Below are 57,671 nucleotides of genomic sequence, written 5' to 3' on the forward strand. Positions count from 1 at the left end.
TCGCCTGCCGATCTTAGGGCACGTACACAGGGGTACCAAAGATTCGGCTACGAAGTGTGGTGGATTTGTGGAACGCATTATCGACCGGGGGGCATCAAAATAACGCAGTCGATCTGCCAATTCTTGAATCATTCCGATGCACTCGGGAATTGGATTTGTATTCTGGATACAGCAGCGAATGAAATAGCCATCCATCACCATCTAAAGTTGAGCAGCGATGATTGCTTTCATTTTATGAAGATTGCGATTCCGGTGGATGATCTTAAAGTTGTTGCTTTAGAAAGTCTTTACGCAAAAGGTTGCTTGCCAGGGTACAAAGATTTGCTGCTGCCGTCTGCCGGCAAAATCGTTGACCGCAAACATATGCAGGCGAAGGATATCAATCTGTTGCGGTATCGAACCGATCCGGAGCATCGGAAATTTCTTTTGGCGGTCTATCTCGATCGGAAGGATTTGTATCATTTGCCGGCATTCCTGTTTGAGTTACCTTGTCGAACGTTAGGCATCCGAACGCCGGCATACATCTGGCGTTACTACCTTCTTAAAGACTTCAGTAATCCGGAAACGGCAAAGCTTCTCACAAAAAAATACCTTCTCGAGTGGCTGTCAACTTGTATACGCACGAACAGAATCCGGACACGTGTTGCGATGGAGGCCAACATGGAACTTCTATGGGAACCCTTGCTCCAATTCATGATGCGGTTGGTCGAGGATGGCCACGCCGCAGCCATTGGCAGGGAAGCATGGGTCCTGCTATCCGAGCCGTTGAACAGAAATGAAACGGATCATCATTCGTGTTTGAGTTAGAATCTGTATATTCTTGCCAGTACCCTTTCGGCCCTAAGGTATGCTAAAATTATACTATTGAAATAATTTTAGGGGGAAAGTGGATGACAAACACAGAGAAACATTTAAAGAGAGCGGAAGTCCCTGAGGCTTCCACGTGGGATTTGACAGCGATCTTTCCGACGGATGCAGCTTTCGAGAAAGAGTTGGATGAATTAGCGGGAGCGGTTCCTTTCATACGGGCTTTGCAGGGAACCATCGGCTCGAGCAGTCAAGCTCTATTGAAAGGGATTGAAGAAGTCCTCGAAATCAATCAAAAGTTGGAACGGGTCTATGTCTATTCCCATCTGAAGAATGATCAGGATACGGCGGACAGTCTGTATCAGAATTTGCACGATAAAGCCTTGTCGATTTTGACGAGCGTCAGTGAAGCTACCTCTTGGTTCGAGCCAGAAATCATGGAGATTCCGGAGGATGAACTGGAGAAGTACTTAGCAGAAAACGATAAGCTGAAACCTTACGCGCATTTATTGGATAGCCTTACTTCTGCTCGTGAGCACGTCCTTACCGCCAGAGAAGAAGAGTTATTGGCGGGTGCGGGAGAAATTTTTGCTGCGCCAAGCAAGACTTTTTCCGTTCTCAATAATGCTGATATGACATTCCCGAAAGTGAAAAATGAAGAGGGCCAGGAGGTCCAATTGACTCATGGTTTGTATGGAAAGTTGATGGAAAGCCCGGATCGGGAAGTCCGTGAAGGAGCCTTCAAAGCACTATACAAGACATATGATGGTCTGAAAAATACGTTTGCGACTACCTTATCGACTAACGTGAAGGCGCACAATTACAAAGCCAAAGTACATAAATATGAATCCGCCCGTGCAGCCGCTCTGGCGAACAATCACATTCCGGAATCCGTTTACGACACGTTGTTGGATGTGGTGAATGAACATCTACCTTTGTTGCATCGCTATGTGGACTTGCGTAAAGACTTGTTGGGGGTCGAGGAGTTGCATATGTACGATATGTATACGCCATTGACAGGGGAAGCCCCAATCAAATACAGTATCGAGGCGGCGATGGAAGAAACCTTGAAAGGTCTTCAGCCGCTTGGAGAGGACTATTTGGCTATCCTCCAGGAAGCATTTGACAACCGTTGGATCGACTGGCTTGAGAATGAGGGGAAACGCAGCGGAGCTTATTCTTCCGGTGCCTACGACACAAATCCGTACATTCTGATGAATTGGCAAGATTCGTTGAATCAATTGTATACATTGGTCCATGAATTGGGTCACAGCGTGCACAGCTATCTGACAAGAAAGAACCAGCCTTATGTGTACGGAGATTATTCGATTTTCCTGGCCGAAATCGCTTCGACAACGAATGAAAATATTTTGACCGATTATTTGTTGAAGACCCAAACCGATCCCAAAGTCCGCATCTATATTTTGAATCATTACCTGGACGGCTTCAAAGGAACGATATTCCGCCAAACCCAATTTGCTGAATTTGAGCACTATATCCATCAGCAAGCCTTGGAAGGTGTTCCGTTGACGCAAGATTTCATGACTTCTTATTATGCGGAATTGAATGCCAAGTATTATGGTCCGAGCGTCGAAAAGGATCCTGAAATCGGCATCGAATGGACCCGCATTCCGCATTTCTACTATAATTATTACGTCTATCAATACGCTACCGGCTTTTCGGCTGCGACGGCATTGGCCAAACGCATCGTTGAGGGTGAAGTGGGTGCGTTGGAGAAGTACCTTTCCTATCTGAAAGCAGGAAACAGTGACTATCCGATTGAAGTTATGAAAAAAGCTGGCGTGGACATGACTCAGTCGGCTTACATCGAGGATGCTATGAAAGTGTTCGAGGAACGTCTGAATGAACTAGAACAATTGATTGCAGCGCAACAGGCTTAATCAACATAGTCCCCTTGATAATAGTCTTCATTAGAAAAAGCTTCGCGGCCCTTGGTGGACCGCGAAGCTTTTTCTATCAGTGGGTGATGCGTTGGTAGTTTTTTCCGATTGTCGTGATGTTTGTTTTCTTCAGGTTGGCATTCTTCTGGTCACACGCTACCGAGCAATCCTTGATTACTTCATGCAGTATTTCGGCAGTGATGTTGTCTTCCAACAAGAGGCCGTATTGATAATTCAGATTATCAAAGATGACAAGCGAAGGATTTGTTTTGATGTTCATCTCTTGGGCGATATGCTGATCTGCTTCATAGCTGCTTTTTACGAAAGGTGATTCTTTGTCCTCAAAAAACATGTCGACATCCAGATTAGCTTTGATAGCCACTACCGTTAATAGTTCTTTAGAGTAGGCGGTCTTACCGTCCGCAAGTGATTTCTGCAGGTGAAGCAAAAAGTTGCGGCCGCGTTTTTTGCCTTGCATCAAGGCAGCTTTATATGCCAAAGAGGCATCATAGATGGAACTGTATATTTGATTGCGTAAGGTTAAATCTTTTTCCGGCAAATTTAATCTCTTCATGTACTGCGTCACGGTATTGAAATTATGGAAAGTGATGAAGCGGAAGTGAACTTTCGGGCCTTCCAATGAACTCATGAATTTCAGAACTTCTTGTTCGGTACGGTAGCACTTGTGGCCTATCGGGTTCACGAATAGATAAAGCTCAAAAATCTGTTGAGGAGAAGAGATAGAATCAGCTGTATTCTGTTTTGACCTATACATTTTAATCCTCCCTCTTTCCTGTTTTGCTTACTTTTAGTTTACCAAAAAAAATCCCAAACAAGTAGCAATAAGGCTTCCCGAAGAGTTGCCTGTTGAAGACCGGCAATAGTTCTTCCTTATGACCTTCTTTTTTCTTGTTCAGTATCGGCTGTTTCATTGTCAAGGTGTATTTTACGAGACAATGAACTAATTTGCAACTAAATCGATTGATTCTTTTATCTTGTATAGCTTAAAAATCGATTCAGACAGAAAAATTTTGCGCTTTTGTCTGTTTTACGCGTTGAAATAAGCAAAAAGATCCATTCTTCGTTCGATTCTGCGGAGAATGGATCTGTTTATATAGATGGATCGTCGGTAATTATCTACTATCGATGTGTCGTCGAATTTGGATAGGCCAGCATACGTTCGATTTTTTGTTTCGCTTTTCGGACTTTGATGCCATGGAGCTTCAGAAAATTCTGGAATATGAGGGCTCCTTCTTCCAAAGACTCGGACTCGAATTCCAATTCGTAATCCATCTGATCCTGGTAGAAACTTTTATCCAAGAAGAAGGTACCTTTGTCACCTGGGAAATCATAGCGGATGGTGGAGAGTTGTCCGATTATGACAAGGTCTTCGGGCGCGATACCCAATCCCTTCAATTTGTCGGCTACATTCCCTGAAGCTTTCATCCGATGAGCTTCGACCAATGTTTTTGCTTCATCGAGAGTCAAATCATCATTCGTTTCCAACTTTTCATTTTCTTGGATAGGCGTCTTCAGTGTAATTTCACCTTTATCTTCATACATCCGGATGCGCAGTCCACTATTCAGACCCTTCAGTTTAAAATCAGGTGTATCGAAATAGATATTGGTTTGTTTGGTCGGTTCAGTTTCATCAAGGTCGAAGGCAACGATCAACGCTTCGTATTCTTCTTTATTTAATAGATTTTTGAATTCTTTTTCAATATTTTGGCTCATTGTCGGTACTTCCTTTCTGTTAAGAGGGTCATTTTGATCGCGGTAGCCGATCAAAATTCGAATGCGCGTCAAATCCATTCATCAGCACATAATCGAGTAGGCGATGCAAAATCTTAATCATATTGTATCATAAGTTTTGCATTGGTTATCATTTAGCGATACTGATGTAAAGTGCGTATTGTTTATATTTGAATAAAAAATGAATTCCGTCCTTTTTGACAAGTATTGTATAGAATCATAAATAATTGTGATAAAATAAAGTAGCATATACTATATGATAGGGTGTCGTTCTATGGAAAATAAGGAAGTTGAAAACTGGGATTCATTTTTAGCGCCGTACGAACAAGCGGTAGAGGAATTAAAAGTTAAGCTGAAGGGAATCCGTAAGCAGTATCGCGATGAGAATGTGCATGCACCCATCGAATTTATCACTGGGCGGGTCAAAAAGAAGGAAAGCATATTGGAAAAGGCGGAAGTCCGGGATATCGACTTGACCAGACTGGAACAGGATGTGCAGGATATTGCCGGCTTGCGGATCATGTGCCAATTTGTAGAGGATATACATGAAGTTGTGCGCCTTTTGCGCGCAAGAAATGACTTTGAGATCATCATAGAACGGGATTACATTACGCATAAAAAAGAGAGCGGCTATCGCTCGTACCATATGGTGATCGAATATCCGGTCCAACGCATTTATGAAGAGAAAAAAATACTCGTCGAAATTCAGATCCGGACATTAGCCATGAATTTTTGGGCAACGATCGAACATTCGTTGAACTACAAATATCGGGGCGAATATCCGGAAGAATTGCATGACCGTCTGATACGCGCGGCAGAAGCTGCCTTTCGTCTGGACGAAGAAATGTCGGAAATACGCGAAGAAATCAAGGATGCTCAACGTTATTTTTCCGATAAGAAAGAAGATGGACGATAAAATTATTCGAGAGGAGATCGGATATGAAAATTGCACTGGTCCATAACCAGACGCCAGAGACGTTATCCGTTGCGGCGAAGTTCAAAGAGATGTGCCTCTCTGAAAAAATTGAAATTATCACGGACCATCCGGATCTTGTGGTATCGATCGGGGGCGATGGCACATTGCTTTCGGCTTTCCATAAATACGAAGGACAATTGAACCATGTGCGATTTGTGGGAATCCATACTGGGCATCTGGGCTTCTATACGGATTGGCGTACTTATGAACTGCCGGAACTTGTGGAAAGCCTGAAGCATGACAAAGGGGAAAGCGTCAGCTATCCACTGCTTGATGTGCGCGTCAAGTATGCTGATGAGGAGGAAGAAACCCGCTACATCGCTCTGAACGAAGCAAGTTTGAAGAAAATGGACGGAACGATGGTTTGCGATATCTACGTGAAGGATGAGCTGTTCGAGACATTCCGGGGCGATGGTCTTTGTGTTTCCACTCCTACAGGTTCGACCGGGTTCAGCAAATCGCTTGGTGGAGCCGTTATCCATCCTCGCACGGAAGCTATCCAGCTGACCGAGATGGCCTCGGTGAATAACCGCATCTATCGGACGCTGAGTTCACCCATGATCATAGCGAAAGACGAATGGATCGTTATTTATCCCCACAAGGAAGATCGCTTGATTTTGTCTGTGGATCATTTGACATTCAAGAAACGAAGCATCGAACGACTGGTTTACCGGATTGCTCAGGAGCGCGTGCATTTTGCGCGTTACCGTCACACGCATTTCTGGGATCGGGTGGAGGATGCGTTCATCGGCGTGAAGAAAAACGATAGGAACGAACGGACAAAGGAGCGGTGAATATGTCAACCAAAAAGTGGCTGCTGAAGGCGCGTTTGAAGGAACAGCACATCGAAGCGCTGAAGGGGCTCTACCCGGATTACGAGATGATTACCGATGACGCGGAAACAGAAGCGTTCAGTGTAGTCGAATGGACTGTCGGATGGAACGACGAATTGACCAACCTGTTGGAGGAAGGAAAGTTGCCTTCATTGAAATGGGTCCAAGCGATTTCGGCAGGCGTGAACAGTCTTCCCTTAGAAACCTTTGAAAGAAAGGGAATCTACTTGACGAACGCGAGCGGCATCCATGCTGAACCGATTGCTGAATACGTCATCGGCGTATTGCTTTCGCATATGCGCGGATTGAAGGCTGCGATCCTGAATCAGCCGCAACGCAAATGGGAACAGACCATGGAACTCCAGGAACTGAAAGGCAAGACGATGATGATCGTAGGTGCGGGTCACATCGGGAATCGGCTGGGAGAACTGGCCAAAGCATTCGGTATGAAAGTCATCGCTGTCAATCGCAGCGGTAAGGATTTACCTGGCATGGATGTGACGGTCAAAATGGATGATATTGTTACAGTCATCGATTTTGCGGATGTTGTCGTGGATATCCTCCCCCAAACGGATGAGACCTACCGCGTGTTCAATGATGCTCTATTCTCGCGCATGAAACAGGGTGTTCTCTTCGTAAATGTCGGGCGTGGCGCCACGGTGGACAGCGATAGTCTCATCAAAGCGTTGGACAATGGGACGGTGGCCTACGCGGCTTTGGATGTGTTCGACGAGGAACCGTTGCCGGCAGAAAGTCCATTATGGAGGCATGAAAAGATACTGATTACGCCGCATTTTTCGGGTGTGGTTGAACATTTCCGGGACAGTCTGTTTGAAGTTGTCTTGGAGAACGCAAAGAGTTACAAGGAAGACGGCAAACCAAGCCGCAATCTGATTGATTTTGGGAAAAAATATTAACAGATAAAGAAGGGCTGCATCGGCGACTTGGCAGGTGCGGCCTTTTTTGCCAATTTTTTTTACATGATGGCGGGGCATGAGTTGTGGAATGTCCTCATTTTGGTTAGAATAGGAATGTATGTTACCGGGCTGAATCCTGAAGCTTTCAGGATTATTGTAATGCTTGGTGATCTGTTCACTATCCGGATCAGCAAAGAAACAATTAAGCTGGCTGATCCGCATTTAGAGATTTGGTATAGAGTAGGGGTAGTGTGTAGTGATTTTTAGCTGGATATATGAAAAAGAAGAGACGATACAAATGAAGACCTTTCTACGTTCCAAGGGTATATCAAAAAGTCTGCTGGCTACGATTAAATTTGATGGTGGCACTATCTGGCTGAACGGTAAAGAAAGAACGGTGTTGGCGACCTTGAAGAAGGGCGATAAAGTAATGATCCGGATTCCGGATGAAGGGGAGCATGAAACGACTGTCGGAGTGGATATGCCTTTGGACATATTGTTTGAGGACGACCACTTTTTAATTGTGAACAAACCATTTGGCGCTGCTTCCATCCCATCAAAGGTGCACCCGCGTCTTTCTATGGCGAACCGCGTCAAAGGCTACTACCAACGTCAAGGCTATGCGGACCAAGTCATCCATATTGTCACGCGATTGGATCGGGATACGACCGGTGTGATGCTTTTCGCAAGGCATGGGTACGCGCATGCTCTGATGGACACGTTATTGCGCAACAAGGAAGTCGACAAAACGTACCGAGCGATCTTATCCGAACCGGTGCTGACGCAACTCCACGGATTCATCGATGCCCCCATCGGCAGGACAGAGGATTCGATCATGACGCGAATGGTCAGGGAAGACGGTAAACAAGCGCTGACGGAATATTGGTTGGATAAGACCTATCCTGATGGGCAGGCTGTGAAAATCAAGTTACATACGGGAAGGACCCATCAGATTCGGGTGCATTTCACCTCCATCGGTGCGCCTCTGCTTGGAGATGACCTTTACGGAGGAAAGGCTGACCCAGAAATATTGCGGCAAGCCCTGCATTGTGAGTCATTGGCATTTGTGCATCCGATCAGTGGGGAGCCCTTAAAGATAGAAGCGCCGTTGCCGGATGATTTTATCAAATGGGAAAGCAGACAGAGAGACAAGGAGGCTGATGTCCGTGTTGGAACCACAATATGAATTTGAACTGGACGAAGCGTTTGCGAAAATCCGCGAATCACTCCAAGGCGAGGATATGGAAAAATTCCGTTCCGATTTTTTGGACTATCACCTCTACGATCAGGCCCAGATCTATCTGGCCCTGGCGCCTGAGGAACGTATTGCGATGTACAATTATCTCTCCGTAAATGAAATGGCTGACATGTTCGAAATTATCGAAGAAGATGTCGAGTCGATCGAAGCGTATCTTTTGGAAATGAACAATCAATATGCGGCTGATATGTTGGCCAACATGTATGCCGATAATGCCGTCGATATGCTGAAACAGCTGAAGGACGAGCGGATTTGGTTGTATCTGCGCCTTATGCCTATAGAGGCGGCAAAAGAAATTCGCGCCCTGTTGAATTATGAAGATGAGACTGCTGGGGCCATCATGACGCCGGAATTCGTCTCGATCGTCGCCAACCAAACGGTTCGATCAGCGATGGCCATCCTCAAGAGTAAAGCGCCCGATGCGGAAACCATCTACTATATTTACGTCGTCAATGTGGATAATGTGCTGGTCGGCGTCATTTCCTTGAGGGATTTGATCGTGAATGATGAAGATATGATGATTAGCGATATCATGAGTGAGCGGATCGTTTCCGTGAACGTAAACGAAGGGCAAGAAGATGTAGCTCATAAAATCAGGGACTATGACTTTCTGGCTGTACCGGTAGTCGACGAAAACAATGTATTGCTGGGGATCATCACCGTCGATGACATCATTGACGTCATCGATGAGGAAGCTGTCAGCGACTTCTCCGGTTTGGCCGGGGTCGACGTTGAGGAGCAATCGGAAAATCCTTTTGTGGCGGCATCCAAACGGCTGCCTTGGCTGATTACGCTGTTGTTCTTGGGTATGGGAACATCCACTTTGATCAGTCAATATGAAGGGCTTATTTCGGATGCTTCGATTCTTTCCGTATTTGTCACCTTGATTACTGGCACATCCGGTAACGCGGGAACGCAATCTCTTGCCGTCGCGGTCCGGAAAATCGGCATGCAGGATGATGAAGAGAAGAATTTATTCCGTTCCATTTTATCCGAGTTGGCTACTGGGGTGATTTCCGGATTGGTCACAGGTGTCACGATTGCGCTTGTCATTGGTGTTTGGAAGCAAAACTTTATCCTGGGTGGGATTATCGGCATTTCCATGTTGGTTGCCATCACGGTTGCGAATCTGGCCGGTAGTTTGATTCCGGTATTGATGGATCGTCTTGGCTTTGATCCTGCCGTCGCAAGTGGGCCGTTCATCTCTACCTTCAGCGATTTGACTTCCGTTTTGATCTATTTCAATATCGCAAAACATTTTATCAACACCCTTATGTAGGTGCAAAAATAGGCAATGAACAAGCAACCGCTTTGTCCATTGCCTATTTTTTGACGGTTTGGTGCTCATCCCCTAACCGCGAATCATCACGCTCTACGCAAACGCGTTCTGATTCGCAGACACCACTTCCGTTTCGCAACCGGCTTTCGTCCACAAAAGAGGTGAACGGCACCCGGTTACTCCAACGTACGGGTGTCTATACGCGAATCATCACGCTCTATCAAACGCGTTCTGAATCCCAGAAATCTGTGCCTAAGCTGACTACCACACACGGACAAAAAAACGTCCGCTTAGTGTTAGTCCTCTTAGTGCTCGATTTCTACCCGGGATTCATCACGCTCTATCATTTTATCCATATCATGATGCAGTATTCCGGCTTCTTCGTATTCTTCGCCGCAGATGGTATAGCCGACTTTTTCGTAAAATCCGATGGCATGGTTCTGAGCGCCGAGGAACAGGCGCTTGCCACCGAGCTCACGTATGTATCTTTCTATTTCTTGCATGAGAATGCTGCCGTATTTCTTTTCTCTTACGACTTTGCGGATGGCAACGCGCTGCACCTTGTATTTACCGTTTTCCATCGGATAAATGCGGGCAGTGGCAACCGGAATGGATTTTTCATAGCCAACGAGGTGTAGGGTTTTATCTTCCAAATCGTCAATTTCTATCGAGACCGGTACCTGCTGCTCCTCCACGAATACTTCTTTGCGGATGTCCAAGGCATCCTTGTAGGTTTTGGATTTTAGATTTTGTGTCCATTCAAAATGCAACAACGCGTATTCCTCGCTTTCAAAATTTACTAGGTTCGTTGGAACCTCTGTTCTTATTTTACCTGAATCAGCATTTTTTGTCTGAAATAATTGCTTTTGTCTTTTTTAAAGCCTTTCTTTTGCTATACTTATACAATCAGCTAGAGGAGGAATAGTATGCTTGACATAATTGAAACAATCCAACAATTGACAAACATTCCATCGCCAACAGGATATACGGCGGAAATCATCGGATTCTTGGATGAAAATCTGAAAAAAAAGGGATATCAGCCTGAACGGAATCATAAAGGAAGTTTGATGGTGACGGTTAAAGGGAACGAAGACCACAAAAGGCGTTTTGTGACTGCGCATATCGATACGCTGGGGGCGATGGTGCGCGCAATCAAACCGGATGGTCGCTTGAAAATAGAGCTGATCGGCGGGTTCACTTACCATTCAATTGATGGTGAATACTGCACGATCCATAGTGCTGCTACCGGAAAAGAGTGGACGGGTACGATATTGTTGCACCAAACCAGTGTCCATGTATACAAAGATGCGCGAACGGCTGAACGCAGTCAAGACAATATGGAGATTCGTCTGGACGCGGAAGTGCACTCTGCAAAGGATGTCGCTTCGCTTGGCATAGGGGTAGGGGATTTCATCAGCTTTGCTCCCCGGACAGAGATTACGCCATCCGGTTACATCAAGTCAAGACATCTGGACGATAAAGCGAGTGCGGCTATCTTGCTGCAGTTCCTGCACCGTATCGCGGACGAAAACCTGATGTTACCGTATACGACTTGTTTCTTCTTTTCGAACAACGAGGAAATCGGCTACGGCGGCAACTCGAATAGGCCACCGCACACGATGGAATATTTGGCTGTCGATATGGGTGCGATGGGCGATGATCAGCAGACTGACGAGTATACCGTGTCCATCTGCGTGAAGGACGGATCGGGCCCTTATCACTTCGGACTTCGTCAACAATTGGTCAGATTGTGCGAATCAAAGGCCATTCCTTACAAGTTGGATATCTATCCTTTTTACGGCAGTGATGCCTCTGCAGCCATGAAAGCGGGTTGGGATGTTCGCCATGCTTTGATCGGACCGGGAATCGATGCAAGCCATGCCTACGAGCGGACCCATCGGAAGTCTCTCGATGCGTGCGCGAGCTTGTTGGAAGCGTATCTGTCCGCTCCGATGATCGAAAACTAGATTCGCAAAAAGGGGATATTCAATGGAAAAGTTAAAGAAAACAAATCTGCTTTACTGGAGTATTTGGCTCTTAGTGATGGCGTGCTTAGTCTGGGTTTCCACCAAAATCGATTTTATTTTTTATCCGATCGGGGCCTTCATCTCTACGATCTTTACGCCAGTTCTTGTGGCAGGATTTCTGTATTATATCTTCACGCCGTTCATCGAACTGCTTGAGCACAGGCTGAACATCAAACGTCCGATAGGCATCCTGATAGTCATGTTGCTTCTGATCGGCATCGTCATCTTCTCGTTTTTAGCGCTCATTCCGAATCTTGTAACCCAGATCGGAGAGTTGCTGACAAATTTGCCTGGTGTTATCCGTTCCCTGAATAATATCTATCAGCAAGTGATTGAACAGGAATGGGTTGCGCGGCTGGACATTCCGACCCAATTGTCCCAGTTGAGCGGAAATATTCAAAGCAGTATTACCGCCTTTCTCAATGGCCTGACTGGCAGCATCGGTTCTGTTCTGTCGGCCGTAGCCAATATTGCCTTGCTTGTCGTCATCATTCCGTTGATTTTTTTCTATATGCTGAAAGATGGACATAAGTTTCCGGAAGCGGTCGCTCAGTTATTGCCTCAGGAGTATTCAGCAGATGTTTTGGCGCTCCTGAAGGAAATCAACAAAACAATCGCCAAATATATCAGCGGACAGGCACTCGTTTGTTTGTTCGTAGGGACATTCACCTTTATCGGATATCTACTGATCGGATTGCCTTACGCCTTCCTGCTTGGAGTCACTGCAGCCGTCACAAACATTATTCCTTATCTTGGACCCTACATCGGCTTAATTCCGGCCGCAATAATTGGATTGACAGTCTCGCCGGCGAAAGCGCTCTTGGTCTGTGCGGTTGTCTTAGTAGTACAGCAAGTGGAATCGAACATCATTTCACCAAACGTCTTGGGCAAAACATTGGATATGCATCCGCTGACGATTCTCTTTTTGTTGTTGGCTGTCGGCAAGATTTCCGGTGTTCTGGGAATGATATTGGCGATTCCTACGTATGCAGTCGTAAAAACCATCGTTCAATATGTCCACAGATACGTTAAAAACAGGAAGAAAAAAGTGTTATATAAAGAATAATGAAAATTAATATGGATTCCAAGGGTTATTGATTGCTTTTTACCTTTGGAATCCTTTATTATATAAAAAGTATTAAGAGCATAACGAATCAATTTGTGCAGTTTTTATTATGAATTATGAGAATCGTTGCGGTTGATTTGTGCAAAATATATTAATGCGGAAAATTTAGGAGGAAGTACAATGAAAGTAATCGTAGTGGGATGTACACATGCCGGAACATCAGCAGTGAAGACAATTTTGAAGGAGAATCCAGGGACTGAAGTAACGGTATACGAAAGAAACGATAACGTTTCGTTCTTGTCATGCGGGATTGCGCTTTACGTCGGCGGTGTCGTGAAAGATCCACAAGGATTATTCTATTCTAACCCTGAGGAACTTGCTTCGTTGGGCGCAAACGTAAACATGCAACATGATGTAACAAACATTGATACAGCGGCAAAAACTGTTTCTGTGAAAAATTTAGTTACTGGGGAAGAAATCCAAGACACTTATGATAAATTGGTTCTGACTACTGGTTCATGGCCAATCATACCGCCAATCGAAGGCATCCAGAGCAAAAATGTTTTGCTTTGCAAAAACTACAACCAAGCAAAAGAAATCATCGCACGTAAAGACGATAAAAAGAAAATCGTTGTTGTCGGCGGCGGTTACATCGGTATCGAATTGGTGGAAGCATTTGCCAACGATGGAAAAGAAGTAACATTAGTTGATGGTTTAGATCGCATTCTGAATAAATATTTGGATACTGAATTCACGGATATCCTTGAAGATGACTTGCGCGCACATGGGGTAAAAGTTCAATTGAACGAAATGGTTAAAGGTTTCAAAGACAACGAAGCGGGTGACATCACTACCGTAGTTACTACTGGCGGAGAATATGACGCTGAGTTGGTCATTCTTTGTGTCGGATTCAGACCGAGCACTGAGCTTGTCAAAGGCCAAGTGGAAATGATGGGAAATGGCGCAATCATCGTGAATGATTACATGCAAACAAGCTTGCCTGATGTTTATGCAGCAGGGGACAGCTGTGCGGTAAACTATAATCCGAATGGTGGGCACGCTTATATTCCGTTAGCAACAAATGCAGTACGTATGGGAATGTTGGTAGGGAAAAACATCAACGGACCTAAAATGAAATACCGTGGAACCCAGTCCACTTCAGGCTTATACCTAAACGGATTCAACATTGGCTCAACAGGTGTGAATTCCGCAAGTGCCGAAGCATTCGGTCTTGAAACACGTTCCGTAATTCTGGAAGATTTCTACCGTCCTGAATTCATGCCATCAAACGAAAAAATATTGATGAAACTTGTCTATGAAGTAGGCACAACCCGCATCGTTGGCGCACAACTGATGTCCAAATATGACATCACACAATCAGCCAACACATTATCATTGGCTATCCAAAACAAAATGACGATTGAAGATTTGGCACTTGTTGACTTCTTCTTCCAACCTCATTTTGACCGTCCTTGGAACTACTTGAACTTGTTGGCTCAAAAGGCTTTGGAACAAGAAGCTGAATTAGCTGCTAAATAATTCAATTCCATAATTTGGAACCCCTCCGTGATCGCTTGTTGATTATCGGAGGGGTTCTTTTGTTGGAGAAAGGGTATATCCGGATAAAATACTTGTTTTTTTTGCCGGGTCATTAGATAATGAAAGATAACAATCAACTTTCAAAGAGATCTAAAAAACGAAGGAGAAACATTCTATGACCACAGACCCCAGTAATCAGACATTGCTTTGGCAATTGTTGTTGATTGCGGTATTGACATTGGTGAACGCATTTTTTGCGGCATCTGAAATCGCATTTGTTTCATTGAATAAAAACAGGGTGGCGAACCAGGCAATCAAAGGTGATGAAAAAGCACGCAAAATTTTGGCGCTTTTGGATCATTCCGATGACTTTTTGGCGACCATCCAAGTTGCCATCACTTTCGCGGGTTTCCTTTCCAGTGCTTCGGCTGCCAATACATTCGCAGCCAAACTCGATCCCTACCTGAGTAATATACCAGGAGCAGAACAGGCTGCCATCCTGATCGTGACGTTAGCACTCTCCTACATTTCCTTGGTATTCGGTGAGTTGTATCCGAAACAACTGGGACTGCAACGGCCGGAAGAGGTGGCGCGTGCCGGTGCTGGTTTCATCACTGTCGTACAAAAACTGATGAGACCTTTCGTTTGGTTCTTGTCTTTTTCAACGAGTGTTCTTGAGAAAATGACACCGATCACTTTCACAAGCGGAAATGACATGTTTTCGCGTGATGAGGTGCGTGAATTGTTGGAAAAGAGCAGTGATGAAGGGACCATCGAACGGATGGAATTCAATATGCTTAAAGGTGTGCTTTCCATGGACAATAAGATGGCTAGGGAAGTAATGGTACCCCGGACGGATACCTTCATGCTCGATGTGAACGATGATGTCGAAGAAAACATAGAAGCCGCGCTGGATTCTCCTTATACACGCATACCGATTTACGAGGACGACAAGGATAATATCATTGGTGTGTTGCATTTGAAAAATTTATTGAAGGAATCCAAAAACACGCCCATCGAACAGATTGATTTGCGGAAAATCATGAATGAGCCACTATTTGTTCCAGAAACCATACTCACGGATGAGTTGATGTCTTACCTGAAGAAAAGCCATAACCAGTTGGCGTTGCTTCATGACGAGTATGGCGGTATGGTCGGAATTGTGACCTTGGAGGACATTCTTGAGGAAATTGTTGGCGATATCGAGGATGAGTATGATGAAAGTTATGTTCTGATCGAACGGATTGGAGATAATGTATACGAAGCCGATGGGGCTACGCCTTTGCATCGCTTCAATGATTATTTTGGTACGCAACTTGAGTCAGCGGATGTCGATACGATCGCCGGTTATCTGTTGACGGAGTTGGGTGAGTTTCCGGAAGAAAATGAGCAAGCATCCATCGAGGAGAACGGATTGATCATCAAAACATTGGCGTTCGATAACCGCCGGCTTTTAAAAGTTGGCGTGTCTTATATCAATGAGAATGATCGGCCTGCAAAAGAACGTTTCAAAGAGGACGAGGCAGCTGAAACTGCCGATGGAGCGGAAGAAACAGAAGAAAGAGACTGAATGGTGAGCAGCCCCTCCCGGATCGATGAACATCGATCCGGGAGGGGCTGTTTTTTTGGTTCCATATGCTCTCGCAAGGGAATTCTTGTGGAATGCTCGGATTTCTTGTATAATAACAAAGGTATTGTCGTGGATTAGCGTGTGCATATTGCTCATGCTATCTTTTTGTGTAAAGGAAAGCAGATGATATTTTGAAACTAAGCGTTCGCCGCTGCAGACGTGTGATGGTTTTTCAAAATGTCTCCTGCTTCCAATATAAATGGCTAGCTCCACGGGTTTGCCCTGCGGAAATGAAAACGATCAGATTGCAGTGTTTCCATGCTCAGGGCTAAGCGAACCCGCTCAGCTTTTCTTACATTCACGATAGAGATATTTGGAAAAAAGGGGAAAAATATGACTCATACATTAGCAGACAAAGTTAAAGCAAGAAGAACATTTGCCATCATTTCCCATCCGGATGCCGGTAAAACGACCATCACGGAGCAGTTGCTGTTGTTTGGGGGCGCAATCCGTCAAGCCGGGACGGTAAAGGGAAAAAAATCAGGAAAATTCGCCAAATCAGATTGGATGGATATTGAAAAACAAAGGGGTATTTCTGTAACCAGTTCGGTCATGCAAGTTGATTACGATGGAAAGCAGATCAATATTTTGGATACGCCCGGACATGAGGATTTCTCGGAAGATACATACCGTACTCTGATGGCTGTGGATAGTGCAGTGATGGTCATCGATAGCGGGAAAGGGATTGAGCCGCAGACAAAGAAATTATTTAAAGTCTGCAGCATGCGAGGGATTCCGATTTTCACTTTCATCAATAAATTGGACCGTGATGGCCGCGAGCCGATGGATCTGATTGCGGAATTGGAAGAAGTGTTGGAGATCGATGCGTATCCGATGAACTGGCCGATGGGCATGGGTAAAAATTTGTTGGGTCTGTATGACATTTACAATAACCGCGTAGAATTGACTCATCCTGAAGAGAATGAAGACAATGATTTTCTTCCGCTGAATGAAGACGGCGAAATCGAAGGCGATTATCAAGTGACGCAATCAACCATCTATACCCAAGCGGTTGAAGATGTCCAATTATTGAAAGAGGCTGGTAACGATTTTTCTGAAGAAGCGATTGCAGCCGGTAAACTGACGCCGGTCTTCTTCGGTTCCGCTTTAACGGGCTTTGGCGTTCAGACGTTCTTAGATGCCTTTGTGGATTTTGCTCCGAGTCCAAGTGAGCATCAGATGGTGGCGGATGAAATCGTTGAACCTACTGACGAAAACTTCACCGGCTTCATCTTCAAAATCCAAGCAAATATGAATCCCGCTCACCGAGATAGGATTGCTTTCGTGCGTGTCTGCTCCGGTGAATTCAAACCCGGGATGGATGTTTTTGTGACCCGTACCGGCAAAAAAATCAAATTGGCGCATACAACGCAGTTCATGGCCGATTCCCGTGAGCAAGTCCAGACCGCTGTAGCAGGTGATATCATCGGACTTTACGATACTGGGAACTTCCAGATCGGCGATACGATCCATGAAGGCAAAAAAGCACTTGAGTTTGAAGCATTGCCGCAATTTACACCTGAACTGTTCATGAAAGTCACTCCGAAAAACGTCATGAAACAGAAATCTTTCCATAAAGGGGTGCAGCAGTTGGTTCAAGAAGGGGCCATCCAGTTGTACAAAACGTACCACACAGAAGATTATATTTTGGGTGCGGTCGGTCAATTGCAGTTTGAAGTGTTCCAGTACCGTTTGTTGCACGAATACAATGCAGAAGTAGAAATGACACCGATGGGCTCAAAAATTGCGCGATGGATCGATCCGGAAGATTTGGATCCGAATATGTCATCCAGCCGTAACTTATTATGCCGCGACCGTTTTGGGGATCCTGTGTTCCTTTTCGAAAATCAATTTGCTATGCGTTGGTTCGAGGATAAATATCCAGAAGTCAAATTGACATCTTTACTTTAATTTGATCAAAGGAAACAAAAAACGCACATTGCTGAAAAGCAGTGTGCGTTTTTATGTTAAGAAGAGTTTTTTTCGAGTGCCAAAAATGTCAATCATTTGAGATGAGATAGCTCCACGAAGTTATGACCAGGCATAACTTCCACGTCATCAACGGTAAGATGCAACAATTTCGTCAGCACAAAGTCGATTTCACTTTGCTTCACACGACGGTTTTTGTTGAGGATAATGACATCCTCATGCGTTGTGGCACCGGTAAAGATGACTGTAGTTTGTCCCAAAGAATAAACTTTGACAAATTGAGCATCGGTGTTGGCCAATTGCTCACGTACAAGATCAGCGTGGCTATTTGTAACATCGATCAATTTCATGGACGAACACCCCTAACTTAGGTTGGCTGTTTATAGAATAATTATATAACAACTGTTAATTTATTTAAAGAGTAAACAAACAAATGAATAATTTTCTCGGATTTTTAAAATGAGAAAGGCAAGAGCTGACTTTTGGGCTCTTGCCTTTCGGAACCGAATATTATTCAGAAGTCGTTGTGTCTGGTTGGTCGACTTTGCTGACGACCATCAGATTACCTTCTTCGCCTGCATCGACAAATAAATCTTTGATTTTCGGATTATCCAAGTAGAATTCAGCTACTTTATCCTCAATCTGATCTTGAATAACGCGGCGCAGCGGGCGAGCGCCCATACTTGGGTCATATCCCAGATCGATTAGGCGATCTTTTGCTTTCTGAGAGACGGTGACGCTGATTTCCTTGTCCTTCAGCAATTCGTTGACATCGTCCAACATAAGGGTGACGATTCTGCTCAAATTTTCTTTGGAAAGCTGGTTGAACTCGACAATCGCATCGAAGCGGTTGATGAATTCAGGCTTGAAGTAATCACTCAAGCGATTCAGAATGGAATGCGTCTTGCCTTTCATGGCTGCGCCGAATCCTACACTGGCTTCCTGGACGCCCGTACCGGCATTGCTGGTCATGATGATGATGGTGTCTTTGAAGCTCACAGTCCTGCCTTGGGAGTCCGTCAGGCGACCGTCGTCAAGAATCTGCAGGAAGAGATGCATGACATCCGGATGGGCTTTTTCGACTTCATCCAACAGTAAAATGCTGTACGGGCTGCGGCGGACGCGCTCGGTCAACTGGCCGGCTTCGTCATAGCCGATGTAACCCGGAGGCGATCCGATCAATTTGGAGACGGCATGCTTTTCCATGTATTCGCTCATGTCGAAGCGGATGATCGCGTCTTCGGTTCCGAACATTTCGATTGCCAACTGTTTGGCCAATTCGGTCTTACCGACACCGGTAGGCCCTACGAACAGGAAGGAACCGATAGGTCGATTTTTACGGCTCAATCCGATTCTGTTTCTGCGGATGGCTTTAGATACTTTGTCGATGGCTTCATCTTGACCGATGACGTTTTTCTTCAGATCGGCATCAAGATTTTTCAATTGCGTCTGTTCTTTTTCAAGTAGCTCACCGACCGGGATATTGGTCTTGATCTCAATGATCTTTTGGATATCCTGCTCTGTTATGACGGGATCGCCATCGGCTGGGGCCGGGTTCTGTTTCATCTTATTCAGATTCGTGATCTGATCGCGATAATAGGCAGCTTTTTCGTAATCTTCCGCATGCAGGGCGGCTTGTTTTTCTCTTTCGGCCGTTTCGATGCGTTCCTCTATCTGTTTCGGATCGATGGGCTTGATGGTCAAGTTCTTTTTGGATCCGGACTCATCAAGTAGGTCGATGGCTTTGTCGGGAAGGAAACGATCCTGGATGTAGCGATGCGACAATTTGACTGCCGCTTCCAGCGCCTTATCCGAATATTTGACATGGTGATAATCTTCATATTTCGGACGGATGCCTTGGAGGATGATCAATGTCTGTTCAGGTGTCGGTTCATTTACGCGGACGGGCTGGAATCGGCGTTCCAGTGCAGCGTCCTTCTCGATTTTGCGGTACTCATTCAGTGTTGTGGCGCCGACCAATTGCAGTTCGCCTCTTGCTAGGGCTGGCTTCAGGATATTGCCTGCATCCATGCTTCCTTCAGCGCTTCCTGCTCCGACGATTTCATGGATTTCATCGATGAAGAGGATGATCTGTTTGTTCGCGCGGATTTCATCCATCAGTTTCTGCATCCGTTCTTCGAATTGACCGCGGATGCCGGTTCCTTGGACGAGTGAGACGACATCCAAGCGGATCACTTCTTTGTCCAACAATTTCTGAGGGACATCGCCGTCCACGATTTTCTGGGCAAGACCTTCCACTACCGCAGTTTTGCCGACACCCGCTTCCCCTGTGAGTACCGGATTATTTTTTGTTCGGCGATTCAGAATCTCAATGACGCGTGCGATTTCGCTGTCTCTTCCGATGACAGGGTCGATACCGCCATCGCGGGCCAGTTGGGTCAAGTTGATGCCGTATTCGTCCAGTAAGCCGCCTTTGCCACCTTTACCGCCGCGAGCAACTTCCGAGGCAGGGGGTTGTTGATAATTCTGTTCTTGGTTCTGTTGTATTTGTTTGAAGAAAGAATCCAGATTACCGAAAGAAAAGGGGTCTACAGGTCCTTGAGATCTTGGGTTCGGATTATTTTGTTGCGATTGAGCATTTTTGAACTCTTGGTAGCAGTTCTGGCATAAGTCGATTTGGCGTCTTTGTCCATTCACGCTGGCATACAGATGAATGGAGGCTTGTTTTTTTCCGCAATGTTGACAAAGCATGGCAATCTTCCTTTCTATATGGATCATAGTCACATGTATATTATAGTAGTAACGGCTAAGGGACACTCACAAGAAGGTTCACTGACCAACTCTGACCTTATGGATCCATTATACATTGACCTATTTTGACTTTCAAGAGGTTTGACTTGGAATGAAGCAAAATATTCATTCCGGGACAGTTTTATCCAAACGGGGGTTGTATTAAATGAGTGCTATTTCAGCAATTATGACAAAAATTTGAACGATTCTATTTAAAACAGTTGTAGTATAAAGCGAAAGATGTTAATCTTATTTAATGAAAGGGTTATTTTTCGTACGTTTTTCCATTTTTCTGTTATAATAGGAACGTATCAAAAGTACCTTAAATAAATACATCTCAAAGGGGTTTATGACTATGGAAAGAAAAGAATATCACGTAATCGCAGAAACAGGGATTCATGCACGTCCAGCAACTTTATTGGTGCAAACTGCAAGCAAATTCAATTCTGATATTAATTTAGAATACAAAGGTAAATCTGTTAACTTAAAATCCATCATGGGTGTAATGTCATTAGGCGTAGGCCAAGGCGCTGATGTTGTCATCACTGCAGAAGGTCCGGACGAAGCAGACGCTATGGCTGGAATCACTGAAACAATGGTAAAAGAAGGGCTAGCAGAGTAATATGAAAAACCACTTACAAGGAATAGCAGCTAGTGATGGTATTGCAATTGCGAAAGCATATTTGCTTACTGAACCGGATCTGTCCTTTGAAAAGCGTAAAGTGGAAGATTCAGAAGGCGAAGTTGCTCGTCTTTTGGAAAGCTTTGAAACCGCTAAATCAGAGGTAAGTGCAATCCGAGAAAAAGCGGCAGTATCACTTGGCGAAGAAGAAGCACAAGTTTTTGATGCACATTTGATGGTATTGTCCGATCCGGAAATGATCGGATCGATGAACGCCAACATCCGAGACAACGGTGTCAATGCTGAATCGGCACTTTCTGATGTTGCCGGCATGTTCATCGGTATGTTCGAAGCGATGGAAGACAACCCATACATGCAAGAACGTGCTGCGGATATCCGCGACGTTACGGAACGTGTTTTGAGCCACTTGTTGGGTGTCAAAATCCCTAACCCATCGACAATCACTGAAGAAGTGATCGTCGTTGCCAAAGATTTGACTCCTAGTGACACAGCTCAATTGAACCGTGATTATGTTAAAGGATTCGTTACTGATATCGGTGGACGCACATCCCATAGCGCAATCATGGCCCGTTCTCTGGAAATTCCTGCAATCGTAGGGTCAAAAGAAATCACACAAATCGTCAAAGATGGCGATATCATCATTTTGGATGGTTTGGACGGCGACGTCTTCATCAATCCTGATGAAGAAACATTAGCTGCATACAAGAAGAAAGCTGAAGAGTTTTCTGCAATGCAAGCAGAATGGCACAAACTGAAAAATGCAAATACAGTTACTGCAGACGGTAAACATATCGAATTGGCAGCTAACATCGGAACGCCTAAAGATTTAGAAGGCGTTGTCGCTAATGGCGCTGAAGCGGTAGGATTGTACCGTACTGAATTCCTGTACATGGACTCTTCAGACTTCCCGACAGAAGATGAGCAATTTGATGCTTATAAAGCTGTTTTGGAAGGCATGGAAGGCAAACCTGTCGTTGTTCGTACAATGGACATCGGTGGGGATAAAGAATTGCCTTATTTGGAATTGCCGAAAGAAATGAATCCATTCTTGGGTTACCGTGCAATCCGGATTTGCTTGGCTGAACCGGAAATGTTCCGTACACAATTGCGTGCCTTGTTGCGTGCTTCCGTTTACGGTAAATTGCGCATCATGTTCCCGATGATTGCTACTCTGAACGAATTTAGAGCAGCTAAAGCGATGTTGGAGGAAGAAAAAGCGAATCTATTAGCCGATGGCGTAGAAGTCGCTGATGATATCCAAGTAGGTATCATGATCGAAATTCCAGCAGCTGCTGTATTAGCTCATCAATTCGCTAAAGAAGTAGATTTCTTCAGTATCGGAACAAATGACTTGATCCAATACACAATGGCGGCAGACCGCATGAACCAACAGGTTTCTTACTTGTATCAACCTTACAACCCTGCTATCCTTACACTGATCAAGCATGTTATCGATGCTTCTCACGCTGAGGGCAAATGGACTGGTATGTGTGGCGAGATGGCGGGTGACCAAACAGCGGTTCCGTTGTTGGTGGGTCTTGGTTTGGATGAGTTCTCCATGAGCGCATCCAGCGTCCTGAAAACACGCAGCTTGATGAAACGTTTGGATTCAAAAGAAATGGAAAAATTAGCGGACAAAGCAATCAACGAATGTACGACTGTCGAAGAAGTCATCGCATTAGTTGAAGAAATGAAAGCTAAATTAGTTTAAGCCGATTCAGGCGCAAAAAGACCGGGCATGCTTGCATGCCTGGTCTTTTTGCGTGCCAGTGAATTCAAAGCGATTTCGAAAAGCTGAATCCATCATTTCCGCAGGCTTGTTCCTGTGGATATATTTTGCAAGTAGGGCGTAGGGAGGAGTGACAAATATCAGAATGTTCTATATACTGAACATATTGAGTCATTATAAATTTGATGGGATTTTTTCGAGGTGAAGTCATGAGAATAGGCATGTTTACAGATTCGTATTTTCCTCAAGTGAGCGGCGTGTCAACATCAATCCGCACCTTGAAAGAGGAATTGGAGGCAGAGGGGCATGAGGTCATCATTTTTACCACCACAGATCCAAAAGCCGATGAAGATGAAAAAAATATAATCCGTTTGACCAGTATCCCGTTCTTGTCTTTCAAAGATCGCAGGATTGCTGTCAAAGGTATGAACAAAGCGCTTAGGGAAGCGAAGAAACAGAAGATAGATATTGTGCACACGCATACGGAGTTCAGTTTGGGTTTGACGGGCAAATTTGTCGGCTACATGCTGCAGATTCCTACCGTGCATACCTACCACACTATGTACGAAAAATATCTGCATTACATCGCTAATGGAAGAGTGGTGAAACCTAAGGCAGTTAAAATTGCTTCCCGCTACTTTTGCAATCGAACGATGGGCATTATTGCCCCAAGTCAGCAAATGAAAGAGAAATTAGCTTCCTACAACATCTATAAGGAAATTCGCGTCATCCCAACGGGCGTCCGGATACCGGATCGGATTGACGGCATCAAAGCCAAGAAGCGCGAAGAACTGGGGATTTCGGATTCCGAATTGGTGTTGCTCTCTTTGAGTAGGCTGTCCTCGGAAAAAAAACTGGATAAACTTGTTCACGCCTTTCCTGAGGTTGTAGAAGCTTATCCTTCCGCGAAACTTATCTTTGTGGGTGAGGGACCGATACGCCACGAGTTGGAGACGCAGGTGTTGGAAATGGGTTTGACCAGAAATGTCATTTTTGTCGGAGAAGTCAAAAACGAAGATGTGAGCGAGTATTATCAAATGGCAGATATTTATATAAATGCTTCGGATTCGGAAACCCAAGGCTTAACCTATCTGGAATCGATCGTAAACGGATGTCCGGTCATCGCTAAGCGGAATGACTATTTATCAGGATTGATTAAAGAAGACAGCCTGGGAATGTTGTTCGACGAGGATGACCAAATCGGCAAGACTATCAATGCCTATGCGGATTTTTATCACAAATCAGATGTTGCGACAAATCAAGAAGTATGGGATGGACTTATGGAAGAGATTTCTTCAAAGGCATTTGCGGAAGCTGTATTGAGCTATTATCAGGCGAGTATTGACATTTATGAATCACAGCCGCGTGAAGAATTGAAATTAAAAGTGAATCTTTTGGAAAAAATCAAACGTTGAGTCGGAACACCGGGAAACAGATTGCTTGGATAATCTGTTTCCCGGTGTTTTTTTGTTTTTATCTGAGTTAAGCGTAAGGTATACTGTTGACATAGTATTTAGAAGGGGCGGTTTTATAAATGGAAAAAATTGGTTTTATCGGAACAGGTGTCATGGGCTCATCCATGATCAAACATCTTTTGAATGCGGGTTATCCAGTCCAAGTCTATAATCGGACGAAAAGCAGGGCGGATGCTGTTGTCTCTGAAGGAGCAGTGTGGTGTGACACCCCTGCTGCTGTTACGGCGCAATCGGATATTGTCATTACGATGGTGGGTTATCCGAAAGATGTTGAAGAGACTTATTTTGGGGAGAGCGGTATCTTTTCGAAAGCGGACGACCACCATATTCTCATTGATATGACGACCAGTACGCCGACTTTGGCCAGGAAAATAGCTGCTTTCGGCAAAGAAAGAGGGGTCCGCACGTTGGATGCTCCAGTTTCAGGAGGAGATAAGGGTGCTCAAAATGGAACGCTCACAACGATGGTCGGTGGTGAGGAAGGAACGTTTGATGCCGTTAAAGGAGTTTTGTCTGTTTTTTCGAGCAAAGTGATGCTGCAAGGGCCGGCCGGCAGTGGTCAGCACACAAAAATGGCCAACCAGATAATGGTGGCGGGCACGATGACCGGCATGACCGAATTGCTTGTTTATTCGAAAGCGGCAGGATTGGATTTGGAACGCGTGATCGAACAAGTCGGTTCCGGAAGCGCCGCTAACTGGTCTTTGACGAACTATGCCCCTAGGATCCTGAAAGAGGATTACAGTGCAGGTTTCTTCGTCAAACATTTTGTCAAAGATTTGAAGATTGCATTGGATGAAGCAGATAAGCTGGGTATCGATTTACCTGCTACAAGACAGGCTGCACAATTGTATGAACAATTGGCGAACAAAGGTTTCGCCGACGATGGGACGCAAGCCTTGGTGAAGCTTTGGTGGGGAGAGTGCGCTGAAATCTAGACTTGGAGGTCGACGAATTTCTGAAACCCCTTATTAGGATATATCGTTGCGGCGGGTTTTGCACAAACCTAGTGGTGCATTACTCAAATATTGTTTTTCTTGCATAAATTACAGTAAATTGATGCGAAGTCAGAAAAAAAGTGCTAGAATAAATAAGAAGTTAGTCTTGAAAGGGGAAATATCATGAAACCTTCACAGCTCTCAGCGATCCTTCGTCGCCTAGAAGTAATGATGGAAGACAATGGTGATGTCGAGATCCGTCGTTTTGAAAAAGAAGGCGTGGAACGTTGCGTCGTAAAATACAACCGCGATACGGAAAGTTTTGAATTGGAAGAACACGATTCAAACCAAACTTATCAATTTGATGATCTTGATTTAGTTGCCATTGAAATTTACGAATTATTACAAGATTAATTCATCCATCCTTGCATGAACTAAGGCAGCGGAAAAATGAGCCGGCTCATTTTTCCGCTGCCTTTTTGTTTTTTTATTTTCATTGGAATAAAGTGGCAAACATTAAAAGTTTTTAATTTTTATGTAGAGTAATTCTGTAACTTTCAGTATACTGTGTAATAAGGAAATAATTGAAGAGGTGGAATAATGGCAAAGAAGATTTATATAGGTTTATTAGGACTAGGAACAATAGGGACTGGCGTTGCCCGCATCATAGATGGCCACCAGCATAAAATCAAGCAAGTCGTCGGACAGGAAGTAGTCATCAAAACGGTTTTGGATCGCGATATTGATAAATGCAAAACTTTCTTTGGCGAGGCTGTCCATTGCACTGATAATTTTGATGATATTTTGAATGACGAAGAAATTTCAATCATCGTAGAATTGATCGGATATGTTCCGGCAGCAAAAGATTATATTTCCAAAGCATTATCGGCCGGGAAGCATGTCGTTTCAGCAAACAAAGATCTTGTGGCTTTACATGGCAAAGAATTGGTCAACCTGGCTAAAGCGAACAAATGCGATTTCTTGTATGAAGCAGCTGTTGCGGGCGGTGTGCCTATTTTGCGTGCGATCACGGAAAGCTTCGCTTCCGACAACATCCAAAAAGTCATGGGAATCGTGAACGGCACAACCAACTTCATGATGACGAAAATGGACAAAGAAGGCTACTCTTACGATGAAGCTCTGGCATTGGCTCAGGAATTGGGTTTTGCCGAGAAGAACCCGACAAGCGATGTCGATGGATTGGATGCAGCGCGCAAAATGGTCATTTTGGCTCGCCTTGCTTTCGGGACGAATGATGTGACGTTGGATGATGTAGCAGTGACGGGTATCCGCAATGTTTCCATCAATGACATCAAGTTGGCGAACCGTTTAGGATACAAAATCAAACTGATCGGTACTGCCGAAAAAATCGACAACAGCGTCAATGTGGAAGTCGGACCCGTGTTTGTTCCGGAGTCACATCCTTTGGCCAGCGTCAATAATGAAATGAACGCTGTCTTTGTCGCCGGAGAAGCTCTTGGGGAAACGATGTTCTATGGTGCAGGAGCTGGCGAGTTGCCTACCGCAACAGCCGTAGTCAGCGATGTAATGAATATCGCTAAGAACATCCTTTTGGAGACAACCGGAAATGTCTTCAACGAGTATGAAATAGAGACTTTGATCGCGAAACCTGAGCAGGTCATCAATCCGGTATTCATGCGCTTGGAAGTTACCGATCGTGCCGGCCAGTTTTTGGAATTGGCGAAAATTTTTGCCACTGCACAAGTCAGCTTTGACAAGATCATTCAAGAACCCTTGGCGAACGGTAAAGCCATCATTGTCATTGTTACGCATCCGATGTCGAAAGCGCAAGAAAACGAAATCATCCAGGCCATGGAAGATAACGATGACATGAAATTGAAGGTCCATTTCAAAGTACTGGAACATTGATTGGATTTCGATCCTAATTTGAATACATTAAAAATCAAGAAATGATGGACCATCGTTCTTTTGGAAAGGATTGATTAGTAGGATGTTCGATATCCGTGTACCGGCAACTTCCGCCAATTTAGGGCCAGGTTTTGATTCCCTTGGATTGGCCGTATCATTATATTTGACGTTGGCTGTAAAAGAAGAGGCCGACGAGTGGGAAATTCTCCATGATTTGGGAGCGGGGATCCCGACTGACAAAACGAATCTGATTATTGAAACCGCGTTGTCTTTGGCGCCGAACATGACACCAAGAAAAATCACGATGACGAGTGAAGTGCCTGCTGCCAGAGGGTTGGGCAGCAGTTCAGCTGCCATCGTTGCCGGGATCGAGTTGGCCAATCAATGCGCAGATCTGCAATTGAGCATTGATGATAAAATTCAGATCGCAACACGCATCGAAGGTCATCCCGATAATGTGACGCCAGCCATCACCGGTGATTTCACGGTCGGGACCGTTCTGGATTCCAAAGTATATTGGACGAAGGCGAGTTTCCCAGAGGTTGCCTTGGTAGTGACGATTCCGGAAAAGGAATTGTTGACGAAGGAGAGCCGGGCTGTTTTGCCGGATTCGCTTCCGTTCAAGGAAGCAGTCAAAGGTAGCAGCATCTCCAATATGTTAGTAGCAGCTGTTTTTTCGGGTGATATCGAAAAAGCGGGAGCACTTATGGAACAGGATGTTTTCCATGAGCCTTATCGCGGCAAATTGGTTCCAGAGTTGAGTCAAGTCCGGGAATTGGGGCATGAGATGGGCGCGTACGGTACTTACCTGAGTGGGGCCGGTACGACGATCCTCACAATGATCCATCCTGAAAAGGCAGCAGCGTTCGTTGCTGCTGCAAAAGCCGCTGTAAAAAATAGTGAAGTCAAGCTGCTGCATGTTGAAAAAAATGGCGTGCAAGTAATCAAATAATTGTGGGCCCGAGGAGAAATCCTTGGGTTTTTTGTATTTTTTGGGGGGGCGCCCGCAAGATTAGGGGCGAAAGCGAGCAGAAAAGATGAATAACGGAAAGTTATCCATCTTTCCAGGCCCGAGCGCAAGCTGACAAGTGCAAATGGGCATAGCGCCATATCAAACGTGTTCTGAATCCCAGAGATCTGTGCCTAAGCTGACTATCACACACGGACAAAAAGCGTCCGTTTAGTGTTAGGCCTCTTAGTGCTCGATTTCTACCCGGGATTTATCATGGCTCTTGCGATTTCAATCGCATAGAGACATGATACACTTGGGCGCTTGCGACCACAGTGCTACCCGACACTCTCCCGCATAGCATCGCGCCTTCTTAAACGCGCTCTGATTCGCAGACACCACTCCCGTTTCGCAAGTGGCTGTCGTCCACAAAAGAGGTGAACGTCAGCCGCTTGCTCCAACGTCCGGATGTCTAGGCGCGAATCATCGCGCTCCTCTTAGACGCGCTCTGCTATGCAGGGGGTTCCGCCTAATCTGATTAGCCTACATGGGGAAAAAGCAGCCCATTGCGGCTAATCCGTTTAGTGCTCGCCCCCTACCGCATAGCATCGCGCTCTTGTATTTTTTGGTTTATGCTTTATAATGTTATTGGAATGGGGTTATAATATACAATTGGATAGTAGTGAGGCTGGGTCAAAACTTTTTTGCGGGGTACAGGGTGCTTGTTTCGGATTGTGTGCCGTGCAGTTTTTCGGTTTTGGGGCGCGACTTGGGGGAGTTCTCTCAGGTTCTGCTTGAAAAGTGACGTTGTTGCTTTTTCCCATCCTCTTATTTTTTTAATGAGGAGACATTATGCTAAATAAATTCAAACCGACATGGATGGTTGAGTCCATCTATCACATTACTCCGGAACAAATTGAAAAGAATGGCATCAAAGGCGTTCTGACCGATTTGGACAATACCTTGATTGCCTGGAACAATCCGGAGGGGACACAGGAATTGAAAGATTGGATCGCCTTGATGAAAAAAAATGCGATACCTGTCGTCATCATTTCCAACAACAGCGATAAGCGTATCAAGATAATCGCGGATAAGCTGCAATTGGCTTATGTGCCAAGGTCGATGAAGCCTTCCCGCCGTGGGTACATCAAGGCGGCTGAGCAGCTTCAGCTTCCGTTGGATCAATGCCTGATGGTTGGGGATCAATTGCTTACGGATGTTTTTGGCGCAAATCGAGCGGGAGTCAAGAGTGTGTGGGTAATGCCGATCATCAATTCGGACGGGTGGAATACGCGCATAAATCGATTCTTTGAAAGAAAATTGCTGAAACGTTTGTTGAAAAATGATCCAGGAATGATATGGAGGAAATCACTTGACTAAAGAAGAATTAACAGAAGATCTCTATTGCATCGGCTGCGGGGCTAAAATCCAGACCGATGATCCGACCGAACGAGGGTATACCCCGGCGGCCGCTCTGCAAAAGGGATTGGATTCCGGGCAAGTATACTGCCAACGCTGTTTCAGATTGCGCCATTACAATCAGATGGAAAAAGTTTCCGTCACGGATGATGAATTTTTGGCGATGCTGAACACCATCTCGATGGAAGATGCTTTGATCGTCAACGTTATCGATCTGTTCGATGTATACGGCAGCATGATCCCCGGTTTGCATCGCTTTGCGGGCAATAATAAAGTGTTGGTTGTCGGAAATAAAGTGGATGTTTTGCCGAAGTCGGTCAAACTATCCCGAGTGAAGCAATGGCTGACGGAGCAGGTGCAGTCAGTAGGCTTGCGCCCGGTTGATGTCATGCTTGTGAGCGGCAAGAAAGCAACTTCCATCGATGATCTGTTGGAAACCATCGAAGAACACCGGGACGGCAAAGATGTTTATGTCGTGGGTGTTACGAACGTGGGTAAATCCACTGTCATGAACCAAATCATCCGTGCGGCTACAGGCAACAAGGAAGATGTCATCACGACTTCCCAGTTCCCGGGCACAACGTTGGATCAGATCCGTATTCCTTTGGATGATGGGCATTTCCTCATCGATACACCGGGGATTATCCATCACCATCAAATGGCGCATGTTCTGAGCCCGAAAGAATTGAAACTTGTAGCTCCGCAACACGAAATCAAACCGATCACTTATCAATTGAATCCGGAGCAGACGCTTTTCTTGGGTGGCGCATCGCGTTTTGATTTCATCAGTGGGGAAAAATCATCCTTCACTTGCTATTTCGCAAATGACTTGAAAATTCACCGCACCAAATTGGAAAAAGCGGATGAATTCTATGCAAAACATCTGGGTACGCTGCTGCAACCGCCATCTGCGGAAGATGCGGAAAATTTCCCGCCATTGGTCAGACGAGAATTCAATGTCAAAGTACCGTCCGATATCGTATTTTCCGGATTGGGATGGATCACTGTCCGCAAACCAGGTAAAGTCGCAGCATGGGTCCCGCAAGGCGTGGACACAGTAATGCGCAAACCGATCATTTAAGTAGAAAAGCGGTACAAGCCCGCTCTGCCTCGAAAGAAATTTAGGAAATCTGCCCCTGAATGAGCATCGTAGAGCGCAATGGGTCAGATTTATCTAATTTCCGAGAGGCAGGCTTGGATCGCTAGCCATCATATGAGGTGCAGAATTACTTTGGGAATAAATAAAACACCAACGGTGATGCACTTTTGAAAAAAATATATTTTCTTAGAATAATAAGACTGAGGTGTCGAATGGAATTAAGAGGCAAACAAAAACAATATCTGAAAAAAGAAGCACACCACATGAATCCGCTCTTCCAAGTGGGTAAGGGTGGTTTGAACGAAGAGATGCTTTACCAAATCGGGGAAGCACTGGAGAAAAGGGAATTGCTGAAAATCGCTCTTCTGCAGAATACGGATGAGGAAACGGATGCTGTTGCTGCAGTCATCGAAGAAAAACTGCGAGCGACCGTCGTCCAACAGATCGGACGCACACTTGTGTTGTTCAAACCATCATCTAAAGAAAAAAATCGTCGTTATTCGACTGTCGTTGAAAAAATCTAAAGGCAGGCCAATTCCTATTTTATTGAGGTGAGAAAAAATTGATCACAACTTTAAATTTGATCGGACAAACGGATTACATGATCATCGAAGAAACCGAGGTTGAGACACAGATTGCTTTCCAGGACCGGAAACGCATCGGCATCATGGGTGGAACCTTCAGTCCACCCCATTTGGGCCATCTGATCGTTGCGCAGCAGGTTGGGGAACAGCTCGGTTTGGATAAAATCTATTTCATGCCCGATGCCGAACCGCCTCATATCGATGAAAAAGAATCGATTTCGGCGAAGCATCGTGAGCGGATGGTGCGATTGTCCATTGCGGGCAATCCTTTGTTTGATATCGAAACGATCGAGTTGGAGCGCGGCGGCAAAAGCTATACGATCGATACGATGAAATTATTGACGGCCATGCATCCGGACACCGATTATTATTTCATCATCGGCGGGGATATGGTGGAATACTTGCCGAAGTGGAAAGACATCGATGCATTGGTGCAACTTGTGCAGTTCGTTGGCGTTGCTCGGCCAGGATATGGAAGGGAAAGCGTTTATCCGATCATCTGGGTCGACGCACCGTTGATCGACATCAGTTCAACGGAAATCCGTAAGATGGTCAAAACGGGCCGTTCGATCCGGTATTTGGTTAAAGAGGATGTCAAAGATTACATTTTGGAAGAAGGACTCTATCTTGAGGACGAAGACTGAGCTTGTATACACAGGACGCTATACGGATTGGACACGGGAAGCCATTTTGGCGGAAGTGGAAAAACAGATGAAGCCATCGCGCTTCCAGCATGTGCTGCGGGTTGAAGCCTGTTCCATCGCGTTGGCGAAAAAATATGGTGCATCTTTGGAAGCGTGCTCGTTGGCCGCTCTCCTGCACGACTTTGCAAAAGAGCATGATGCAAAAAGTATGAAGAAAATCGTCCTGTCCCAAGCGTTGGACAGCGAGATGACCGGTTACGGCAGCGAAATCATGCATGGGCCTGTCGGTGCTTATTATGCTGAAAAGGTATTCGGAATCATGGATAGGGCTATCCTTGACGCGATCCGCCAGCATACAACCGGCGGCGAGACGATGACCCTGATCGGTAAAGTCCTCTTCATAGCCGATTACATCGAACCGAGCCGTACGTTCAAGGGCGTGGATGAAGCCAGAAGACTGGCGGAAATCAGCCTGGATGAGGCAGCTTATTTTAAAATAGAAAAAACAATCATTCATCTGGTGAAGAAGGAACTGCCGATTTATCCCGGCACGATTCATGTCTACAACAGTTGGATCCAAAGAAAAGTGGGGAATTCAGAATGAAAATGACAAGTGAAGAATTATTGGAAGTAGTGGTTAAAGCTGCGGATGACAAATTGGCTCAGGACATCATGGCATTGGATGTACGCGGTTTGACATCGATCGGGGATTACTTTGTCGTAATGAACGGCCGTAATGAGAAACAAGTTGCTGCAATCGTTGAATCTATTGTGGAGAACGTGCACAAAAACAAAGGCGAAATCAAAAACGTTGAAGGCAAAGATTCGGGCAAGTGGACATTGATTGACCTGAATGACGTTATCGTGCATGTATTCAACCATGAGGAACGCGGTTATTACAACATCGAAAAATTATGGAGTGATGCGCCAATGGTCGACATCTCGGGGATGGTCTCTGAGCAATGAGCTATGACATCTTTGCCCATTACTATGATGAAATAATGGACCAGTCTGTCTACGACAGCTGGCTTCTTTATGTTGAAAAATACACAGCCGGCCAATCTGGCCTGAACATTATGGAACTGGCTTGCGGGACAGGGAAGATTGCAGTGGATTTGGCGAAAAAAGGCCATCAGGTAACAGGGGTCGATCTCTCCGACGAAATGCTTTCGCTTGCCTACAACCGGATGCAGGAAGAAGGCGTTACGCTTTCCTTAGCGGTAGGGGACATGCGTTCCCTGGAGCCGATGGGGGATTTTGACGTCGTGACGTGCTTCTCTGATTCGCTTTGCTACATGTCTGATGAAGCTGAAGTGGCGGAAGTCTTTCAAAGCGTCATGCGGAATCTCGCTCCCGGCGGTGTTTTTTTGTTCGACGTCCACTCGATGCATCAAGTGAATGACGTTTTTCCGGGATATCAATACATCTATCAGGATGAAGCGGGAGCCTTCCTCTGGGAAAGTTTTGCCGGCGATGCTGCGAACAGTGTCGAGCATGATTTGACTTTCTTCGTGGGATCCCAGAGTAATCCGGAATTGTTTGAACGCCATTCGGAATACCATCGCGAACGAACGTATCCGCTGGAAGTCTACAAGCGGCTCCTTGAAGAAGCCGGATTCACCGATGTGACGGCTACTGCCGAATTTGGTGAAGCTGACGTGCGCGATGACAGTCCGCGCTGGTTTTTTGCCTGCAAAAAAGCTTAAGCAAGCCAAGGCAAAAAAAACTGCGCAACCATACAATGAAACCAAAGGGAGCGTTTCGATGAAAGCTTGTGGAGTAATCGCAGAATATAATCCTTTCCATAACGGTCACCGCTACCAACTGTCGGAAGCCAGGCGGATGACCAAGAGCGATGTCATGGTTGTCGCAATGAGCGGCAATTTTGTCCAAAGAGGCGCGCCCGCTTTGTTGGATAAATGGACGCGTGCGGAAATCGCGTTGCGGAACGGTGCCGACATCGTCGTGGAAATGCCGATTTTGGGGAGTGTGCAGTCCGCGGATCTGTTCGCAAGAGCAGGCATCCGCTTATTGCAGGCGATGCAGTGCGATGCCTTTGCGTTCGGTGCTGAAGAAGGGACGGCGGAAGATTTCATTTCGCACAGTCGTTTATTGCGCGAACACGAAGCGGAAATCGATCGGATTTTTCAGACGTACCGAAATGATGGCAGAACCTATGCTGCGCAACTGGAAACGGCCATTGCCGAAATCCTGAGCCCACAAGGTTCTGCCATTTCCTTTTCAACGCCCAATAATCAGCTCGGATTGGCGTATGTCAAAGAAAATGAACAATTCCCCGAACCGATGGAAACGGTCATCGTGCTCAGGCGCGGTGCCGGACACAACGACAGTGATGCTTTCGGTCAAGAATTTGCAAGCGGGACCGCCATTCGCGAATGGTCACTCCACCACGGGAAAGAAACCGAAAGGGAGGACATGGGCAGGTTTGTGCCGCAAGCGACGTTAGAGGCGCTGGAGAGGCTTCCTCTGCTTGATTGGGCTGCATACTGGGGGATGCTGCAATATCAGCTCATGCTGCTTTCACATGCGGAACTCCGGAACATCTATCAAGTTGAAGAAGGCATCGAATACAGGTTGAAAAAAGAGGCCGAGGATGCAGCCAATTTTATGGCCTTCATACGGCGCACGAAGAACAAGCGCTGGACGTGGGCCCGGCTGCAGCGGGTCTGTACATATGTTTTGTTGGGGATAACCAAAGCAGAAGCGACTACTTTCCAGGAAAAAGCGGACACCATCCGGTTGCTCGGGTTTACGGAAGCCGGAAGACGCTATCTGAACAGCTTGAAAAAAAACACGGAGTCCCCAATCGTCACGAAATTGCGTGAGCCATATACGGCGGACTTGCAACTGGAAATCAGGAGTGACCGCATCTACCGTTTGGGAGGCCTTCCGGTTTTGGAGGAGCAGAATTTCACCCGGTCACCCGTTTACATCCGAAATGATCTGCATAATCTGAAATAAGATGTTTCCGAAATTTATTGAAAACTTTAATGAAAAAACGCAAGAAGCGTTTGACGGGCTACAACCAAAGAAATATAATAGATAGGTTAATAGATGCTATAGCCTTTAACATTCGGCTTTAGGCACTAAGGAGGACAATCGAATGAGCGAAGAAGCCAACTCCGTCAGTTTCGTTCCCGTAATCGTAGGGGGGAACAGAGGAGCCTATAGTTTGGCGAGAGCTTTCTATGAAGCGTACCAAGTTAAAACGAATCTCATCAGCCCGATGATTATAGGGCCTATCGGCAATTCCCGCATCATCAAGCATTACATTCAACCGGGAATCGATGACCTGGATCTTTTTTTTGAAACCATCCATCAGATTGGTCGGGACTATCCGAATATGAAAAAAATCATCTTCGGGGCAGACGATCGCTATGCGGAACTGCTGATCCGCACGAAAGACCGATTCGGTGATGATTGGATCATTCCGTATGTGGATGAACCAGTTTTCCTACGGGCGACCAATAAGGAAAGTTTTTACGCCATTTGTGAAAAAGCAGGCGTTCCCTATCCGAAGACTGTAGTCATGGATGAATTTTCCCTTGATTTGCCGTTTGAATTTCCGATCATCATCAAGCCATCGAATGCCATCATATACCAGGGGTTACATTTTGAAGGCAAAGAAAAAGTCTTCATCGGACGCGATGAGAAGGATCTTGAACGCATCTACCATTTAGTGCGTGACAATGGCTATACGGACAACCTGATCCTGCAGGAGTACGTTCCCGGCGATGACACCTATCTTGGCGTCGTGACGGTGTACACATCGCCACGTGACAAGGAAATCAAGCTGATTGCATTCGGCCATATCCTCTTGGAAGACCATACGCCATCCGCCATCGGAAACCATCTGACGATTTGGGCCAGGGAGGAGCGGAAGATTGTTGCTTCTGTCCGAAAGTTGATTGCTGAAACCGAGTTTTATGGTTTTTCCAATTTTGATGTGAAGTACGATAAGCGCAAAGATGACTATGTTTTCTTTGAACTGAACGGTCGGCTTGGCGTAAGCAACTACTACGTTACTGCCAGCGGAAATAATGTCGCGAAATACTATGTTGAAGACTTCATCGCCAAGAAAAAACTTGGGTTGACCATCAACACGAATGAAGCTTTATTCACGATGACACCCAAAAAACTTTTGCTGAAATACATCGAGTCTGATGTTTTAAGAAAAAAAGTAAAAGAGTTATACAAGGACGGGAAAGACGTGCACCCATTGGATGCACCTTTTGAAGTCAGTCCAAAAAGAAAATTCTATGTGTTGGCTTCCAAATTTAATTATTACAAAAAATTCAAAGAGTATCCGCCAGAGGAATGAACTGAAACAAACGGGAAACGAGGGATGAGAAAGTATGAAAAAATTTTTTGGTATTCTTGGAGGAATGGGAACGCTGGCGACGACCAATTTTCTTGTTGAAATGAATAAGCGTCATTTCCCCGAAAACGACCAGGATTATTTCAATTACATTCTGATGAATCACGCTGATATTCCCGATCGTACGGAATTCATTTTGGATCCGACCAAACCGAATCCGGTGGAAGCAGTGATAGAAGATGTTCATATGTTGAATCTTCTGCAGCCAGAATTCATCATCATGCCCTGCAATACTATCCATTATTTCTTCGATGATATTCAAAAGGAAACGGATATTCCGATTTTGAATATGGTCGATCTTACAGTCGACTATATTGCGGAACATTATGAGGGCGCGAAAAAAGTCGGATTATTTGCCACTGAAGGAACGCATCAGAGTCGCATCTACGAAAATCGGCTTATTGAAAAAGGCTATCAAGTAGTATTGCCGGACAGAGCTTTACAAGACAAAATCAATAAAATGATTTATTATTACATCAAAGAGAGATCGCATTTATTTTTCCCTTTGTACTACGAAATTTTGGAAGACTTCAAAAATTGCGGTGCGGACATTGTGTTATTGGGATGCACGGAAGTTTCGTTGATGAACAGCGAAGATAAAGAACGACGTTATCCGGTTGTCGATGCGGAAAAGGTACTTTTGGACAAAACGATTTCGTTGGCCAAAGAGTTAAAAGCGTAAAAAAACGTTTTCCTTTTTTGGATGTAAAGGAAAATACATTGACAAAGTTTTTTTTCACTAGTATAATTCAATTTGTTATTTTAGGGGTGATGGAAATGAAGTGGCCATTAAAAGAATTACAAGAACATCGTGGTGAACCGTACTATTTTTCTCGGATGATAGACCGGGAAAGTTCATTGATGCAAAGAAATAATGAAATCAAAGCAGTGTCGCCGATTAAGGCGGAAGGTTTCTTATTATACGAAAATCATTCTGTGCTTGCCAATTTCCGAATCGATTTAACGATTACCCTGCCTTCGTCAAGGTCGTTGGAATTAGTTGAGGTACCCTTGCAATTAGCAATCGAAGAAGTGTACACTGAAAGTGAATCACTCTATCTCGAGCAGGATAAGCCTGCGGAAGTCGTGTTGCCGCTTGAAGGTGATGAAGTGAATCTGGTCCCCGCTATCGAGGACAACATTCTGCTGAATCTGCCTCTACAAGTCTTCACGCCGGAAGAGATGGTGTCCGATGAAATGCCTAGTGGCGCTGAATGGGAAGTTGTTTCCGAAGAATCTTTCGCAAGAAAGAAACAAGAGGAAAAAACCGATCAGATCGATCCGCGATTGGCTGGTCTGAAGGACCTGTTAGAAGACGAAGAAAAAACAGAGTGAAATTTTTGACGCTGATTTTTTAAACAAATACAGCGATTAATACAGGGAGGTGTAAGGAAATGGCAGTACCTAAAAGAAGAACATCTAAAGCAAGAAAAGCAAAAAGACGTACGCACTTCAAGTTATCGATTCCAGGCTTGAACGCATGCCCTAACTGTGGCGAATTGAAAAAGAGCCACCACGTTTGCGCATCATGCGGACAATATGATGGAGAAGTAGTTATCGAAAAACAAAGCTAATCATGAAATACCATCCGCATTTCCAGTCAGCAGAATGAATTTTCTGTTGGCTTTTTTTGTTCCCATTTTTCAAGGAGGCATAATTTGCTTGGATGAGGTAAAATATATGCATGCGGTAAGAATTCCATATTTTAGCAAAGGAGCGTCGGGATGCAAAACTTCCACTATTTTGAAATCCTTTTGTATGTTTTTCCGGTTTTAGAAATCATTCTGATAAATCAATTTTTTCGACCGTATCTCAAGTACAAACAAATTATCCGATTGTCGATTGCGGACGTCGTGTTGCCGTTTTTGCTGGTGGGCATCCACCTGTTGAGTGTCTACAGCCTGACTTATTCGCTGCTGCCTCATTTTTTACTGGCTGCCTGCATCGTCGGTCTGGTGCAGACGCTGTATTTCGACAAACGTAAAAAAAACCATGAGCCGAAGCGGTTTTATCGTTATTTCATTAAAATACTATTTTTGATGGCACTGCTTTTTTATTACTCTTTAGTGCTGTTGCGCGTTTATTTCCTTATAAGAGGATAGTCCGAAAATTGAAGAACGAGGTGATACGAAAGCATGAAAGTATTATTGTACTCTGAAGGCATGAAATACATCGGGAAATCCGGTTTAGGCAGAGCGATCGAGCATCAGAAAAAAGCTCTCACACTGGAAGGAATCTCTTTTACGACAGATTACAGAGATGATTTTGATCTGATGCACATCAATACCTACTTCGGGCAATCTTATCGTCTGCTGCATAAAGTCAAAAAGCAGGGGAAACCGATCGTTTATCATGCCCACTCCACAAAGGAGGATTTCCAGAATTCCTTTATTTTCTCCAATGCTGCTGCACCGTTGTTCAGCAAGTGGATTCTGCACTGCTACAGTCATGGCGACGTGGTCTTGACGCCTACTCCATATTCCAAGCAATTGCTGCAGAAAGCAGGTTTAGAACAACCGATCATACCGATTTCGAACGGAATTGATTTGTCGTTTTACAAAGCGACTGCGGAGATGGGGGCGTCTTTTCGGCAAAAGTACGGGTACAAGGAAACGGACAAAGTCATCATGTCTGTCGGCCTTTACATCAAACGCAAAGGGATTCTTGATTTTGTCGCCTTGGCCAAAGCGATGCCTGCTTATCAGTTTATCTGGTTCGGATACTTAAACCTTCACCAAGTTCCGCATGAAATTCGGGAAGCTGTGGAAACAAAATTACCCAATCTACAATTTGCCGGTTATGTGGCCCCTGATGAACTCAGAAATGCATACTGTGGTGCGGACTTGTTTTTTTTCCCAACTTACGAAGAAACGGAAGGAATCGTTCTTCTGGAGGCGCTCGCTATGGGACAGGAGATCCTGATCCGGGATATACCGATCTATGAGGGTGATTTGGTCGATGGCAAACATGTCTACAAAGGTAAGACGAATGACGATTTCCAAAGGCTGATCAACGGCATCCTGGAAGGGGATTTGCCTTCTCTGAAAGCCGCAGGACAGGAGCGTATCCGTCAGAAGGATCTCCGTTGCATTGGTTCTGAATTGAGGAGTGCCTATGAAACAGCCATTCAGCTGCACAAGGCGGATGGTGGGGGAATGTCGGTTCCAGGGACAAAATGATAGATGACAACTAAAAACAAATTGATTTCGAAAAATAATCGAAATCAATTTGTTTTTTTTATGAATTGTTCGGGAAAATGTGGTAGAAAGTGGGGCGATGTGGTAGACTGAAAACATATTTGAAGGTGGGGGCGAGTGTCTTTATGTTGATGGGCGAATTCAAACACAATATAGACGCTAAAGGCAGATTGATCATGCCCGCAAAATTTCGTGAGGCATTAGGCGATACATTCATCGTCACCCGTGGATTGGACGGCTGTTTGTTCGGCTATCCGTTAAGCCAATGGGAGCTGCTCCAAGAGAAATTGAAACAGCTGCCCCTTGCAAAAAAAGATGCGCGTGCTTTTACCCGTTTCTTCTATTCAGCCGCTATGGAAGCTGAATTGGATAAACAAGGGCGCATCAATATCCCTCAAACATTATTGGATTATGCGAAAATTGAAAAAGAATGTCGTATTGTCGGAGTAGCCGACCGTATTGAAATATGGAGCAACGAGAAGTGGGAAGCATTTGCTGATGAAGCTGCCGAAAACTTCGAGGATATTGCTGAAACGATGATCGACTTTGGATTGTAGGTGCAAAAATGGAAAAATTTGAACATTATAGCGTGTTGTTAAACGAGTCCATCGATGGTTTGAACATCAAACCAGATGGCGTCTATGTCGATTGCACTTTAGGTGGTGCCGGACACAGCAGTGTGATTTTATCAAAACTAAACGAAAATGGGCATCTGTATGCCTTTGACCAAGACCGGATCGCTATCGAAAATGCTGAAGCGATGTTGGCGACTTATATCGAAAAAGGCATGGTGACACTCATCAAGGCTAATTTTCGGAATATCAAAGAAGAACTGGAAACCCTTGGTGTTTATGGCTTAGACGGCATCCTGTACGATTTGGGAGTGTCTTCCCCGCAATTGGACCAAGCTGAAAGAGGGTTCAGTTACCGCTATGATGCCCCACTCGATATGCGTATGGACCAAGAACAGGAATTGACGGCCCGCGTCATTGTGAATGAGTGGCCTTTTGGTGAATTAGTGAAGATTTTTTATCGTTATGGCGAAGAAAAATTCTCAAAACAGATTGCCCGCAAAATAGAAAAAATCAGAGAAACCCAACCGATCGAGACGACCGGCGAATTGGTCGAAATCATCAAAGACTGCATCCCTGCGCCTGCCAGAAGAAAGGGTGGGCACCCGGCCAAACGCATTTTTCAAGCTTTGCGAATCGCCGTCAATGATGAATTGTCCGCTATTGAAGATTCGATAGAAGATGGCTTGAAAATGTTGGACGTCGGAGGACGCATGAGCGTCATTTCCTTCCAATCCTTGGAGGACCGGATCGTTAAAGTCCTTTTCAAAGAAGCCAGCTCGAAAGAGGATACATTACCTTTGCTGCCTATTCTTCCCGAGGAATATGAAGCGGACTACAAGCTGATCAGTCGAAAACCAATCCTGCCCAATGAAGCGGAATTGAGTGAAAATTCACGCTCCCAAAGTGCAAAATTGCGTATCATCGAAAGAATCAAGAAGTAACAGGAGCGCATCAGCTCTGTAACGAAAGATCATCAGTCGGAACCAGTCAATTGTGCAGTAACTGTATAATTGACTGCGGGGGAGGAGAGGATTAAGTGGCATTACCTGAATATAGGGCGGCGATTGCAGAACCGAAGCTGCCAAAAGAATTGACAGAACCTAGAAAAGGCCAGCCTGATCCGAAAGGCTATAGAGCCGTTAGAGATAAATATATAAAAATTGAAAAATTTGCCATCACCATCACTTTGTTAAGTGCTTTGATCGTAGTATTGTTGTCTCTGGCTACACAAGTGACCCTCTCCAATCAGAATAGAGCGTTGCAGGACTTACAAAATGATAGCGTTGCGATCAGTCTGGAAAATCAAAATTTGGAACAGGAAGTCCAGGAACTTTCAAGATATGACCGCATCATTGAGATAGCGAAAGAACTTGGTCTGGAAATGAATGAAGCAAACGTTAGGAATGTTACGCGATGAAAAAAACAGCTAATCCTCAAAAAAACCGAAAAAAAATGACTCGTATCATGGTTGGGTTGACAGGTTTACTATTTCTTGTATTTATTTTTCGTTTTTCTATGATCATGATCACCAAGAAGGTAAATGGCGAGAATCTAAGCGAGCATGTTAATAACTTATATACCAGAAGTAGTATCCTTGCCGCAAAAAGAGGTACCATCTATGACATAGGTGGTAATCCTATTGCCTTGGATGCTACTTCTTATTCGTTGGTGGCGGTTTTGACCGATGAATGGAGTGAGGATACGGAAAATCCGAACCATATCGTCGACAAGGAAAAAACAGCTGAAGTTCTGGCACAATACATCAGCATGAGCGAAAGCGAGATTCTGACTATCCTGAACCAAGCCGATCTGAAGCAGGTCGAATTCGGAAGCGCAGGGACTAACCTGAACTATGCTACAAAATCCAGCATTGAAGCGGAAAACCTTCCGGGGATCACGTTCGAGGAAACACCTTCCAGGCTTTATCCGAATGGGATTTTTGCTTCCCATCTCGTCGGCTTTGCGCAAAGTTCAGCCAGCGAGGAAGAAGCAGATACAAACGAAGAAAAGAAACTGGTTGGGATGATGGGGATCGAATCCCTGTACGATGATGATTTGGACGGCAGTGATGGTGAAGTCACCTATCAAGAAGACTCCAATGGCTACCTGATTCCAGGCACTCAGATTCAGGAAAAGGAACCTGTTGAAGGCGATAATCTTTATCTGACGCTGGACAGTCGCTTGCAGATCTATCTGGAAAGCCTGATGTCGCAAGTGTATGCAGAAGCTGATCCGGAGTCGATGACAGCTATGTTGGTCGATCCGGAAACCGGCGCCATACTTGCGGCTTCTCAACGACCCACCTTCAACGCTACCACCAAAGAAGGCATAGATGCGCAATGGCAGAATCTGTTGGTCGAGGATACCTATGAACCGGGTTCCACTTTCAAAATTTTGACTTTGGCGGCAGCTGTGAACGAGGGTGTATTCAGTCCTTTTGCGACCTATACTTCCGGAAGCGTGGAAGTGGAAGGCGGCACCATCCGTGATTACAATAAGGAAGGTTGGGGCAATATCACCTATCTTGAAGGATTATCCCGCTCGAGTAACGTGGCTTTCGTAAAGCTGGTGCAAGCGATGGGTTACGACGTTTGGGAATCCTATATGAAAGCTTTCGGCATCGGCCAATCGACCGATTCGGGACTTGAAAATGAAGCAACGGGGAATTATAGCTATACGTATCCATTGGAAAAGGCGAATACGGCATTCGGACAAGGGGTAACCGTTACGCCTTTCCAATTGATGCAGGCTTTTACGTCAATCGCAAATGAAGGCACCATGATGAAACTGAACTACCTGGATCGAACGGAAGATCCGAATACGGGGGAGGTCACCGCTATCGACCCGCATGAAGTGGGATCTCCGATTACGGCGGAAACCGCCCAGACGGTGCTGACCTATCTGAAAGAAGTCGTCTACAACGAGAATGGATCCGGTCAAGCGTACCAGATCGAGGGTACAGAGATCGCTGCCAAAACCGGTACGGCGGAAGTGGTGAATTCCAAAACAGGCGGATATTACACTGGCTATTCCAATTATCTTTACTCGGTAGTCGGATTCGCTCCGGCGGATGATCCCAGCTACATCCTGTATTTGACAATGAAACGGCCTGCAAACTTGGACAGTCTGAATGGCTCAAAGTATCTGTCGGAAATATTCAACCCATTCATGACAAGGGCAATCGAATATGACAACCTGAATACAGAAATCACCGGGGACGTCAATCAAGCCTCGATGCCGGAAGTGACAAATTTGTCCAAAGATGAGGCTTTGGCGGCCCTGACTGCTGTCGGCTACAATGATACAGCAATCATCGGCAGCGGTAGCCGGATCGTCCAACAATACCCATACGCCGGGACACAGACAATCACGAACCAGAAGACGATCCTCATGACGGAAGGTGCGATGACGATGCCTGACGTCTACGGGTGGTCAAAAGATGATGTCCTGAAAGTAGCAGAAATCGCAGGCATCAACTTCACTTTTGAAGGCGAAGGCTATGTCGTATTCCAGAGCCTGGAGACGGGTTCCATCCTGAACGCTGCTACTGAAGTCCAGATCATTCTGGAGTAAGCGTTCAGAAGCAACACTCACAAAATCAATCAAAAAAAGTTAAGCACCTATTAGGAGGAAATCATATGCATTGGACAGAAATGCTGTTGCCTTTATCGATCAGCTTTGCCATTACAATCAGCATGATGCCAATTTTCATCGGCTATTTTAAAGTGAAACAATTCGGACAGATCACAAGGGAAGAAGGCCCGAAATGGCATCAAGTCAAAAGCGGCACACCGACGATGGGAGGGGTCGTCTTCATAATAGCTGCGATCCTTACCGTTATCGGGACAGCAATCTGGAAGGATGTCCTCACCGTAAAACTGGCTATGTTGCTTTTTGTGCTGTTGTTTTTTGCAGCAATCGGCTTTTTGGATGATTTCCTGAAAATATTCAAAAAACAAAACGAAGGGCTGACTTCCAAGCAGAAGTTCATTTCGCAATTGGTGGGATCCTTCGTCTTCGTCGCACTGTTCTTCTTGTCGGGTTCGGATCCTTTGATCACGATCCCATTCTTTGGACAGATCCACAACTGGTTGGTGTTCGCTGTATTTACGATCATCTGGATCACGGGTTTTTCGAACGCTGTGAATCTGACCGATGGATTGGACGGATTGGTTGCCGGCACAGCAGGCATCGCCTATACTGCGTACGGCATATTGGCATACCGCCAAGGACAATTGGAAGTATTGCTGTTTTGCATTGCGATCGTGGGCGGCCTGATCGGTTTCTTCTTTTTCAATAAAAAACCAGCTAAGATCTTTATGGGCGACGTCGGCTCGTTGGCATTGGGTGCAGGACTCGCCGTCGTTTCGCTGGCGTTGCATCTGGAATGGTCCTTGTTGCTGATCGGCCTTGTTTTCGTCATCGAAACGGCCAGCGTCATGCTGCAGGTAGGGTCCTTCAAATTGCGGGGCAAACGCATCTTCAAAATGTCACCGATCCATCATCATTTCGAAATGAGCGGGTGGAGCGAATGGCGCGTCGTCCTGACTTTCTGGGCTGTCGGTCTGGTTTCTGCAATCTTAGCCTTGTGGCTGCTTGTCTAAGCGAAAGGAGAAAAAGACATGAAAACAAATAATCGATTCGAAAACAAAAAAGTATTGGTGCTGGGCTTGGCGCTCAGCGGGATGAATGCGGCCAAACTGCTCCTGGAACTCGGCGCAATGGTCACAGTCAATGACGCAAAGGAATTGAACGACAATCCGGATGCGAAGGAGTTGATTTCATCCGGCATCAAAGTGATTGCTGGATCCCATCCGATTGAGCTGTTGGATGAATCTTTCTCGTTCATGGTCAAGAATCCGGGCATCCCTTACAACAATCCGATGGTTAAACGTGCTCTTGAATTGGGAATTCCTGTGCTGACGGAGGTCGAACTGGCAGCAGAAATTCTCGAAGGCCGACTGATCGGTGTGACCGGAACGAACGGAAAAACCACTACCACGACAATGATCACGGATCTTTTGAATGCAGGCAGAAAAATAGGGAAAGCCTACAAAGCCGGCAATATCGGCGTGCCTGCATCGGCAGTGGCGCGTGTGGCAACTGCAGACGATGATGTCGTGATGGAGCTGTCGAGCTTCCAATTGATGGGTATCGAAGCGATGCGGCCTGCCATCGCAGTCATCACGAATATCACGGAAGCCCATCTGGATTATCATGGGGACCGCAAGGAATACGTCAAAGCGAAGTGGCGCATAACCGAGAATCAAACCGCGGATGATTATCTTGTTTTGAATTGGGATCAAGAAGAACTGCGTGAGATGTCCCAACTCTCAAAAGCGCAAATCGTTCCTTTTTCCCGCACACAGGTTCTCGAAGATGGCGCCTATGCATCAGAAGGTTCTCTGTATTTTAAGGGCGAAAAAGTGATGGCTATTTCTGATTTGAGGGTTCCGGGTGAGCACAACATCGAAAACGCTTTGGCCGCAATCGCTGTAGCGAAACTATCAGGTGTAGCCAATGAGGCCATCATTTCAGCTTTCCATTTCTTTTACGGCGTCGAGCACCGGATCCAATTCGTAGCCGAACTGAACGGAAGAAAGTTCTACAATGATTCGAAAGCAACGAATATCCTTGCAACCAAAACAGCCCTAAGCAGCTTCCGGACTCCGGTTGTCTTGCTGGCAGGCGGATTGGACCGGGGGAATACCTTCGATGAACTCATTCCCTTTCTTGAAAACGTGAAGACTTTGATTGTCTTCGGGGAGACTGCCGAGAAATTGAAGGACGCAGGCGAAAAAGCCGGCATCGAAGAAATCGTGGTGACTGATAATGTTGCCACTGCCGTTCCGATCAGCTATCAGTACAGCGAAGAAGGGGACACGGTCCTGTTGTCTCCGGCCTGCGCGAGCTGGGATCAGTACAAAAATTTTGAAGTGCGCGGTAAAACATTCACGGATGCTGTCCATTCCTTGGTCAAAGCCACGAGTGAGGAGGAGGGTTCTTTCTAGAGAACCTGTACGCTTATGAAAATAGTATTATCCGGCGGGGGAACGGGCGGGCACATCTACCCGGCGTTAGCCCTGATGAACCGAATCAAAGAAAAATATCCGGACAGTGAATTCCTTTACGTAGGGACGGACCGCGGTTTGGAAAGCACAATCGTACCGAAAGCTGGTGTGGCCTTTAAATCCGTCAAGATCCAAGGACTGCGCCGGAGTTTATCGCTTCAGAACCTGAAGACGGTCTACCTGATGATCAAGAGCATTTCGGACTCGAAGAAAATCATCAAGGCCTTCCAACCGGATGTCGTCATCGGGACGGGTGGTTATGTTTGCGCGCCTGTCCTCTATGCAGCCTCCAAACTGGGCATACCGACCATCATCCATGAGCAAAATTCAGTCGCAGGAGTCACAAATAAATTTTTGAGCCGGGTTGTGGACCGCATCTGCATTTGTTTTGAGGATGCCCGTAGTGACTTCTCCGCCTATCCGGATAAAATTGTGTTCACGGGGAATCCCCGAGCGCAGGAAGTAGCCTCCTTGAAAGAGTGTGCCGACCTGAAGGAATACGGATTGAAGGAAGGCGTTCCGACCGTTTTGATTTTTGGAGGTAGCCGGGGAGCCAAGAAACTGAATGAATCTTTCGTAGTGGCCTATCCGCTCTTCAAAGACAAACCATATCAAGTGCTGCTGGCTACCGGAGACGTCCACTTCAATGCAGTGGAGCAAGAAATCAGCGCACTGACGGATCGATTGGACAATGTCCGGATTGTGCCGTACATCCATGATATGCCGAAATTATTCAAGCGTACCGACTTGATTGTATCGCGCAGCGGCGCAACCACGTTGACGGAAGTGATGGCTTTGGGTTTGCCGAGCATTCTGATTCCGAGCCCTTATGTCACAAACAACCATCAGCAAAAAAATGCCGAAAGCCTAGTGAAAAATGGGGCTGCAGAAATGATCCTCGAGAAAGACCTTTTGGCACAATCCTTGTTTGAAGCTATCGATAAGCTGATGATCAATGAAACGGTACGCAAAGAAATGGCTCTTCAAGCCAAACAGATGGGTATAACAGATGCATCAGACCGCATCATCGATGTCATCCTGGCTTTGAAGAATTGAGAAAGGGAGGGAGGCCAGATGGCTTTCAAAAAAATCCGGCAGAAGCTGAAGAGTAAGGGTTCGTCGGAAAGGACTCCCTGGCAGCGTGCAACTGCTGGGTTGGAAAAGCAAAACAAAGCTGAGAAAAAGCAAAAGACTTCAAAAAAATCCGGCAGGAAGCATTTGTCGGGAGAAAAAAAAGCGAAAATAAAAAAAAGTAAACACCTTCCCGAAGCCACTGGAACAGACAAACGTCAAAGGTACTTTGGATGGTACGGTATTTTCTCGGTTGGGTTGGTCCTCAGCGGTTTTCTGATCTCCCCCTACGGGAAAGTCAAGGACATCTATGTGGAAGGGGCCGAAGATGTTCCGGAACAAAGCATCATCGATGCCAGCCACATCACCGGGAAACTGACCGCCTTGGGAGTCGTCTGGAATGACGAAAAGATCGATGCTTACATCACTAATACTTTGTCCCAAGTCAAAACAGCGGAAGTGACGTTGCGCGGCATGAACGATGTCACGATCCATGTGACGGAACACGAAACCATTGCCTATGTTTATTCGGGCGGCAGCTATTATAATGTCATGGAGAACGGCACTGTGGCGGACACGGAATTGAAGGTTCCGATCGGGAATAACCCGATCATCACAAGCTTTGAAATGAATCAGAATCTGGAGGACCTGCTCGAACAATATATGCAGTTGACGGACAGTGTCCAGAACAGCATCTCGGAAATCAAATATACCGGAACGGAAGAAAATCCATACACAATCACGGTATATATGAACGATGGTAATGAGGTGAAGGCGAGCTTGCCATCCTTCGCTGAGAAAATCTTGTACTATCCTGACATCGTAAGCCAATTGGGAGAGACGAAAGGGACCATCGATCTAGAAGTGGGCGTCTACTTTACACCCTTCACGCAAACAACAGAAGAGGATGCATCTGCTTCGGCAGATTCCGCCATTCCATCCGAATGAGTGGAAAAGAGATCAGGATTGACTTGCAGTCAATCCTTGAACAATGATTGCGATCATTGTTGAGGGATTGAATAACTTTTGCCAAACTTTTGCCAAACTGCTATCTGACAGAATTATTTGTAAAAATCTTCGTAAATGAAGAATTATTATGATAAAATGAAGAGGTATAGCTTTCTGTCATCGCGTATAAGTAACCGATAGTTTTTTTCGGAACAATGCGGATGTTTACACAAGCCATTATGTCAAACGGAGGTTTCAATAAAACCATGAAGAATTCAGGAATATACGTCAGTCTAGATATTGGAACCACTTCAATAAAAGTTGTAGTCGCAGAATATGTGAAAGATCAAATGAACATTATTGGAGTCGGGAATGAAATTTCCAAAGGCCTTAGCCGTGGCGTCATCGTTGATATCGATGAAACGGTCGAATCGATCCGCAGTGCAGTCAGTCAAGCTGAAAGAAAAGCGAACATTCAGATATCAAACGTCATCGTAGGCATACCAAGCAACCAAATCAGTATCGAACCTTGCCACGGAATGTATGCAGTCGCAAGCGAAAACAAGGAAATCACAGATAAGGATGTCCAGAACGTCTTCGCTGCTGCAAAAGTCCGTTCTGTTCCGCCCGAGAGAGAAATCATTTCCGTCATCCCTGAAGAGTTCATCGTAGATGGATTCGATGGTATCAGAGATCCGAGAGGCATGATTGGCGTACGTCTTGAATTGTACGCAAGCATGATCACAGGTCCAAAAACAATCATCCATAACATCAAACGTTGTGTAGAGAAAGCTGGTCTTCAAATCGAAGATATGGTCGTACAGCCATTGGCCATTTCAAGCGTAGCCATGAACAAAGGCGAGCGGGATTTCGGGACCATTCTTATCGACATGGGTGGCGGCCAAACAAGTGCCTCTGTCATGCACGACGATCAATTGAAATTTGCATTTGTTGATCCCGAGGGTGGCGACCTTGTGACGAAGGACATTTCCATCATTTTGAACACGACACTGGAAAATGCGGAGCGCGTAAAACGCGAATACGGATATGCCATTTCCGAAGATACGTCCGATGAGGAATTTTTCCCTGTCGAAACAATCGGTAAAGAAGAACCAGTAAAAGTCGATGAAAGATATCTGTCCGAAATCATCGAAGCGCGTTTTGTGCAGATTTTTGAAAACATCAAACGTGCCTTGGATAAAGTGGAAGCACGCGATCTTCCAGGTGGTATCATTCTGACCGGGGGCGCAGCGGCATTACCGGGCGTCGTCGATCTGGCGAAAGAAATCTTCGAAATCAACGTCAAGCTGTATATCCCAGAACAGATGGGGATGCGCAATCCGATCTATGCAACGAGCATCGGCCTGATCAAGTATGTAGCTGGGTTGGATGATATTTACCGTGTCGCCAAAGGAAAAGTACAGGCGACAGGCAAAGTGATCCCTTTGCAGTCCAAAACTGTGAAACAACCGGCAGTCATAGAAGAACCTGTCTATGAAACGGAGACTTATGCCGATGAGGAAAATTACGAAGAAAGTTTAGTCGGAAAATTAAAACGTTGGTTCAACAATTTATTTGAATAATCACGCTGTATATAAAATGAATGGTATGAAATAGGAGGAAATGAAATGGAATTGGAATTCGATTCAAGCATGAATGATGGAGCAAAAATTAAAGTTATCGGTGTCGGTGGGGCGGGTAGCAATGCCGTAAACCGTATGATCGAAGAAGGCGTACAAGGTGTGGAATTCATCGTCGCCAACACAGATACGCAAGCCTTAAATGCATCAAGAGCGGAAACAAGAATCCAACTCGGACCTAAATTGACGAAAGGGTTGGGTGCAGGCTCGATTCCTGAAGTAGGCCGCAAAGCTGCTGAAGAGAGCGAACAACAAATTTCTGAAGCCTTGGCTGGAGCAGATATGATTTTTGTCACATGCGGAATGGGTGGCGGTACCGGTACGGGTGCAGCTCCTATCGTAGCCAGAATCGCGAAGGACCTGGGCGCACTGACTGTCGGTGTTGTAACGCGTCCATTCACTTTTGAAGGTCCGAAAAGAGGCCGTTATGCAGCCGAAGGAATCGCTGAATTAAAAGCGAACGTTGATACATTGGTCATCATCTCAAACAATCGCCTATTGGAAATCGTGGACAAAAAGACTCCTATGCTGGAAGCCTTCCGTGAAGCAGATAATGTCTTGCGCCAAGGGGTTCAAGGGATCTCTGACCTGATCACAGCTCCAGGATACGTCAACTTGGACTTCGCTGATGTGAAAACAGTCATGAAAGATCAAGGTTCTGCCTTGATGGGTATCGGTATCGCCTCCGGCGAAAACCGTACGGCTGAAGCAACCAAAAAAGCCATTTCTTCACCATTGTTGGAAGTTTCCATCGATGGCGCTGAACAGATCCTGTTGAACATCACGGGTGGTTCGGACTTGACGTTGTTCGAAGCGCAAGACGCGAGTGATATCGTAGCACAAGCTTCAACATCTGAAGTCAATATCATCTTCGGTACATCCATCAACGAAAACTTAGGCGATGAAGTTATTGTTACCGTAATCGCTACAGGAATCGACGACAAAAAAAAAGATGAAAAAAAAACCGCTAATCGCGGAGGAAGTGCTTTTAAGGGACGTAAAGAAGTAGGGAACACACCTGTTTCATACCCAGAAAAACAACTCCCGACTGAAAGAGCAGAAGAAAAACCAGCCAAAGATCTATTCGGCGATTGGGATATCCGTAGAGACACAAGCGTGAGGGAACAGGCGCCAAAATCGGCCCAGCCTGAGCCAGAAGAATACTCTGTGAAACAAACAGAAGATAATTATCCACGTTATCACGAAAATAAAGAAGACAGAAATGGTGGAGAGGATTCATTGGACACACCACCTTTCTTCCGCAAGAGACGCAGATAAGTATGACTATTGAACAAAATTGCCGGAAAGTTGAGTCAACTGTGGAAGCAGCCTGCCTTACAGCCGGACGCAAACGCGAGGAAGTGACGGTTGTCGCCGTCACGAAGACAAAACCTGTAGAGCAAGTGGAAGAACTATATCGCTTGGGCTACCGTCATTTTGCAGAAAATCGCCCTGAAGGTCTGATCGAAAAGCAGACAGCTCTTCCACAAGAAGACATCTACTGGCATTATATCGGTACTTTACAGACAAGGAAAGTGAAGCAGGTGATCAATCGTATCGCCTACTTCCACGCATTGGATCGCATGTCATTGGCAAAGGAAATCAATGAGCGGGCGGAAAAGCCTGTTTCTTGCTTCGTGCAGGTCAATGTTACAGGGGAAAGCTCGAAACATGGGCTTTCCGCATCCGAGGCAATACCTTTCATCAAGAGTCTGGAGGGCTTCCCAAATATCACTGTTGTCGGCTTGATGACGATGGCACCCATTGATGCAACAGACGTGGAGTTGCGCCGATGTTTCAAGGATCTAACAATAATACAAGAGCAAGTAGCGGCGTTGAACTTGGCTTACGCCCCCTGTACGGAAACGAGCATGGGCATGAGCCAGGATTATCCGATAGCGATTGCCGAAGGTGCGACCTTCGTACGTGTCGGATCGGCATTCTTTGCTGAAACAGAAGCATAGACGAAGAAGAAGTGAGGGGTCTTATGGGTCTGAAAGATTTATTCCGAAAGTACTTTGTAATTGAAGACGAGGATGACGGATACGAGGAAGTAGATGAACCATCGACTGTCGTTCCAGTCCGTAGGTCCGAGCGCAATGAAGAAGGGGCCCCATCTCAAAGGAGCACCCAAAAGAGATCGACGAAAGCAAAGGTAATTCCTATGAATCAACAAACAATGACCGAAAAGGCAAGTATCCATGTTGTGGAGCCGAGAGTCTATTCCGAAGTGGAAAAGATAGCCGATAATCTGTTGAAGAATCAAGCTGTACTGCTTAATTTCAAAAGGATAGATGCGGAACAAGCAAAGCGGATCGTGGACTTTCTCACCGGAACGGTATATGCGATCGGGGGAGAAATCCAACGCGTTGGTGATGAAATCTTTTTATGCACCCCTGCTTCAGTCGGAGTCGAAGGCGCACTGGCCGAAACACTTGAAGAAGAGCGTTCGTTTTACTAGAAAGGAAGCAAAATGACACAAATATTGATTTGGCTTTTACAGATTATTCGTTGGGGCATATCCGCGTATTCAACGGTATTGCTGGTATATGCATTGATGAGTTGGTTACCGGGAGCCAGAAGTTCCAAATTTGGGTACTTTATCTCCAGTATTGTGGAGCCTTACCTGGATATATTCAGAAGATTGATCCCATCTGTGGGTATGGTGAGCTTCAGTGTAGTGGCGGGGATCCTATTCCTGAATTTGGTGGAGTATGGAGCACAAGTCGTGATTCTGTTCCTGATCAGATTGCTGAATTGACGGACATTTTTTCATCAAACGAAAAAGTGAGGGATTCGTATGCAAGAAGTTTATCAACATTTCCGCAAGGAAGAGCAGCCATTTATAGATAGTGCCCAATCTTGGATTACGCAAGCAGAGGAAACCTATACACCGTATTTGACGGATTTCTTGGATCCAAGACAGCAGTATATTCTTGAAATGCTGGTTGGAAAAAAAGGTGAAGTCCATCTCCAATTTTATGGAGGATATGAAGCAGCCGAACGTAAACGGGCAATCATTTGCCCCGAGTATTTCAGTCCGAATCAAAGCGACTTTGAAATCGAACTTACTGAGGTTGTGTATCCTTCAAAATTTGCCAGTCTTACCCATGGGAAAATACTGGGGACGCTGATCGGGACTGGCATGAAAAGGGAACTTTTCGGGGATATCCTGTCTGACGGGACGCGCTGGCAGTTTTTATTGGCGTCGAATATAGCAAGCTACGTGCATTCGCAAATCACCAAGATAGGCAAGGTCAGTGTCCGCCTAGAGAGTCGGACGTATACTGATCTGATCATGCCTATCGATGATTGGACGATTGTGCATGATACTGTCAGTTCTCTGCGCTTGGATACTGTGATTGCTGCCATCTACAACATATCCAGGCAACGCGCAAAAGAACTGGTGAGCAGTGGGAAAGTAAAGTTGAACTGGTCGGTATTTGAACGTCCCGATTTTGAATTGGGACTGTTGGATATCGTGTCCATCCGCGGTTATGGCCGGATCCAGATTAAGGCCATAGAAGGGAAATCCAAGAAAGACAAATGGCGCGTCGAATTTGGCGTATTGTACAAATAAGAATGACAAGAACGAAAGGTGTGTATAAGATGAGTTTGACTCCATTAGATATCCAACACAAGGAATTCCCTGTCAAAATAAAAGGGTACGATAAAGAACAAGTCAATGACTTTTTGGATAATGTCACAAAAGAATTTGAAGAAATCATCAGACAAAATAAAGATCTGCAAAAGCAACTGAAATTTGCCGAAGAAAAGCTTCAGTATTTCAGCAACCTGCAGGATGCTTTGAACAAGTCGATCGTTGTGGCGCAGGATGCTGCCGACAGACTGAAAGAAAATGCACGCAAAGAAGCTGAAATCATTCTGTTTGAAGCCGAAAAAAGTGCGGATCGTTTATTGCATGAAGCAGCAGGAAAAGCGACAAAAATCAATGAAGAAACCGACGGCGTCCGCAAGGAAAGCCGCAACTTCAAACAGAAACTGCAACTTTTGGTTGAGTCGCAATTGAACCTCATCATGAATGATGAATGGAATAATCTATTGAATGCTTCACCGGAAGGGCAAGTTTCAACACCTACCTTGAATGAAGTGTTGTCCAACCGCACACGCATCATCGATGAATTGGTCGCCAATTCCGATGATGCAGCCGAGTTCGAAGTCGGCGGAAGATTGGCCGAAGAAGCCAGAGCCGAAGAGAAACTTGCTGAAGTTGCTGTGGAAGCTATTGAAATTCCGCAAGAAAACAAGTAAAATCGATGTATTGAAGAATGGAACACCCGAAGAAAAGACACTTCCAGCGAATTGGTAAACGGTGAAAGGCCAATAAGTCCCTCTTTTTTTAGGATCCTCCATGAGAATCTTTTTGAACAAACATAAGTAGAAAAGGTCGCCTGAACAGCGTTAACGGTTTGAATGAGGAAGCATGATAGCCTGTTCCGGCCGTTGTCGCTTTAAATTTGGGTGGTACCACGAAGACTTCGTCCCTTTTGGAGACGAAGTTTTTTTTTGTAGAAAAAAATAATCAAAAGGGAGCTTCCGACAATGAAAATGAAAGATACGCTGCACCTGGGGAAAACAGCTTTTCCTATGAAAGCCAACCTGCCTGTCCGTGAATTGGAATGGCAAAAGGAATGGGAAGAAAAAGATATTTATGTAAAACGACAAGAAAAAAACGCGGATAAACCGACTTTTGTGCTTCACGATGGCCCTCCGTACGCCAACGGTGCTGTCCATATGGGACATGCCTTGAACAAAATCAGCAAGGACATCATCGTCCGCTCGAAATCCATGTCTGGCTTCCGCGCGCCTTTTGTCCCTGGTTGGGATACGCATGGTTTACCGATCGAACAAGCCTTAACGAATACAGGTGTGAACCGCAAAGCGATGAGCTTGGCTGATTTCCGTAAATTGTGTGAAGATTATGCTTGGAAACAGATCGACGGACAAAGAACCGTCTTCAAACGCTTGGGCATCGCTGGTGACTGGGAAAACCCATATGTGACGCTGTTGCCGAAATATGAAGAAGCTGAAATCCGTGTATTCGGAAAAATGGCAGAAAAAGGCTACATCTACAAAGGCTTGAAGCCAATCTATTGGTCGCCATCGAGTGAATCCTCGCTTGCGGAAGCCGAAATCGAATATAAAGATGTAAAATCTCCTTCAATCTACGTGGCTTTCCAAGTCAAAGACGGCAAAGGCCTTCTTGCTAACGATACTGCCTTCATCATCTGGACGACAACACCGTGGACTTTGCCGGCAAACTTAGGCATTTCCGCAAATGCTGCCTTCGATTATGTGGTTGTTTCCGCTGACGGAAGAAAATTTGTTGTCGCAAAAGAATTGTTGGGCACAGTCAAGGAAGCCATCGGATGGGAATCTGTGGAAGTCCTGCAAGAACTGAAGGGATCAGATTTGGAGTACATGACCGTTCAGCATCCGTTTTATGATCGTGAGTCCTTGGTCATGGTGGGCGACCATGTCACACTTGAAGCGGGTACCGGGTTAGTCCATACCGCTCCAGGACATGGTGAAGATGACTACCTTGTCAGCAAAAAATATGGTCTAGACGTATTATCTCCGGTCGACAACAAAGGTTGCTATACGGCTGAAGCGCCTGGTTTCGAGGGCATGTTCTACGACAAAGCCAATAAACCGATCACCGACCTGTTGGCGGAAAAAGGCGCTTTGCTGAAACTGGATTTCTTCGTCCACAGCTATCCGCATGACTGGCGCACAAAGAAACCGGTCATCTATCGCGCAACGCCGCAATGGTTCGCATCCATCGATAAATTCCGTCAAGACATTCTGGACGAAATCGAAAATGTAGTGTGGCTGCACCCATCCGGCAAAGTCCGCTTGTTCAACATGATCCGCGACCGCGGCGATTGGGTCATTTCCCGTCAACGTGTCTGGGGCGTTCCGTTGCCGATCTTCTATGCGGAAAATGGAGAACCTGTCATCACGCCGGAAACGATCGACCACGCTGCGAAATTGATCGGCGAAATCGGATCGAACGTCTGGTTCGAAAGAGAAGCGAAAGACCTGCTGCCTGAAGGGTTCACGCATCCTGGCAGCCCGAACGGGGAATTTACCAAAGAAATGGACATCATGGATGTCTGGTTCGATTCCGGATCTTCGCATGAAGCTGTGCTTCGGGCAAGAGAAGATTTGACCTTCCCTGCCGATATGTACTTGGAAGGCTCCGATCAATACCGTGGTTGGTTCAATTCAAGCATTACGACCAGCGTTGCGATCAATGGGGTTGCGCCATACAAGACAGTTCTTTCCCAAGGTTTTGTATTGGATGGAGAAGGGCGCAAAATGAGCAAATCATTAGGAAATACTGTCCTGCCTGAAAAAGTCGTCAAGAATATGGGCGCCGATATCATCCGTTTATGGGTATCCAGTGTCGATTACGAATCCGATGTGAGAATCAGTGACGATATTCTGAAGCAAGTTTCTGAAACTTACCGCAAAATCCGCAACACCATGCGTTTCTTGATCGGGAATACGGAAGATTTCCAACCGAAGGAACATGCCGTAGCCTACGAAAAGCTGCGCAGTGTCGATCAATACCTGATGGCGCGCTTGGATCAAGTGGTTGAAACATGTGTGACAGCTTATAAGGAATATGAGTTCTCGACCATCTATCAAACAATCATGAACTTCTGTACAGTTGATTTGTCGGCATTCTATCTTGATTTTGCGAAAGATGTTGTCTACATCGAAAAAGAGGATAATCTGGAAAGACGCGCTATGCAGACCGTATTTTACGAAGTATTGGTTAAGTTGGCTAAACTTTTGACACCGATCATCCCACACACAACAGAAGAAATCTGGAGTTTCCTGAAGGAAGAGGAACAATACGCCCAACTGGCTGAATTGCCGGAAAGCAGCATCCGTGAAGACCAGGCAGCGATTCTGGGTCAATGGGGAAAATTCATGGATATCCGCGATGCAGCTTTGAAAGCATTGGAAGTTGCGCGTAATGAAAAAACAATCGGGAAATCCTTTGAGGCGCATCTATCCTTATTCGTTGATGAAGAAACAAAAGCCTTGTTCGCGTCTCTTGATGCGAATCTGGAACAGTTATTCATCGTTTCACAGCTTGACATCAATGAATTGACGGCTGCTCCAGCTGAAGCGATGCAGTTCGATAATCTTGCCATTCTTGTAGAGCATGCCCATGGGGAAACCTGCGAAAGATGCCGTGCCATTAAAGAAGAAGTCGGAACGATCGAAGATGCAGCTACACTTTGCGGACGTTGTGCAGATATTGTGAAATCTGAATACCCAGAAGCACTCGTGCCAGAAGAGGCATAACCTTATCGCTCGGAACAAAATTGGTAAGGGCATGTGAATGAAAAGTAAAGAGTACGCAGGAAGACGTCTTCTGACGGCATTCCTGCGTGCTCCTTTTGATTTTAAGCGTAAATCAAAGATGGTTCCATTACTGTTAAAGTTTTTAAAGAAAGCGCATAAATTCCTCTTGAATTTAGATGAGATATTCGTTATAATTATATTAGTAATTTGTACTAATATGATAGTATTTATTTGTATTAGCATTTTACCAATGAAAATTTTGGAGGTATTACACGATTATGGAACAAGGCAAAGTAAAATGGTTTAACGGCGAAAAAGGTTTTGGATTTATCGAAGTTGACGGAAAAGACGATGTATTCGTACATTTCTCAGCTATCCAAGGCGAAGGTTT

At 45.4% G+C, this 57,671-nt stretch carries 55 protein-coding genes (2 of these 55 cut by a window edge); 50 read left to right on the top strand and 5 right to left on the bottom strand.

The window, feature by feature from the left end:
- Positions 1-807: the 3' portion of a competence protein CoiA family protein gene (locus TES5_RS03800; protein WP_068559949.1), read on the top strand. 360 nt of this gene lie to the left of the window's left edge; 807 of the gene's 1,167 nt are visible here — the last part of the coding sequence; its start codon lies beyond the left edge, outside the window; the stop codon is at positions 805-807.
- Between the two features lie 83 nt (positions 808-890).
- On the top strand, positions 891-2,708 hold the full coding sequence (gene pepF / locus TES5_RS03805) for an oligoendopeptidase F (RefSeq protein ID WP_068559950.1): 1,818 nt from the start codon (positions 891-893) through the stop codon (positions 2,706-2,708).
- Between the two features lie 76 nt (positions 2,709-2,784).
- Here the strand turns inward: pepF and TES5_RS03810 are convergent, their stop codons facing one another.
- Together TES5_RS03810 and TES5_RS03815 are read right to left on the bottom strand one after the other, a co-directional pair.
- Complete coding sequence (locus TES5_RS03810; protein WP_068559952.1) at positions 2,785-3,483, bottom strand: DsbA family protein; 699 nt, start codon at positions 3,481-3,483, stop codon at positions 2,785-2,787.
- A 365-nt stretch (positions 3,484-3,848) separates the two neighbouring features.
- A complete protein-coding gene (locus TES5_RS03815) occupies positions 3,849-4,442 on the bottom strand; it encodes a CYTH domain-containing protein (RefSeq protein WP_068559954.1) in 594 nt (197 codons plus the stop codon).
- 292 nt (positions 4,443-4,734) lie between these two features.
- On the opposite strand from TES5_RS03815, the gene TES5_RS03820 reads away from it, so the two are divergent.
- The 5 genes from TES5_RS03820 to mgtE all read left to right on the top strand — a co-directional run bounded on the left by TES5_RS03820 (position 4,735) and on the right by mgtE (position 9,723).
- Entirely contained in the window at positions 4,735-5,376 is a 642-nt protein-coding gene (locus TES5_RS03820; RefSeq protein WP_068559956.1) for a GTP diphosphokinase, read from the top strand.
- Positions 5,377-5,399: 23 nt separating this feature from the next.
- Positions 5,400-6,230 (top strand): NAD kinase, encoded by an 831-nt coding sequence (locus TES5_RS03825; RefSeq protein ID WP_068559962.1) that lies wholly within the window; start codon positions 5,400-5,402, stop codon positions 6,228-6,230.
- Between the two features lie 2 nt (positions 6,231-6,232).
- A complete protein-coding gene (locus tag TES5_RS03830) occupies positions 6,233-7,186 on the top strand; it encodes an NAD(P)-dependent oxidoreductase (protein WP_068559963.1) in 954 nt (317 codons plus the stop codon).
- Positions 7,187-7,484: 298 nt separating this feature from the next.
- Positions 7,485-8,372 carry an RluA family pseudouridine synthase gene (locus TES5_RS03840; protein WP_369813483.1) on the top strand — a complete coding sequence of 296 codons (888 nt, stop codon included), beginning with the start codon at positions 7,485-7,487 and terminating at the stop codon, positions 8,370-8,372.
- Positions 8,347-9,723 carry a magnesium transporter gene (gene mgtE / locus TES5_RS03845; RefSeq protein ID WP_068559966.1) on the top strand — a complete coding sequence of 459 codons (1,377 nt, stop codon included), beginning with the start codon at positions 8,347-8,349 and terminating at the stop codon, positions 9,721-9,723. The genes TES5_RS03840 and mgtE overlap by 26 nt, the downstream gene beginning before the upstream one ends.
- Positions 9,724-10,028: 305 nt before the next feature.
- Here mgtE and TES5_RS03850 read toward each other — a convergent pair whose 3' ends face one another.
- Positions 10,029-10,496 (bottom strand): GNAT family N-acetyltransferase, encoded by a 468-nt coding sequence (locus TES5_RS03850; RefSeq protein WP_232309283.1) that lies wholly within the window; start codon positions 10,494-10,496, stop codon positions 10,029-10,031.
- Between the two features lie 153 nt (positions 10,497-10,649).
- Between TES5_RS03850 and TES5_RS03855 the strand changes: the two genes are divergently transcribed.
- The 5 genes from TES5_RS03855 (at position 10,650) to TES5_RS03875 (ending at position 17,896) form a co-directional block, all read left to right on the top strand.
- Positions 10,650-11,690, top strand: coding sequence for a M42 family metallopeptidase (locus tag TES5_RS03855; protein ID WP_068559970.1), 1,041 nt, complete (start codon positions 10,650-10,652; stop codon positions 11,688-11,690).
- A 22-nt stretch (positions 11,691-11,712) separates the two neighbouring features.
- Positions 11,713-12,816, top strand: a complete 1,104-nt coding sequence (locus tag TES5_RS03860; protein ID WP_068559972.1) for an AI-2E family transporter — start codon at positions 11,713-11,715, stop codon at positions 12,814-12,816.
- A gap of 180 nt (positions 12,817-12,996) precedes the next feature.
- The gene (locus TES5_RS03865) at positions 12,997-14,355 is read left to right on the top strand and encodes an FAD-dependent oxidoreductase (protein WP_068559974.1); all 1,359 of its coding nucleotides are present in this window, start codon (positions 12,997-12,999) and stop codon (positions 14,353-14,355) included.
- A 175-nt stretch (positions 14,356-14,530) separates the two neighbouring features.
- Positions 14,531-15,925 carry a hemolysin family protein gene (locus TES5_RS03870; protein ID WP_068559976.1) on the top strand — a complete coding sequence of 465 codons (1,395 nt, stop codon included), beginning with the start codon at positions 14,531-14,533 and terminating at the stop codon, positions 15,923-15,925.
- A 393-nt stretch (positions 15,926-16,318) separates the two neighbouring features.
- On the top strand, positions 16,319-17,896 hold the full coding sequence (locus TES5_RS03875; protein WP_068559977.1) for a peptide chain release factor 3: 1,578 nt from the start codon (positions 16,319-16,321) through the stop codon (positions 17,894-17,896).
- Positions 17,897-17,988: 92 nt separating this feature from the next.
- Here TES5_RS03875 and TES5_RS03880 read toward each other — a convergent pair whose 3' ends face one another.
- Complete coding sequence (locus tag TES5_RS03880) at positions 17,989-18,264, bottom strand: DUF1827 family protein (RefSeq protein ID WP_068559979.1); 276 nt, start codon at positions 18,262-18,264, stop codon at positions 17,989-17,991.
- 160 nt (positions 18,265-18,424) lie between these two features.
- The gene (locus TES5_RS03885) at positions 18,425-20,626 is read right to left on the bottom strand and encodes an ATP-dependent Clp protease ATP-binding subunit (protein ID WP_068559981.1); all 2,202 of its coding nucleotides are present in this window, start codon (positions 20,624-20,626) and stop codon (positions 18,425-18,427) included.
- Between the two features lie 394 nt (positions 20,627-21,020).
- Here TES5_RS03885 and TES5_RS03890 point away from each other — a divergent pair, with 394 nt between their 5' ends.
- The 38 genes from TES5_RS03890 to TES5_RS04075 form a co-directional block, all read left to right on the top strand.
- Positions 21,021-21,287 (top strand): phosphocarrier protein HPr, encoded by a 267-nt coding sequence (locus tag TES5_RS03890; protein WP_068559983.1) that lies wholly within the window; start codon positions 21,021-21,023, stop codon positions 21,285-21,287.
- A 1-nt stretch (position 21,288) separates the two neighbouring features.
- Positions 21,289-23,019 (top strand): phosphoenolpyruvate--protein phosphotransferase, encoded by a 1,731-nt coding sequence (ptsP, locus tag TES5_RS03895; protein WP_068559985.1) that lies wholly within the window; start codon positions 21,289-21,291, stop codon positions 23,017-23,019.
- A 227-nt stretch (positions 23,020-23,246) separates the two neighbouring features.
- Positions 23,247-24,452: a glycosyltransferase gene (locus TES5_RS03900; RefSeq protein WP_068559987.1), complete on the top strand. Its 1,206-nt coding sequence runs from the start codon at positions 23,247-23,249 to the stop codon at positions 24,450-24,452.
- Positions 24,453-24,571: 119 nt separating this feature from the next.
- Positions 24,572-25,450: an NAD(P)-dependent oxidoreductase gene (locus TES5_RS03905; protein WP_068559989.1), complete on the top strand. Its 879-nt coding sequence runs from the start codon at positions 24,572-24,574 to the stop codon at positions 25,448-25,450.
- Between the two features lie 183 nt (positions 25,451-25,633).
- The gene (locus tag TES5_RS03910; protein WP_068559993.1) at positions 25,634-25,864 is read left to right on the top strand and encodes a YkuJ family protein; all 231 of its coding nucleotides are present in this window, start codon (positions 25,634-25,636) and stop codon (positions 25,862-25,864) included.
- 186 nt (positions 25,865-26,050) lie between these two features.
- On the top strand, positions 26,051-27,340 hold the full coding sequence (locus TES5_RS03915; protein ID WP_068559995.1) for a homoserine dehydrogenase: 1,290 nt from the start codon (positions 26,051-26,053) through the stop codon (positions 27,338-27,340).
- Between the two features lie 82 nt (positions 27,341-27,422).
- On the top strand, positions 27,423-28,292 hold the full coding sequence (gene thrB / locus TES5_RS03920; RefSeq protein WP_068559997.1) for a homoserine kinase: 870 nt from the start codon (positions 27,423-27,425) through the stop codon (positions 28,290-28,292).
- Positions 28,293-29,141: 849 nt separating this feature from the next.
- A complete protein-coding gene (locus TES5_RS03925; RefSeq protein WP_068559999.1) occupies positions 29,142-29,669 on the top strand; it encodes a YqeG family HAD IIIA-type phosphatase in 528 nt (175 codons plus the stop codon).
- Positions 29,662-30,789 (top strand): ribosome biogenesis GTPase YqeH, encoded by a 1,128-nt coding sequence (gene yqeH, locus TES5_RS03930; protein WP_068560001.1) that lies wholly within the window; start codon positions 29,662-29,664, stop codon positions 30,787-30,789. The genes TES5_RS03925 and yqeH overlap by 8 nt, the downstream gene beginning before the upstream one ends.
- A 230-nt stretch (positions 30,790-31,019) precedes the next feature.
- Positions 31,020-31,331 (top strand): ribosome assembly RNA-binding protein YhbY, encoded by a 312-nt coding sequence (gene yhbY / locus TES5_RS03935; RefSeq protein WP_068560003.1) that lies wholly within the window; start codon positions 31,020-31,022, stop codon positions 31,329-31,331.
- A 77-nt stretch (positions 31,332-31,408) separates the two neighbouring features.
- Positions 31,409-32,035, top strand: a complete 627-nt coding sequence (locus TES5_RS03940) for a nicotinate-nucleotide adenylyltransferase (RefSeq protein WP_068560395.1) — start codon at positions 31,409-31,411, stop codon at positions 32,033-32,035.
- Positions 32,019-32,639, top strand: a complete 621-nt coding sequence (gene yqeK / locus TES5_RS03945) for a bis(5'-nucleosyl)-tetraphosphatase (symmetrical) YqeK (protein ID WP_178137786.1) — start codon at positions 32,019-32,021, stop codon at positions 32,637-32,639. Before TES5_RS03940 ends, yqeK begins: the two co-directional genes overlap by 17 nt.
- Positions 32,636-33,001 (top strand): ribosome silencing factor, encoded by a 366-nt coding sequence (gene rsfS, locus TES5_RS03950; protein WP_068560007.1) that lies wholly within the window; start codon positions 32,636-32,638, stop codon positions 32,999-33,001. The genes yqeK and rsfS overlap by 4 nt, the downstream gene beginning before the upstream one ends.
- Complete coding sequence (locus tag TES5_RS03955; RefSeq protein ID WP_068560009.1) at positions 32,998-33,741, top strand: class I SAM-dependent DNA methyltransferase; 744 nt, start codon at positions 32,998-33,000, stop codon at positions 33,739-33,741. The genes rsfS and TES5_RS03955 overlap by 4 nt, the downstream gene beginning before the upstream one ends.
- 58 nt (positions 33,742-33,799) lie before the next feature.
- Positions 33,800-35,017, top strand: coding sequence for a nucleotidyltransferase (locus TES5_RS03960; RefSeq protein ID WP_068560398.1), 1,218 nt, complete (start codon positions 33,800-33,802; stop codon positions 35,015-35,017).
- Between the two features lie 142 nt (positions 35,018-35,159).
- A complete protein-coding gene (locus TES5_RS03965) occupies positions 35,160-36,377 on the top strand; it encodes a carboxylate--amine ligase (RefSeq protein WP_068560011.1) in 1,218 nt (405 codons plus the stop codon).
- 34 nt (positions 36,378-36,411) lie between these two features.
- Positions 36,412-37,116 carry an aspartate/glutamate racemase family protein gene (locus TES5_RS03970; RefSeq protein ID WP_068560013.1) on the top strand — a complete coding sequence of 235 codons (705 nt, stop codon included), beginning with the start codon at positions 36,412-36,414 and terminating at the stop codon, positions 37,114-37,116.
- Between the two features lie 95 nt (positions 37,117-37,211).
- Positions 37,212-37,769 carry a YceD family protein gene (locus TES5_RS03975; protein WP_068560014.1) on the top strand — a complete coding sequence of 186 codons (558 nt, stop codon included), beginning with the start codon at positions 37,212-37,214 and terminating at the stop codon, positions 37,767-37,769.
- A gap of 59 nt (positions 37,770-37,828) precedes the next feature.
- A complete protein-coding gene (gene rpmF / locus TES5_RS14895) occupies positions 37,829-38,008 on the top strand; it encodes a 50S ribosomal protein L32 (RefSeq protein ID WP_072763715.1) in 180 nt (59 codons plus the stop codon).
- Positions 38,009-38,158: 150 nt separating this feature from the next.
- On the top strand, positions 38,159-38,536 hold the full coding sequence (locus tag TES5_RS03980; RefSeq protein WP_068560015.1) for a DUF3397 family protein: 378 nt from the start codon (positions 38,159-38,161) through the stop codon (positions 38,534-38,536).
- Positions 38,537-38,569: 33 nt separating this feature from the next.
- A complete protein-coding gene (locus tag TES5_RS03985; protein WP_068560016.1) occupies positions 38,570-39,613 on the top strand; it encodes an LTA glycolipid anchor biosynthesis glycosyltransferase, IagA/BgsA family in 1,044 nt (347 codons plus the stop codon).
- 143 nt (positions 39,614-39,756) lie between these two features.
- A complete protein-coding gene (gene mraZ / locus TES5_RS03990) occupies positions 39,757-40,188 on the top strand; it encodes a division/cell wall cluster transcriptional repressor MraZ (RefSeq protein ID WP_068560018.1) in 432 nt (143 codons plus the stop codon).
- 8 nt (positions 40,189-40,196) lie between these two features.
- Positions 40,197-41,147 carry a 16S rRNA (cytosine(1402)-N(4))-methyltransferase RsmH gene (rsmH, locus tag TES5_RS03995; protein WP_068560020.1) on the top strand — a complete coding sequence of 317 codons (951 nt, stop codon included), beginning with the start codon at positions 40,197-40,199 and terminating at the stop codon, positions 41,145-41,147.
- Between the two features lie 95 nt (positions 41,148-41,242).
- Positions 41,243-41,623, top strand: a complete 381-nt coding sequence (locus tag TES5_RS04000) for a cell division protein FtsL (protein WP_068560021.1) — start codon at positions 41,243-41,245, stop codon at positions 41,621-41,623.
- A complete protein-coding gene (locus tag TES5_RS04005; protein ID WP_068560022.1) occupies positions 41,620-43,779 on the top strand; it encodes a penicillin-binding protein in 2,160 nt (719 codons plus the stop codon). The genes TES5_RS04000 and TES5_RS04005 overlap by 4 nt, the downstream gene beginning before the upstream one ends.
- A gap of 65 nt (positions 43,780-43,844) precedes the next feature.
- Positions 43,845-44,810: a phospho-N-acetylmuramoyl-pentapeptide-transferase gene (gene mraY / locus TES5_RS04010; protein ID WP_068560023.1), complete on the top strand. Its 966-nt coding sequence runs from the start codon at positions 43,845-43,847 to the stop codon at positions 44,808-44,810.
- Positions 44,811-44,828: 18 nt separating this feature from the next.
- Complete coding sequence (gene murD / locus TES5_RS04015; protein WP_068560025.1) at positions 44,829-46,217, top strand: UDP-N-acetylmuramoyl-L-alanine--D-glutamate ligase; 1,389 nt, start codon at positions 44,829-44,831, stop codon at positions 46,215-46,217.
- A 15-nt stretch (positions 46,218-46,232) separates the two neighbouring features.
- Positions 46,233-47,333, top strand: coding sequence for an undecaprenyldiphospho-muramoylpentapeptide beta-N-acetylglucosaminyltransferase (gene murG, locus TES5_RS04020; protein ID WP_068560027.1), 1,101 nt, complete (start codon positions 46,233-46,235; stop codon positions 47,331-47,333).
- Between the two features lie 18 nt (positions 47,334-47,351).
- Positions 47,352-48,296, top strand: a complete 945-nt coding sequence (locus TES5_RS04025) for a cell division protein FtsQ/DivIB (RefSeq protein ID WP_068560029.1) — start codon at positions 47,352-47,354, stop codon at positions 48,294-48,296.
- Positions 48,297-48,562: 266 nt separating this feature from the next.
- Positions 48,563-49,879: a cell division protein FtsA gene (ftsA, locus tag TES5_RS04030; RefSeq protein ID WP_068560031.1), complete on the top strand. Its 1,317-nt coding sequence runs from the start codon at positions 48,563-48,565 to the stop codon at positions 49,877-49,879.
- 45 nt (positions 49,880-49,924) lie between these two features.
- Positions 49,925-51,214, top strand: a complete 1,290-nt coding sequence (ftsZ, locus tag TES5_RS04035; protein ID WP_068560038.1) for a cell division protein FtsZ — start codon at positions 49,925-49,927, stop codon at positions 51,212-51,214.
- Positions 51,215-51,216: 2 nt separating this feature from the next.
- A complete protein-coding gene (locus tag TES5_RS04040) occupies positions 51,217-51,900 on the top strand; it encodes a YggS family pyridoxal phosphate-dependent enzyme (RefSeq protein ID WP_068560040.1) in 684 nt (227 codons plus the stop codon).
- 23 nt (positions 51,901-51,923) lie between these two features.
- Complete coding sequence (locus TES5_RS04045; protein ID WP_068560042.1) at positions 51,924-52,397, top strand: cell division protein SepF; 474 nt, start codon at positions 51,924-51,926, stop codon at positions 52,395-52,397.
- A 12-nt stretch (positions 52,398-52,409) separates the two neighbouring features.
- Positions 52,410-52,697, top strand: coding sequence for a YggT family protein (locus TES5_RS04050; protein WP_068560049.1), 288 nt, complete (start codon positions 52,410-52,412; stop codon positions 52,695-52,697).
- A 39-nt stretch (positions 52,698-52,736) separates the two neighbouring features.
- On the top strand, positions 52,737-53,516 hold the full coding sequence (locus TES5_RS04055) for a YlmH family RNA-binding protein (protein WP_068560052.1): 780 nt from the start codon (positions 52,737-52,739) through the stop codon (positions 53,514-53,516).
- Between the two features lie 29 nt (positions 53,517-53,545).
- On the top strand, positions 53,546-54,208 hold the full coding sequence (locus TES5_RS04060; RefSeq protein ID WP_068560054.1) for a DivIVA domain-containing protein: 663 nt from the start codon (positions 53,546-53,548) through the stop codon (positions 54,206-54,208).
- 291 nt (positions 54,209-54,499) lie between these two features.
- The gene (gene ileS, locus TES5_RS04065; protein WP_068560056.1) at positions 54,500-57,280 is read left to right on the top strand and encodes an isoleucine--tRNA ligase; all 2,781 of its coding nucleotides are present in this window, start codon (positions 54,500-54,502) and stop codon (positions 57,278-57,280) included.
- Positions 57,281-57,558: 278 nt separating this feature from the next.
- A protein-coding gene (locus tag TES5_RS04075) for a cold-shock protein (RefSeq protein ID WP_068560061.1) crosses the window boundary here: on the top strand, positions 57,559-57,671 show its 5' portion. 88 nt of this gene lie beyond the right edge of the window; only the first 113 of its 201 coding nucleotides appear in the window; it begins with the start codon at positions 57,559-57,561; its stop codon lies off the right edge, out of view.

This window comes from Trichococcus sp. ES5 (genome assembly GCF_900067165.1).
GTDB lineage: Bacteria > Bacillota > Bacilli > Lactobacillales > Aerococcaceae > Trichococcus > Trichococcus flocculiformis.

Coding starts and splice junctions, on each gene's coding strand:
- ileS (WP_068560056.1), top strand. CDS start 54,500: ATGAAAATGAAAGATACGCTGCACCTGGGGAAAACAGCTTTTCCTATG.
- ftsA (WP_068560031.1), top strand. CDS start 48,563: ATGAAGAATTCAGGAATATACGTCAGTCTAGATATTGGAACCACTTCA.
- TES5_RS03880 (WP_068559979.1), bottom strand. CDS start 18,264: ATGAAATTGATCGATGTTACAAATAGCCACGCTGATCTTGTACGTGAG.
- mraZ (WP_068560018.1), top strand. CDS start 39,757: ATGTTGATGGGCGAATTCAAACACAATATAGACGCTAAAGGCAGATTG.
- TES5_RS04055 (WP_068560052.1), top strand. CDS start 52,737: ATGCAAGAAGTTTATCAACATTTCCGCAAGGAAGAGCAGCCATTTATA.
- TES5_RS04005 (WP_068560022.1), top strand. CDS start 41,620: ATGAAAAAAACAGCTAATCCTCAAAAAAACCGAAAAAAAATGACTCGT.
- TES5_RS03975 (WP_068560014.1), top strand. CDS start 37,212: ATGAAGTGGCCATTAAAAGAATTACAAGAACATCGTGGTGAACCGTAC.
- TES5_RS03865 (WP_068559974.1), top strand. CDS start 12,997: ATGAAAGTAATCGTAGTGGGATGTACACATGCCGGAACATCAGCAGTG.
- TES5_RS03980 (WP_068560015.1), top strand. CDS start 38,159: ATGCAAAACTTCCACTATTTTGAAATCCTTTTGTATGTTTTTCCGGTT.
- TES5_RS03875 (WP_068559977.1), top strand. CDS start 16,319: ATGACTCATACATTAGCAGACAAAGTTAAAGCAAGAAGAACATTTGCC.
- ftsZ (WP_068560038.1), top strand. CDS start 49,925: ATGGAATTGGAATTCGATTCAAGCATGAATGATGGAGCAAAAATTAAA.
- TES5_RS03820 (WP_068559956.1), top strand. CDS start 4,735: ATGGAAAATAAGGAAGTTGAAAACTGGGATTCATTTTTAGCGCCGTAC.
- TES5_RS03830 (WP_068559963.1), top strand. CDS start 6,233: ATGTCAACCAAAAAGTGGCTGCTGAAGGCGCGTTTGAAGGAACAGCAC.
- TES5_RS04025 (WP_068560029.1), top strand. CDS start 47,352: ATGGCTTTCAAAAAAATCCGGCAGAAGCTGAAGAGTAAGGGTTCGTCG.
- murD (WP_068560025.1), top strand. CDS start 44,829: ATGAAAACAAATAATCGATTCGAAAACAAAAAAGTATTGGTGCTGGGC.
- TES5_RS03890 (WP_068559983.1), top strand. CDS start 21,021: ATGGAAAGAAAAGAATATCACGTAATCGCAGAAACAGGGATTCATGCA.
- TES5_RS03965 (WP_068560011.1), top strand. CDS start 35,160: ATGAGCGAAGAAGCCAACTCCGTCAGTTTCGTTCCCGTAATCGTAGGG.
- TES5_RS03955 (WP_068560009.1), top strand. CDS start 32,998: ATGAGCTATGACATCTTTGCCCATTACTATGATGAAATAATGGACCAG.
- TES5_RS03860 (WP_068559972.1), top strand. CDS start 11,713: ATGGAAAAGTTAAAGAAAACAAATCTGCTTTACTGGAGTATTTGGCTC.
- TES5_RS03900 (WP_068559987.1), top strand. CDS start 23,247: ATGAGAATAGGCATGTTTACAGATTCGTATTTTCCTCAAGTGAGCGGC.
- TES5_RS03870 (WP_068559976.1), top strand. CDS start 14,531: ATGACCACAGACCCCAGTAATCAGACATTGCTTTGGCAATTGTTGTTG.
- mgtE (WP_068559966.1), top strand. CDS start 8,347: ATGTCCGTGTTGGAACCACAATATGAATTTGAACTGGACGAAGCGTTT.
- mraY (WP_068560023.1), top strand. CDS start 43,845: ATGCATTGGACAGAAATGCTGTTGCCTTTATCGATCAGCTTTGCCATT.
- pepF (WP_068559950.1), top strand. CDS start 891: ATGACAAACACAGAGAAACATTTAAAGAGAGCGGAAGTCCCTGAGGCT.
- TES5_RS03960 (WP_068560398.1), top strand. CDS start 33,800: ATGAAAGCTTGTGGAGTAATCGCAGAATATAATCCTTTCCATAACGGT.
- TES5_RS03905 (WP_068559989.1), top strand. CDS start 24,572: ATGGAAAAAATTGGTTTTATCGGAACAGGTGTCATGGGCTCATCCATG.
- TES5_RS03885 (WP_068559981.1), bottom strand. CDS start 20,626: ATGCTTTGTCAACATTGCGGAAAAAAACAAGCCTCCATTCATCTGTAT.
- thrB (WP_068559997.1), top strand. CDS start 27,423: ATGTTCGATATCCGTGTACCGGCAACTTCCGCCAATTTAGGGCCAGGT.
- TES5_RS04045 (WP_068560042.1), top strand. CDS start 51,924: ATGGGTCTGAAAGATTTATTCCGAAAGTACTTTGTAATTGAAGACGAG.
- ptsP (WP_068559985.1), top strand. CDS start 21,289: ATGAAAAACCACTTACAAGGAATAGCAGCTAGTGATGGTATTGCAATT.
- TES5_RS03985 (WP_068560016.1), top strand. CDS start 38,570: ATGAAAGTATTATTGTACTCTGAAGGCATGAAATACATCGGGAAATCC.
- TES5_RS03810 (WP_068559952.1), bottom strand. CDS start 3,483: ATGTATAGGTCAAAACAGAATACAGCTGATTCTATCTCTTCTCCTCAA.
- rsfS (WP_068560007.1), top strand. CDS start 32,636: ATGAAAATGACAAGTGAAGAATTATTGGAAGTAGTGGTTAAAGCTGCG.
- yhbY (WP_068560003.1), top strand. CDS start 31,020: ATGGAATTAAGAGGCAAACAAAAACAATATCTGAAAAAAGAAGCACAC.
- rpmF (WP_072763715.1), top strand. CDS start 37,829: ATGGCAGTACCTAAAAGAAGAACATCTAAAGCAAGAAAAGCAAAAAGA.
- TES5_RS03840 (WP_369813483.1), top strand. CDS start 7,485: ATGAAGACCTTTCTACGTTCCAAGGGTATATCAAAAAGTCTGCTGGCT.
- TES5_RS03940 (WP_068560395.1), top strand. CDS start 31,409: ATGATCATCGAAGAAACCGAGGTTGAGACACAGATTGCTTTCCAGGAC.
- rsmH (WP_068560020.1), top strand. CDS start 40,197: ATGGAAAAATTTGAACATTATAGCGTGTTGTTAAACGAGTCCATCGAT.
- TES5_RS03815 (WP_068559954.1), bottom strand. CDS start 4,442: ATGAGCCAAAATATTGAAAAAGAATTCAAAAATCTATTAAATAAAGAA.
- TES5_RS03970 (WP_068560013.1), top strand. CDS start 36,412: ATGAAAAAATTTTTTGGTATTCTTGGAGGAATGGGAACGCTGGCGACG.
- TES5_RS04050 (WP_068560049.1), top strand. CDS start 52,410: ATGACACAAATATTGATTTGGCTTTTACAGATTATTCGTTGGGGCATA.
- TES5_RS03825 (WP_068559962.1), top strand. CDS start 5,400: ATGAAAATTGCACTGGTCCATAACCAGACGCCAGAGACGTTATCCGTT.
- TES5_RS03915 (WP_068559995.1), top strand. CDS start 26,051: ATGGCAAAGAAGATTTATATAGGTTTATTAGGACTAGGAACAATAGGG.
- TES5_RS03855 (WP_068559970.1), top strand. CDS start 10,650: ATGCTTGACATAATTGAAACAATCCAACAATTGACAAACATTCCATCG.
- murG (WP_068560027.1), top strand. CDS start 46,233: ATGAAAATAGTATTATCCGGCGGGGGAACGGGCGGGCACATCTACCCG.
- TES5_RS03910 (WP_068559993.1), top strand. CDS start 25,634: ATGAAACCTTCACAGCTCTCAGCGATCCTTCGTCGCCTAGAAGTAATG.
- TES5_RS04060 (WP_068560054.1), top strand. CDS start 53,546: ATGAGTTTGACTCCATTAGATATCCAACACAAGGAATTCCCTGTCAAA.
- TES5_RS04040 (WP_068560040.1), top strand. CDS start 51,217: ATGACTATTGAACAAAATTGCCGGAAAGTTGAGTCAACTGTGGAAGCA.
- TES5_RS03925 (WP_068559999.1), top strand. CDS start 29,142: ATGCTAAATAAATTCAAACCGACATGGATGGTTGAGTCCATCTATCAC.